The following is a 57,671-nucleotide window of genomic DNA, read 5'->3' as shown; positions in this document are numbered from 1 at the left end:
CGAACTCGTTCATCGGCTTGTTCGACGTCGCACCGGCCTTGAAGCCACGGCTGGCCAGCACCCGCGACACGTTGCCTGCGAGACCGTCGACGGTGCCCGCGTTGATCACGTCCACCGTGAACTCGGCACGGGGGTTGTCGGACTTCTCCGGCTCCTGGTTGCCCAGCAGTCGGTCGACGAACGTGTGCACGGCTGGCGGGTCGATTGCGAGGACGCTTTGGGTGCCGTCGTCGCTCCACGCTTGGTCGTCGGCGATCGGGATAGTGGCGAACTTGATGTTGCCGCCCGTGAGGTCCTTGAGCTGCTCGGCGAAACTGATGATGTCCCATCCGTCGTCGAGCAGCACCGACTTGGAGACGGCGTCCTGGAGTTCGTTGAGCTTACCGGAGTCGGTGAGCGTCTGCGTCGACAGGATCTTCTGCGCGAGCGATGCCATGTACACCTGCTGTCGGGTGATGCGGTCGAGGTCGCCGCGCGGCAGTCCGTGACGCTGCCGAACGAAGCTGAGGGCCTTCGGGCCGTCGAGGGTCTGCTTGCCCTTGCGGAAACGAGCTCCGGACAAGGGTTCCCGAACGGAGTTCTTCAGACACACTTCGACGCCGCCGACCGCGTCGGTGAGCAGCGCGAAGCCGAGGAGTCCGACCTCGGCGTAGTGGTCGACGGTGACGCCGGTCAGGTTTCCGACGGTCTTGATGAGCGCCTGTCGGCCCGCCTTGGTGCCTTCCTCTTCCGCCTCGGCCTCGGTGGCGCCGTTCTCGACGTCGCGGGCGCGGACGGTCTCCCGCGTGGTGCCATAGGCGGAATTGATCTTGCTCTTGCCGAGTCCTGGGACTTCGACGTACGTGTCGCGGGGGATCGACACAGCAGTCGCGGCGGACCCGTCGTTCGGGATGCGGACCAACAGGATCGTGTCCGTGCTCGTCGAGACCTCGCCGCTCACGCGGAGACGCTTGAGCTGGTCCTCAGGGAGCGGATTGCCTTTGGCGTCGTTGCGCGAGTCGGTTCCCACCAGCAGGACGTCGACGGCTCCGTCGTCGCCCCCGCCCAAGGCGAGCCCGCCGAGTTGGGTCGCCGACGATCGGATCGAGTTGAACTCGCTCCACCCGACGCCCGTGATCACCAAGACCAGGATCGTGATCAACGCGACGAGCGTCCGACCGATGTGCTTCGGCGGGACTCCGGCGATCGGTCGGGTGGCCCACACCGACACCGCTTCGCGCAGAGTTCCGGCCTTGGCCGCACCTGCACCGCGTGAGTGCATCTCCGATGCACGCTCGCCAGCACCCTCGGCGCCGGCCACGGACTTCGCCTCTTTCGGAGGTCGGCGCTTGCGGGGCTTCGTGTGGATCTCCTCGGACGTTCGACGACGGCGTGTGCCGGTATCGACCGGAGCCGGTCGACGTCGGCGCGGCGCGTCTCCACGCGGGCGCGGCGCAGCGCCGTCGGTCCTCCCGCGAGTGCCATTGCGGCGAGGCTTGTCCTCGCCGCCTTCACGTCGCTGATCCACGCGTGTGTCGTTCCCTTCACTGCAAGTCGGTGCGCGCCGTCCGACGCGGTCTCCCGCACGAGGATACTGGCGAGTCCGGGACCAATCGGGGAAGCGCGCCCGGGCGTGGGCGACGCCACGTCCCGGGTGAGGCACGATTGTCGGTGTGAACTCTCCCTCGACGGTCTATGTGATCGGTGCCGCAGGCCAACTCGGATCCGCCCTCCTCGCATCTCGTGCGGTCCCTACAGACGTCTGTGTCGTGGGGTTGAGGTCGTCGGACATTGACATCGCGTCGAACGCTTCGGTCCGATCGGCGCTCGCCGATCTGCGAGACGGAGACGTCGTCGTCAACGCTGCGGCGTTCACCGATGTCGACGGGGCCGAGACCTCCCGCGACGTCGCATATGCCGTCAACGCCGACGGGCCGGCGAATCTCGCCTCGGCTACAGCGGCGGCGAGAGCGCACCTGATCCACGTCTCGACCGACTACGTGTTCGGGCGGCCGACGTCCGGGCACGGACTGTGGGGCTCTCCGCTCGAGCCGTCCGATCTGCGCGGCGACGCGGAGCCCGACACCGTCTACGGAGCGAGCAAGCTCGCGGGGGAGCGGGCGATGGCCGCCGCCGACCCGAACGGCGTCGTGGTGCGCACCGCGTGGGTGTTCACCGGGCGCCCCCCGGTCCGCGACTTCGTGACGACGATGCGTCGCCTGGAGGGCGAGCGAGACGAGATCACCGTGGTCGACGACCAACGCGGCTCGCCGACGTACGCGCCCGACCTGGCAGACGGGTTGTGGGAACTTGCCGTCAGCATGCTCGCGGGTCGTTCACACGGTGGATCGGTCGTTCACGCGACCAATGCCGGTGAAGCCACCTGGTGTGATCTCGCTCGCGCTGTGTTCACCGTCCTCGGAGCCGATCCTGAGCGGGTGAAGCCTTGCAGCACAGAACAATTCCCACGGCCAGCACCGCGTCCGCCGTACTCGGTGTTGTCTGCGAAGAGCTGGGAGAACGCGGGCTTCACGCCGCTGCGTGACTGGCCGGATGCCCTCCGCGACGCGCTCGGCGCACCGACTTCGGGTTAGTCTGTCGCGGTGACTGCTCCTTTCGGCGTAGTGACCGTGACCTATTCGTCCGGTGACTACCTGCACAACTTTCTGCGCACGCTCGGCGACGCGTCGCAGCACAGCCCTCAGATCGTGATCGCCGACAACGGATCCACCGACGGCGCACCCGAGAAGGCAGCGGCCGAGCACGAGAACGTGACACTCGTCGACTCGGGCGGGAACATCGGCTATGGCGCGGCCGTGAATCGCGGCGTCGCCGAGCTCGATCCTGACCTCGACTTCGTCGTCATCGCTAACCCCGACGTCGAATGGTCTCCCGGCTCGCTGGACGTACTCCTCGCAGCCGCCCGACGGTGGCCGCGCGCCGCCAGCCTTGGCCCCCTCGTGACCGAGCTCGACGGCTCGGTGTACCCGTCGGCGCGCGCCGTCCCGAATCTCGTGTCGGGCACCGGGCATGCCGTCCTCGGTGCCGTCTGGCCGTCCAACCCGTGGACCAGGGCCTACCGCGACGACGAGCAGGGACTGACCGAGCGTCCTGTCGGGTGGCTGTCCGGATCGTGCCTTCTGGTGCGGCGCAGCGCATTCGACGGAGTCGACGGCTTCGACTCCCGCTACTTCATGTTCATGGAGGACGTCGACCTTGGTGACCGGTTCGGTCGTGCCGGGTGGCTCAACGTCTACGTACCGAGCGCCAGCGTCCTGCACGCCAAGAGTCACTCAGTCAGCAAGCACCCCGAGAAGATGATTCCGGCGCATCACCAGAGCGCCTACCGGTTCAATGCGGACCGGAACCCGGGGGCGCTCCGAGCGCCCTTGCGCCTTGCCCTGCGGGCCGGGCTGGCCGTTCGGTCGAAGCTCGCTGTCTCAGCGGCCCTGCGCGAGCGACGGCACACCGGCAGCGACGTCTGACCGGCGTCCGACCCGTATCGATGATGGAAGGAAACTCCGTGGCACCGTCTGTTCAGGCACTGATCCTCGTCGGCGGCAAGGGCACAAGGCTCCGCCCGCTGACGCTGTCGGCACCCAAGCCGATGCTCCCGACCGCCGGCCAGCCGTTCCTCACGCATCTGCTGTCGCGGATCCGCGAAGCGGGGATCACCGACGTCGTACTCGGCACCTCGTTCAAAGCCGAAGTGTTCGAAGAGTATTACGGCGACGGCTCGTCGCTCGGCCTGGACCTCACGTACGTTACCGAGGAGCAACCGCTCGGCACCGGCGGCGGAATTCGCAATGTCTACGACTCGTTGACGGCGGACACGATCCTCGTCTTCAACGGCGATGTTCTCGGCGGCACGGACATCCACGATGTGGTGACCACTCACCAGGAGTCGGGTGCCGAGGTGACATTGCACCTGGTCCGCGTCAGTGACCCGCGTGCGTTCGGTTGTGTGCCAACCGACGCCGACGGCCGCGTCACCGCGTTCTTGGAGAAGACGCAGGATCCGCCGACCAACCAGATCAACGCTGGAACGTATGTGTTCAACCGCAGCGTAATCGGTGAGATCCCTACCGGGCGGGCCGTTTCGGTGGAGCGCGAGGTGTTCCCGTCGCTTCTTGCGCACGGACGGCACATCCATGCGCACGTCGATGCAGCCTACTGGCGTGACATGGGCACGCCCGAAGACTTCGTGCGCGGTAGCGCCGACCTCGTGCGCGGCATCGCGCCGTCGCCTGCGATCGCTCAGCAGTGCGGTGAGGCGCTCGTCCTCGACGGTGCCGACGTGGCACGGGGAGCTGTCCTCATCGGCGGGACTGTCGTCGGTCGCGGCGCGATCGTCGGGGCGGGGGCTCGGCTCGACGGCGCCGTCGTGTTCGACGGCGCGAGGGTCGAGGCCGGCGCCGTCGTCGAACGCAGCATCGTCGGCTTCGGCGCGAGCGTCGGCGCGGGTGCACTGATCCGCGACACCGTGATCGGTGACCGCGCATCCATCGGCGCGCGTTGCGAGCTGCTGCGCGGGGCCCGTGTGTGGCCGGGCATCCAGGTGCCCGACGGCGGTATCCGCTTCTCGACCGATGTCTGACCCGACGTGGCTGCCTGATCCCTCGCGGCTGCTACCGCGGCAGCGACGGTGCCGACCGCGGTGTGTGCGGCCGCGGCAGCAGTTCGGTCGGCGGAACGAATCCAGCCGGTGGTCGCGGGCTGGTCGACGGTCGGGGCTTCGACGACGGGGCACTCTCCGACGGTGCGGCTTCGGATGACGGGCCTGGTGTCGTTGGCCTTGTCGGGAGCGACGGGTACGGGGTCGTCGACTGCTCTGGCGCCTCTGACGTGGTTGGCGGCGCCGCGACGTCGGGTGCCTGCGGCGCCACTGTGTTCGGCGTCGTGTCGGGAATCGGGACCGTGTCCGTGTTCGGCGGGGCGACGAGCGCCCGGTCGGGGATCGTGCGGTCGGCGATCACGTTCTGCCCGGACAGCGTGTACGTGACGTCGACGGGTCCGCCGGTCGGGTTCGCGGTCGAGTCGCGGCCCTCGAGCCAGCGGTAGCGGACGACGACCGAGTCGATCGTGGAGCGTAGGACCGATGTGAACGCGGTGTACGCCTCGGTGTCGTAGCGGATGAAACCGTCGGCGTCGAAGAACAGGATGCGCTGGGGGGAGCTGCCGGTCCCGCCTTCGAGGTCAGCGTTGGCCCACATGAGTTCGGGACAGGAGCCGAGTTCGGCGCGGGTCCCCTCCGACGCGACGAATCCGCGTCCGCCGTACGCGTCGATGGAGGAGACCGCCCGTGCGACGGTCGCTGCCCCGAGGTCCAGGCACCCGCCCGGACCTGCAGTGACCGGGTGGTCGACGGCCGGGGCGGACTGCGTCGGCGATACGTCGGCGCGAGCCCCGCTCGCCGTCGACTGCGGCTGGTCCGAATCGGATGCTCGATCAGCGTCGCCGCTGTCCCGACAGCCCGTCACCGTCACGACGATGCACGTCGCCACGACGGCAGCGGTCGCGAGCTTCCTCATGGTGTCTCCTTGGTCCGTTGTCACCGGGCCCTTCGAGTTCGGCATGTGAGACGTTAGTCTGCTGGTCGTTCGAACGAAGGACGTCCGGCGGCGCGCCAGCGATCTTACTGGCACGTCTGACGTCGACGTCCACTGTGGTGCCCGATGGCTGCTGGGCCCTCGCACGTGTCCGTCGGCTGTCCGATGGGAGACTAACGGGCCTTCGCTGCCGCCAACAGGCCATTGCCGACGGGAATCACGGCGGGCAGGAAGCGGTCGTCGTCGGCGACGATGGTCGCCGCCTCGCGTGCGGCGAGTGTCCGCGGGTCGGTTGCGTCGCGGTCGGCGATGGTTCCGTCGGCCGAGGCGTTGTTCACCACGAGCAGTCCTCCCGGCCGCAGGATGCGTACCGCTTCGGTGACGAACGCCGGGTACGACATGGGCGGTCCGTCGACGAACACGAGATCGTACGATTCGTCGGCGAGCCGGGTGAGGACGTCGGTCGGTGCACCGTTGATCAAGCGTGTCCGTCCGGGCGCGATCTCCGCGTCGGCGAATGTCTCTCGAGCGGCACGGTGATGCTCGGATTCGGGGTCGATCGTGGTCAGGACGCCGGTCGACGGCATTCCCGCCAGCAGCCAGAGGCTGCTCACGCCAACGCCGGTCCCGATCTCGACGACGTGCTCGGCGTTCGCCGTCCGGGCGAAGAGTGACAGAAGGGCTCCGGTAGCGGGGCTGACGGCGCGCGCGCCGAGCTCTTCGCCGCGCATCCGTGCGGCGGCCATCGCATCGTCTTCGATGATCGCAGCTTCGGCGTAAGCGGCGAGCTGGTCGGTGGTCTGCGAACCAGTCGTGTCAGTCATGTCAACGAGGGTGCCACAGTGGTGCTGACCAGGGCCCGCCCCACGCCGCTCACGACCGATTCCACATCCTGTGGACGTGCTGCCTCACATCCTCAGGGAACACACAGCCCGTTCTGGGGGGTCCCACATTCGAGTGCGAGAGGGTCATAGTCAATGGCTTGGAATATCGATCGCGGCGCTGACGTTGTACCGGGGGACAATGCTCGGTCTGTCCGCGATTTCGCGATGAAAGGAACTGGCACCGCACCGATGACCGTCCCTGACACCACCGAATCGGCCTCGCGTGACTCCTTCCGCGGGACTGCGGGCTTCGATGCGACCGGCGACACCACCCTGATGCCGTCGTGGGACGAGCTCGTCGCCGAGCACGCCGATCGGGTCTACCGCCTCGCTTACCGGCTCTCGGGTAATCAGCATGATGCTGAGGACCTCACCCAGGAGACGTTCATCCGAGTCTTCCGGTCGCTGACCAGCTACAAGCCGGGAACCTTCGAGGGTTGGTTGCACCGCATCACGACCAACCTGTTCCTCGACATGGTTCGTCGTCGCGCCAAGATCCGGATGGAAGCGCTCGAGCCCGTCTACGAGAAGATCCCGACCGACACGCCCGACCCGCAGCAGGCCTATGCGGACGCGAACCTCGGCCAGGAGCTCCAGGAAGCGCTCGACGCATTGGCGCCGGAGTTCCGTGCCGCCGTGGTGCTGTGTGACATCGAAGGCCTCTCGTACGAGGAGGTCGGCGCTACGTTGGGCGTCAAGATGGGTACGGTCCGCAGCCGCATTCACCGTGGTCGGCAGGGGATTCGTGAGTACCTCGCGGCACGTGGGCACACCGACAGCCGCTCGGTCGCCGTCGCCAGTGAGGGCTGATCGCGTAAGCTGGGCCCGACCGATCGCGTTGGGCCGCCGCAGCGGCCGCCGAGTGGAAGGGGCGCCGCCAGTGGGTCTGGGACACCGTTCGTCCGGTCGCCGTTGGGCGCCGGTGAGTTCGTCGATCGTTCCCAATCCTGAACACGCTGCGCGCCACGAGTTCGCGCCCACTGAGCATCTCGCGGTCGAAGCCGTGGTCGCCTATGTCGACAACGAGTTGTCGCCGATGGCCACCTCCCGTGCCGATTCTCATCTGTCGCTGTGTGCGAAGTGTTCTGAAGAGGTCGTCAGTCAGGTCCGTGCACGCTCGCTGCTTCGTGGTGGTGCGCCGATGAGTGCCCCGCCGTCGTTGCTCGGTGAGCTCAGCAAGATTCCCACGCAGGAGATCGACATGCGTGGCGTTGGCCGATCGAATCGCCGGGGCCGCTGACCCGTGGATGATCGAACCCCCACGTCGAGGGACGAAGCTGTCTTCGGACGTCCGGAAGGCGTCACCGGATCGTTCTCGCAGGCACCGACGCCGAGCCGCCCGGAGCCGACTGTTGCTGCGCCAGACCCTGTCTTGAGCGAGGCGTTCAGTCGTCCGGACGGCGAGTCGGAGACGTTGCAGCGCGATCCGTATGCGGTGGCCGTCGACGATGCGCCGCAGGCGCCGGAGGATCCGTGGCGTAGTCCGGAATCCGGCGTCGCATTGGCCGGGCCCGCACTGCACGAAGGCAGCACGCCGGCTCCGGTCGATCCGGGCCCCAAGCTAGGTGTCCGGGACCTCGTGTCGGGCCAACGAGTGCACTGGTGGGCGTTAGCGTCATTGGCGATGGTCGCGATACTCATCGGAGTCTTCGGTGGCCTCGTCGGTCGTTGGACCGCTGAAGTCGCCACCCCATTGAACTCGGACTCGGTGCACTTGAGTGATTCGGGTTCGGACTCGGGCGACGACGGCGACGAGAATTCGGTCACCAAGGTTGCGAACGCGATGGAGAAGGCCGTCGTCATGATCGACGTGCGCACGGCGGGCGGTGGCGCGACGGGTTCGGGTTTCGTGCTCGACAAGCGCGGTTACATCGCGACGAACAATCACGTGGTGTCGATGGCTGCAGCCGACCGAGAGGCGAAACTCGAGGTGGTCCTCTTCGACCGCACCCGTGTTCCGGCTCGTCTGGTCGGGCGCGACCCGAAGACCGACCTCGCCGTCATCAAGGTCGACAATGTTCAGAATCTGACGGTGTCGACTCTGGGCGACTCGTCGAAGGTGAAGATCGGCGAGGACGTCGTCGCATTCGGTTCGCCGTTGGGACTGTCTAAGACAGTGACGACGGGCATCGTGAGCTCGGTTGATCGACCGGTGCCGTTGCGTCCCGACGCGGAGTCGGACACGGACGCGGTGATCAACGCGGTCCAGACGGATGCGGCGATCAACCCCGGTAACTCGGGTGGTCCGTTGGTGGATTCCAAGGCTCACGTGATCGGCGTGAACACGGCAGCGCGGACGTCGAACGGCGGCTCGATCGGTCTGGGCTTCGCGATCCCGATCAATGAGGCCGTCCCGGTCTTCGACTCGCTGATCAAGGACGGCCGGGTCAGTCACCCGACGATCGGCCTGACCGCGGCGACTGTCCGTAACGACAAGGTGTTCGGCGCGCAGGTCCGAGACGTTGCACAGGGCAGTGCGTCCGCTCGCGCCGGTCTGCGTGAGGGCGACGTGGTGACGAGTTACAACGGGCGCGAGATCGAGGGCTCTGACGAGTTGACGGTTGCGGTTCGTACGTCGAAGATCGATGAAGCGGTGAAGTTCACCTACTGGCGTGAAGGACGTACCTTCGACGGTTCGATCACGCCGGTCAGCGACTAGACGGATCGAGCGGGTTCACGGATGTTTAGCAGTATCGGCTGGGGTGAGATCGTGGTGCTGCTTGCTGCGGGTCTGATCATTCTCGGTCCGGAGCGACTGCCCGGCGCGGTGTCGTGGACGTTCCAGTCGATCCGTAAGGTCCGCGACTATGCGACCGGCGCGTCTGGCCAGTTGCGCGACGAGATGGGCACCGACTTCGACCAGTTTCGGGAGCCTATCCAACAGATCAACGAGCTTCGACAGATGAGCCCCCGCAGCGTGGTGACGAAGCACCTTCTAGGCGGCGACTCCTCGTCGGTGGACGACCTCGGCCGCACTGTGCGCGACACCCTCGACATCCAGGGGACGTCGAAGCCGTCTCGCCCTGCGCCCGCCGTCGCCGAACCCTCTGCTCCGACGCCGCCCCCCGCGAAACCCAATCTCTCCAAGCGTTTCCACGACTACACCGACTGGGACGCGACATAATCCGAGCAGTTCAGACCGGCATCTTCCCAATCGTGGCCCGCGTGAAACCGAGCGCCCGGTCGCAGACCTCGGAGATGGGTGGTTGGTTCTGTCCGTAGTGCGTAACCATCGTGATGACTGACGCGCCCCCAGACTGCACGTAAGTGTCGCATTGGTCGCCGGTCGTATAGATGTGGACACCCACTTGTCGGCCGGCGATAGTCTCATCCGGGAGCCATTCGTTGATGCCACCTGATCGCCGAGTCTTTGCGAAGTCGAGACCAGGGGAATTGCCAACGAATTGACTCAGGTTCCATCGATCACCGGTGTCTGTGCTGGTATATCTCCATTTGCAGCCGCGGAGCGTCTGCCCATTCGACCCCGCAGCATCGGCTGCCGATAACGGTTCAACGTTAAGGGCGGCCAGTCCATCATCATCTAACGTCGTGCACGGCTCGTATTTCGTCCCGTCATTGCCGGAGCTCCAACGACGGTCGTGACGTGTATCGAATGGCAGATGATTTCCGTAATCATCGACCTGCCGGATTCCACTTGTCACGGAACTGGTGGCGATTGAATCGTCGGATTTGGTTGTGCAGGCTGCAACTGCGGAAACGATACAGAGGAGCGTGACGTAGCGACGTCCATTTTTCATCTGGGCGGGCTTTGTATCGAAGTGCCGTTCTCTGCGTCTGATTGCTGTAGCCCTCGCTGACAATCTGTTGCGGAGATGGCAAGGCGCTCGGCAGTTGCCGCCAGACCCTTGAGTTGTTTCGTGCCGTGCTCGACCACGGCTCGCAGGCGAGTGAAAAGTACGAGGCCTTCCTCGCAGCCGATACCAAAGTAGTTTGCGCCGACGACCCTACTTAATGCGTCACTCAACTCCTCCAATTCGATCCCGGCGGCACGAGCGGCTGCGATCCTGGCGTACCAGGCAGCGGTCTCGGAGACTACGTCGTTGCTCACTGCGACTCCCTGGGGCTGGGTTGGGCTCCTATTGAGTTAGACGCACCGTAGCGCTGTTCGGTTCCACCGACTCGCCGAATGCGAAGATGTCAGTCGTGCCGGGTGGTGTCGATGCCGAGATTCATGCCTGCGAGGCCGCGCCGTCGGACGGCGAGTTTGTCGGCGATGGAGCGCAGGGCAGAGCCTGAGGCCGAGTCCGGTCGAGACAGGACGACCGGAGTTCCGGCGTCGCCGCCTTCGCGGAGCTCCTGCTCGAGCGGTACCTGGCCGAGGAGTTCGACGGGTGCGCCGACGGCCTTCGTGAGCCGATCGGCGACGATCTGTCCGCCGCCGGAGCCGAACGGCTCCATGCGTGAGCCGTCGGGCAGTTCCATCCACGACATGTTCTCGACGACGCCGAGGATCTTCTGCCGTGTCTGCAACGCGATCGCGCCCGCACGCTCGGCGACTTCGGCTGCGGCCTGCTGCGGGGTTGTGACGACGAGGATCTCGGCACCTGGGATCAGTTGTGCGATCGAGATGGCGACGTCCCCGGTCCCCGGGGGAAGGTCGAGGAGAAGAACGTCCAGGTCACCCCAGTAGACGTCGGCCAAGAACTGCTGAAGCGCACGGTGCAGCATGGGTCCACGCCAGGTGACGGGGGTGTTCCCATCGGTGAACTGGCCGATCGAGATGAATCGCACGCCGTGGCTCTGCGGCGGCATGATCATCGACTCGACTTGGGTCGGCTTCGCGTCGCTGCCGAGCATGCGGGGAACGCTGTGTCCATAGATATCGGCGTCGAGCACGCCGACCGAGAGTCCGCGCTCGGCGAGCGCGGTGGCCAGGTTGACAGTGACGCTCGACTTTCCGACACCGCCCTTACCCGACGCGATCGCGTACACGCGGGTCAGGTTGCCGGGTTTGGCGAATGGGATCTCGGGCTCGGCGCGGTCGCCGCGCAGCTTCTTGCGGAGCGCGGTGCGCTGCTCGTCGTCCATCACGTCGAGTTCCACGCGGACGGAACCGACGCCCGGGACATCGGACACCGCGGTGGACACTCGTTGCGAGATCTCGGTCTGCATAGGACAACCGGACGTCGTCAGGAAGATGCCGACATCGATGGTTCCGTCGTCGGCGATCGCTACCGATTTCACCATCCCCAGGTCGGTGATCGGCTTGCCGATCTCCGGATCGGCGACCTTGCTGAGCGCTGAACGTACGTCGGCTTCGGTAGGAGTACTCACAGACTTCACTCTAGTCAGTGGTACCGGGCCGCTGGGATCGGCCTCGCCTCAGGGCGCCGGGAGTACGGGCGGCGGCGGCAGGCAGATCGGACCGAGGCACTGCGGCTTCGGTGTCGGCTTCGGCTTTGTGCTCGACGACGGGGGAGTCGACGGCTTCTTCGTCGACGGCTTGCTGGGCTTGGACGATTTCGACGGCTTGTCGCGATCCTTGTCGCGGTCCTTCTTCTTGTCCGGCTTCTCGTCGTCCTTCGGCGGTGTCGACATCTCCGGGATCGGCGAGGTCGGCATCACACCCGAAGCGTAGGCCGCAGCCCAGCCCAGAACGTTGTTGGCGTACGCGACGGAATGGTTGTAACGCATAACCGCGGCGACCTTGTTGGACGACGACATGATGTCGGTGACGCCGGAGCACAGGTACCGGCCCGCGGAGAAGGTGGCGTCGAACACGTTGTCCGGATTGGCTTTTCCGTCACCGTTGGCGTCCGAACCCCAGCTCTTCCACGTGCTCGGAATGAACTGCATCGGCCCCATCGCGCGGTCGTGGCCGTGGTCGCCGTCGAGGTCGCCGCCGTCGGAGTCGGTGATCACTGCATTGCCTGCGAGCGAGCCGTCGAGGACTGGGCCACGGATGTCGGTGAGTGTGTTGCCATAGCGGTCGACGTTGCCGTCGCCTGCATGCCCAGACTCGATGCGGCCGATGCCTGCCAGCAAGAACCACGGAAGTTTGCACTGCGGCGACTCCGCGGCGACGCGGGTGGCGGCCAGCTTGTAGGCCTTGAGCATTATCCCTGGGATGCCGAGCGGTCCGGACGGCAGGTTCGCGGCGATCCGGAACTGAGCCACCGAGTCGGGATCGTCGACGTCAGGGCTGGACGGTGGTGCGAACCCCAGCAGCTCGCCGCTCTGTGACGGGACGACCTGCGTCACGTCGTCGACCGCGACGACGGCGGAGTCGCTGGAAGCCAAGAACGAGGGACCGATGTTCGCCGGGCCTTGCGCGGACGTCACCGACGTCGCACCAGCAGACATACCGCCCAGTAGGACCGCACCGACGGCTACTGTGCCCACCCCAACGGCGACGGTGCGTCGTGGCACGTGCGCCTGTCCCGGGCTGTGCCGAAAACTCATCCCCATATGTGCGAACTCCAGTCGAGCGTCAATCGCGCGGTCCGTGGGTGTATGTCCTTTTCCACCCCCGCGGCTGGCTGTGAGCAAGCATACAGGGTGCTCAGTCCTGTTTCATACCGGATTGGTCCGATGGGTCATCAGACGGGTCGTCCCGCAGCTTCGCGGCGACTCGTTCGGCGACTTCTTCGACGGCGTCCTCGAGTTCGCGGCGGAGATAGTCGCGGGTCACGGTATCGCCGACCGCAATTCGGACTGCGGCGAGTTCGCGCGCGAGGAACTCGGTGTCGTCCTTGGTCTGGGCTGCGCGACGCCGGTCCTCGTCAAGCGAGATCCGGTCGCGGTTCTCCTGACGGTTCTGCGCCAGGAGAATCAACGGAGCCGCGTAAGCGGCCTGCGTGGAGAACGCGAGATTGAGCAGGATGAACGGGTACGGATCCCATTCGAACGCGAACACGCCGATGTTGAAGAAGATCCAGACGATGACGATGATCGTCTGAATGGCGAGATAGCGGCCGGTGCCGAGGAAGCGGGCGACGCGTTCGCTGTAGACGCCGACGACATCGGAGTCGAGATTGAATTGGAACCGGCGCCGACTGTCGGCTGGGGTGTCGAGGTGGCGCGGGCTCACAGGACCTGCCCTTCCGGATCGTTCTCGCGCCAGTCGCGCGGCAGCAGTGCGTCTAACAAGTCGTCGACCTGAACCGCGCCCAACAAGTGGGCGGCGTCGTCGACGACGGGCGCGCACACGAGGTTGTAGGTGGCGAAGAATCGGGTCATCGTCTCCAACGAGTCATCAGGATGCAGGCGGGGCATCTCCGAGTCGAGGATGCCGCCGACGAGATCGGCGGGCGGCTCCCGGAGCAACCGTTGGATGTGCACCGCCCCGAGGAACTTTCCGGTCGGTGTGTTGGTCGGGGGGCGGACGACGAAGACCATGCTGGCGCCAGCCGAGTTGATGTCGGGGTCACGAATGCGAGCGAGCGCTTCGGAGACGTTGGCGTTCGCGGTCAGAATCAGTGGCTCGGGCGTCATCACACCGCCCGCGGTGTCGGGCGAGTGCAGCAGCAGTCGGCGGACCGACTCTGACTCTTCGGGATCCATGCGGGCCAGGAGAGCCTCGGCTTCGGACGCTGGGAGTTCGGCGACGAGGTCGGCGACGTCGTCGGGATCCATCGCCTCGAGCACATCGCCTGCGCGTTCTGGCTTCAGGCTGGCGAGCACGTCGCTCTGATCGTCGGTCGGCAGCTCCTGCAGGATGTCTGCGAGTCGCTCGTTGTCGAGGGCCGCGGCGATCTCGTTGCGTCGCTTGTCGGGGAGCTCACGTAAGGCATTGGCGACGTCGGCCGGGCGCATCGTCTCGAACTGAGCGAGGGCACGTTCGACGCCTTGTCCGATGCGAGCCAGTTCAAGGCGATTCATGCCGACGATGTGCCGCCAGTCGACGACCATCGTCTCGCCGCGCCTGCGCAGTCCCTTTCGTGTCGGACGGAGCGCGACGCGACTGACCATCCAGTCGCGGTTCCGATTCCGCTCGATCCCGATGTCGACGACAGTCAGATCCGCACCGTGCAGCTCCGGGTAATCGGGGTCGTCGGTGCGGACCATGCTGTCGAGGACCTGGCCGATCGCAAGCGCCTCATTGGGTCGCAAACTGAGCTTTCGTAGGTTGACATGCCCGGTGGTGAGAGTGACGGCGTCCGGCTCAATGCTCGTCACCCGGAGCATCGGCACAAAGATGCGCCGTCGCGTCGTCAACTCGACGGCGAGACCGAGGGCGCGCGGTTGCTGGCCGGGTAGGTGCATCGAGATGACGACGTCGCGTACACGGCCGATCGACTCACCGTCCGGACCGAGGACTGCAAGGCCGACTAGTCTGGCCACATAGACCTTCTGGGCAGGCGTCATACATATAAGGGTAAAAGACGCAGCGCAGAAGTGAGTGCACGGACGTTTGTGACAGGAGTGAAGCCATGACGAACCCGATGCGACAGACGCCGGGACTGCCGACGCCTCCGAAAGGGTGGCCGGTCGGCTCGTACGACACGTACGCGCAGGCGCAGCGCGCGGTCGACCACCTCTCGGACAACCACTTCCACGTTGAGAACCTGACGATCGTCGGCGTGGACCTGATGCAGGTGGAGCGAGTTCTCGGACGGTTGACCTGGGGCAAGGTGATCGGTGGAGGCGTCGTGTCCGGCGCGTGGCTCGGACTGTTTCTCGGCGCGCTGATCAGCTTCTTCTCGTCGGACAACCCGTGGGTGCCGATCGTGTACGGCGTGATCGCGGGCATGGTGTTCGGCCTGATCTCGGCGGCGATCCCGTACGCGGCGAGCCGTGGGCAGCGCGATTTCACATCGTCCATGCAGTTGGTGGCCGGGCGTTACGACGTGCTGTGCGATCCGAAGACCGCCGAGCAGGCGCGTGACATGTTGGCCAGACTCGCCATCTGAGAAAAGCGCGGCTCAGGACACGTACGCATGGGATGTGCGATGTGTCACTCGCGGGTGCGATACCCTACTCGCACATCGGCTTTCATAGCCGATTCTCAGGGTAGGAGGCTTGGCGGGAATGCGACCAGAGGAATCCTCCGGCGACGGGATCGGTGCTAGTCCACCGCGTCGACGCCGGCTATGGACGAAGTTGGCGATCGCGGGCGTCGCGACAGCGGTCGCCGCGCCGATGCTCACCGCGTGCGGTTCGGACTACGACGAGGGCGTCATCAACATGTACGCGGCTGCCGACGGCTTCGACTACATCAGCGAAGTGGCGCAGCGGTGCAGCGACGACTCTAACGGCGAGTACCGCATCGCGATGAACATGCTCCCGAAGGAAGCCGACATGCAGCGCCTCCAATTGGCGCGACGTCTCGCGGGCAATGACGCAGGTCTGGATCTGATGGCGATGGACGTCGTCTGGACCGCGGAGTTCGCCGACGCCGGGTGGGTGGTACGCGTCCCGGACGATCTCGCGGCGAAGACCAGGCAGACCAATCTTCCGGGCCCGCTGGCGACCGCCGAATGGGAGCGCGAGGACGACGCAGGCAAGAGCCTCTATGCGATTCCGCTGTGGGCTAACAGTCAGATGCTCTGGTACCGCCCGGACCTGATGAAGGACACCATCGACACCACGAAGGCTCCGACGACGTGGCAGGGGATGCTCGACGACGCCGCGAAGATCAAGGACGCTGGCGGACCGGCCGCAATTCTGTTGCAGGCCAAGCAGTATGAGGGTCTCATGGTGTGGTTCAACTCGCTTCTGCAGTCTGCGGGCGGCGAGATACTTGACCCAGACGATCCGACCAAGGTCACCTTGACCGACACTCCGGAGCACCGCGCGGCGACGGTCGAGGCGCTGACGGTGATGCGCAGGGTGGCGACCGCGCCCGGCGCTGACCCGTCGATCTCCAACTCCGACGAGGGCACTGCTCGCACGGATATGGAGGCGGGCAAGGGCGCCTTCGAGATCAACTGGCCGTTCGTTTTCGCGGGCATCAAGGAGAACGGGGCGGCGGGCGAGGCCAAGATCATGGGAGACTCGCTGACCCAGTTCAAGGAGATCATCGACGCCACCGCCGACGACCCGACCGATCCGCGGATTGCGAAGGTCAACGACGCGACGCGTAAGAATTTCAGTTTCGCCGCGTACCCGGGCATCGCTGGCGCAGGCACGGCCAAGTCGACCCCCGGTGGCTTCAACGTCGGCGTCGCGTCGACGTCCAAGCAGCAGGATCTGTCGTTCAAGGCGGCGTCGTGCCTCACCGATGCGCAGGCGCAGAAGGTGTACGCGGTGCGCGGCGGAACCCCGCCGACAATCGAGTCGCTGTACAACGACGCCGAGTTCCAACTCGCGTATCCGATGTACGAGATCGTCCGGCGTCAGCTCGACGAGGGCGCGGCACCGCGCCCGGCCACTCCTCGCTATCAGGACATGTCCACGGCGATCACCGCGACGCTCAGTCCGGTGGGCCAGTGGGATCCCGAGAGTAAGGCCGACGAGCTCGCTCGCGTCTCGCAGGACGCCATCGACGGGGAGGGGATCGTCCCGTGACCAGTGATGACAACAACGACGAGACGAACCGGGACCAACCGGCCAACTCCGGTGGCCTGACGCCGCACGGCGAGGGGCCGGATATGAAACCCGGCCGTCACGCGCGTCCCGAGGATCGCGCTCCCGAGCGGCCCGTCGAGCAGACCGGCCCCGTCCCGACCGTTCACTCGGATATGTGGGTGGCGCCCGGCAGTGAGCCGACGCGTCCGACGGCGACCGGACATCAGTCGCGAACCGTCGTCCCGAAGCCTCAGGAGCCACAGGAGCAGGCGGCGCAGCCGTCTGCGGAGTCGATCGTGCCGCCGCGTAATCCGGCGCAGGAGCGTCGACCGGCACCCGCTCAGCCGGGGACCGCAATGGCGATGTCGGACATTCTCGAGGACGACCGGCGTGCCGAGCCTGCGACCCAGGCGAAGGGTGCGCAGGCGGTCGGCGCGAGGGCGGCGGGCGCGACGAAGAAGGGGGTCAAGAGCGGCCGCCGGTCGTCTGAGCGACGTCTGGCCCTGCTCCTCGCAGGCCCCGCCGCGCTGGTGATGCTCCTCGTGACCGGTTACCCGATCATCTACTCGTTCTGGTTGTCGCTGACCAACGAGAACCTGCGCGAGCCGGGCTCGGGCGAGTTCGTCGGACTCAGCAACTACGGCACCGTCCTCGGCAGCGGCTACTGGTGGACGGCCCTGTGGGTGACGCTCTACATCACGGTGATCTCGGTGATCATCGAGCTCGTCATCGGCATGGCGATAGCGCTCGTCATGCATCGCGCGATGTTCGGCAGGGGACTGGTCCGCACCGTGGTCCTGATCCCGTACGGCATCGTGACGGTCGCGGCGGCCATCTCATGGAAGTATGCGTGGACGCCGGACACCGGCTACCTCGTCGATCTACTGCCCGACGGTTCGACGCCGTTGACCAGTCAGATGCCCGCGTTGGCGGTGATCATCCTCGCCGAGGTATGGAAGACGACGCCGTTTATGGCGCTGCTGCTGCTCGCCGGTTTGGCGTTGGTGCCAGACGATCTACTCAAGGCCGCGCAGATGGACGGCGCGGGCGCGTGGACCCGCCTGTTCAAGGTGATCTTGCCGTTGATGAAGCCGGCGATCCTCGTCGCGCTGCTGTTCCGCACGCTCGACGCCTTCCGTGTGTTCGACAACATCTACGTTCTGACCTCGGGGAACCACGACACCGGATCGGTGTCGATGCTCGGGTACAACAACCTGTTCAAAGCGTTCAACCTGGGCACGGGATCGGCGATCAGCGTCTTGATCTTCCTGTGCGTCGCGGTGATCGCGATCGTGTTCATCAAGGGATTCGGCGCCTCGGCGCCCGGTTCCGACGACGAGGGGAGGTAGCGGGAGAATGACTGCTCTCAATCGTCGCCGCGCCGGATGGCTGATCGCGAACACCCTGGTGGTGCTCTACGCGATCATTCCGCTGTGGTGGATCATCAGCCTGTCGTTCAAGAGTCCGGGCACCGTCACCGACGGCAACTTCATCCCGAACTCCTGGACGCTAGAGAACTACCGGAGCATCTTCGACACCGGGTTCTTCACCTCGGGTCTCATCAACTCGATCGGCATCGGCCTCATCGCCACTGTCATCGCAGTGGTACTCGGCACGATGGCGGCATACGCCATCGCGCGACTGGAATTCCCCGGCAAGAAGCTGCTCGTGGGCGCGGCCCTGCTGATCGCGATGTTCCCGCAGATCTCGCTGGTGACCCCGCTGTTCAACATCGAACGCAGCATCGGCCTGTTCGACACCTGGCCCGGCCTGATCATCCCGTACGTGGCGTTCGCGTTGCCGTTGGCGATCTACATTCAGTCGGCATTCTTCCGCGAGATCCCGTGGGAACTGGAGAAGGCAGCGCAGATGGACGGCGCGTCGCCCGGTCAGGCGTTCCGCCGCGTGATCCTGCCGCTCGCGGCTCCGGGCGTGGTCACTGCCGCGATCCTCGTGTTCGTCTTCGCCTGGAACGATCTGCTTCTGGCCCTGTCGTTGACGTCGACGGAACGGGCGCAGACGGCTCCGGTCGCGATCGCCAACTTCACCGGCGTCAGTCAGTTCGAGGAACCGACCGGTGCCATTGCGGCAGCAGCCGTCGTCATCACCATTCCGATCATCATCTTCGTACTCTTCTTCCAACGCCGTATCGTGGCCGGGCTCACCTCCGGCGCCGTGAAGGGATAACCCATGGCCGACATCGTTCTGGACAACATCTCCAAGCAGTACCCGGACGGCTCGACGGCCGTACACGGCATCGACCTGAAGATCGCCGACGGCGAGTTCATCATCCTGGTCGGACCGTCGGGCTGCGGTAAGTCGACGACGCTCAACATGATCGCCGGGCTCGAGGACATCACCGACGGCGAACTGCGTATCGGCGGTACCAGGGTCAACGAGACCGCTCCGAAGGACCGCGACATCGCGATGGTCTTCCAGAGCTACGCGCTGTACCCGCATATGACGGTGCGCGAGAACATCGCGTTCCCGCTCACACTCGCGAAGACACCGAAGGCCGAGATCGCGTCGAAGGTCGACGAGGCGTCACGCATCCTCGACCTCGACGAGCACCTCGACCGCAAGCCGGCCAATCTTTCCGGCGGACAGCGTCAGCGCGTCGCGATGGGCCGCGCGATCGTCCGCTCGCCCAAGGCGTTCCTGATGGACGAACCGCTGTCGAACCTCGACGCGAAACTGCGTGTACAGATGCGCACCGAGATCGCGAGCCTGCAGGCGCGACTGGGCACCACCACCGTGTACGTCACGCACGACCAGACCGAGGCGATGACCCTCGGCGATCGTGTGGTCGTCATGAGGGCGGGACACGTCCAGCAGGTCGGGTCGCCGCAGGAGCTGTACGACTACCCGGTCAACCTGTTCGTGGCAGGGTTCATCGGGTCACCGTCGATGAACTTCATTCCGGGCCGTCTGACCGGGAACGGTGTCGACACTCCGATCGGGCACATCGAACTCGGGGACTACAACGAGGTCGCCGGGCGTGCCCAGAAGGCGGGAAGCAAGGGCGACGTGCTGTTGGGCATCCGACCCGAGCATCTCGTCGACTCCTCGCTGACCCACCCGGCCGAACTCGAGCAGTTCCTGACATTCGACGTCGACGTCGACCTCGTCGAGTCGATGGGGTCGGACAAGTACGTGTACTTCGGTCTGAGCGCACCGGATACGGCGAACAAGGTGCTCAATCAGCTCGCCGAGGACCTCGGTTCGACCACCGCGGGCGGCCAGAAGGTCGCGCGTCTGACGCCGTACACCGATGTCCGGCGCGGTGGGAACCTGACGCTCGCGATGAACACGAAGCGGCTGCACGTGTTCGACACGGAGAGTGGGCTCTCGCTCCGCTGAGGTCCGCGCCGACACGTCTGGGTCGGTCGCTCCGTGATTGACTGGTCGAGTGAGTTCAACGTCGGGATCGATCGCCGGTCTGGTGGTCAAGCACGTGTCGGGTGTCGTCGGGTCCGTACCTCAGCGAGCGTCGGTGACCTTCCTCGGGCTTGAGCCGATCGAGGTTCTCCGCTTCGTCGACGGGGACGACCTCGTGTTCGCGACGGTCGGTTGTTCCCGGCACCCGATGCACGACCCCAACGATCTCGCACCGGACCCGGACCGCGGGCCGCGTGCCGAAGCGGTCGTCCGCATGCGTGCGGTGTCCGCGCTCCCCGGGCTGCACAAGTCGCTGGCGACGCTCGCGGCCGCGCCCGCGGTTGAAGGCCTCATCCTCGGCGAGGACTCGCTCGTCGATCTCCAGGAGCCGCTGTGGGCCGGCGCGATCTGTTCGGCGTTTCTGCTGACCGGCGACACTGAAATCGCCGATCTGTCGCTCGACGAACCCGCCGATCCGGTCCACTTCTTGCGGGCCGTCCCGATCACCGCGAACGAAGCAGCCTGGGTCCGTCTGAAGGGGGCCGACGCCCTGCGCGAAGCCTGGACCGAGGCGGGCGTCGACATCGCCGATCCGACGCGTTCGGCGGTCACCCCGGGCTGAGGTCGACCTCGCGCCGTCGGCCGTCGAGCCCCTACAACCAGTGGTTGCGGCGCAGAGTGCGCCAGAGGACGGTGCAGATACACGCCATGATGAGCAGCAGGACCGGATAGCTGTAGGCCCAGTGGGTTTCGGGCATGTGGTCGAAGTTCATGCCGTAGATGCCTGCGATCGCAGTGGGAACGGCGGCGATAGCGGCCCACGACGAGATCTTGCGCATGTCGGTGTTCTGTTGGATCGAGACCTTCGTCGCGGCAGCGTTGAGGAGCGTCGTGAGACGTTCGTCGTACTCGGCGACCAGATCGATCGTCTGCGTCAGATGATCTGCGACGTCCCGGAAGTGCCTGCGGATCTCCTTGCCGTTGGACGACACCTGAGTCTCGAAATGGATGGGCGCGGCGTCCACCGCCGACTTGTTGCCGGAGAGCCGCGCCAATGGCACTGCGAGCGGATTCAGGGCGCGCTGCAGTTCGAGTACCTCACGTTTGAACAGATAAACTACGTCGATGTCGACGTCGTTGTGCTTCGCGGAGAAGACTCGCTCCTCGATCTCGTCGACGTCGGACTCCATCTCCGAGACCACCGCGAGATAGCTGTCGACGACACGGTCGGCGACGGCGTGGACGACGGCTGCGGGGCCGAGACCGAGTTGATCGGTCATGTGCTCGAGCCGCTGGCGGACCCCGGCCAGGTGTGTGTGGTCGCCGTGACGGACCGTGATGACGAAGTCGCTGCCCGCGAGCACCATGATCTCGCCGGTCTCGACGATGTCGTTGGCCACCTCGAGGGAATCGTGGTCGACGTAGCTGATGGTCCGCAGCACGAGGAAGACTGTGTCGTCGTACAGTTCGAGTTTCGGTCGCTGATGAGCGTGGACCGCGTCCTCGACCATCAACGGGTGTAGGCCGAACGCTTCGGCGACGTTGTTCATCTGCCGCTCGTCGGGGTGGTGCAGGCCGAGCCAGACGAAGCCCTCACCGGACTCCCGGACCTGCCGGAGGGCTCTTCGGAAGTCGTTCGAGTTCTGCTGGCGTACGCCGCCGACGTAGACACCGCAGTCGACGACGGCTCGTGCTGCAGGCACCGGAGGGGTGCGCGGATCCGCGGGGGTTCGACCCGATCCTCGGTTTCCCGGCTGCAACATACGCGGAATGGACGGCATTGTCTTGATGCTACCGGTGGTGCGGGGTCGATGATCGCGTCCGGACAGACAGGATCGGTGGTGCGGTGACCGGCGTCGACTACCGTTGCATCGTGATGGGCATTCAACAGCGGTTCACAGCGGGACGATTCACGGCGGCAGTCGCGGCGGCGGTCATGGCGGTCTCATTGACAGCATGCAGCGATGATGATCCTGCGCTGACCGTCGGACACGACGCGTCGGTCGAGTCGCGGACTGCGGCCGCGGTCTACGCGGGCGCGCTGGCGCGCACCGGTATCGCGGTCCAGACGAATTCCGACTCGGCGTCGCAGGGAGAGCTACTCGACCAGGTCGCGTCGGGTGAGCTCGGCCTGTTCCCCTCGTTCACAGGGGATCTGCTGGTTCAGTTGACTCCGGCGCCAAAGGCCCTGACGGCGCAGGACGTGCTCGCCGACGTCAACCGGTCGCTGCCCCAACAGGTGTCGATCGGCGACCCGTCGCTCGTGTCGGACCGGTGGCAGGTCCTCGCGCAGCAAAAGGCGATCGAAGACGCAGGCGCCGAGAAGCTCGCCGATTGCGGGCGACTCCCCGCCGGGTTGCCGCTGCTGGTGACCCGAGACCCCGGGAAGTCGGTTCTCGACGCGGTCGCCGCCTGTCACCACGGCCCGGTGCAGACGGTCGCGACGACCGACGAACTCGTGTCGAGGGTTCGCAGCGGTGACGCGCTCGCGTTGACCACGGCACTCGACTCCGCCTCGGTCGAAGACCTGACCGGGGTGCAGACGCTGCAGTCCGAAGGCGCGCCGATCGCGCAGCAGCTCGTTCCCGTGTTCGCGAGTGGGCAGATGGAGAAGCCCCAGCTCAAGGCTCTCAGCCGGGTCGCGGGCGAATTGACGACAGCGGACCTCGCGCAGATGGTGCGCGAGGTCCGAGGCGGTGCCGATCCGCGTACCGTCGCCCGACAGTGGTTGTCGACGAACGGCGTGTGACGGGGTCTTGACTCGGTCGAGTTCTATGAGTGCTCGACTCCGGCAAAACTACGTGACTGTCCAGAACTACTTGACTGTCCAGAACTACTTGGCGAGCTTCTTCATCGCCCAGCCGGTGACGTGAGCGCTGATGCCCTGATACTTGGACGCCACCAGTCGTACGGACAGATCCAGGATCTTCGCGTCGGCGCCGACGAGGACGCGTGCGTGCTCGCGTTCGACGGCCTTGATGATGATCTCTGCAGCCTTCTCCGACGTCGTGTTCGCCAGATACTTGTCGAACAGGGCCGCGGTGGCCTTCGCGTCGTGGTCGCCGGACGTCGTCGCGTTGCGGGCGATCGCCGTCTTGATCCCGCCCGGATGCACACACGTCACCTTGACCGGATGGCCGGCGATGATCATTTCCTGGTTGAGCGCCTCGGTGAAGCCCCGGACCGCGAACTTCGCCGAGTTGTAGGCCGCCTGACCGGGTTCGGCGAGGATGCCGAACAACGACGACGTGTTGACGATGTGGCCGTCGCCGGACGCGATGATGTACGGCAGGAACGCCTTGGTCCCGTTCACCACGCCCCAGTAGTCGACGTCCATCACACGCTCGATGTCCTTGAACTCGGTGTGCTCCACTTCGCCATGGTGCGCGATGCCCGCGTTGTTGAAGACCGCGTTGACCGTTCCGTAGTGCGCGGCGACGGTGTCGGCGTACTCGAGGAAGGCCTCGCGTTCAGCGACATTCAGGATCTGAGAATGAACCTGCGCTCCGGTCTGCGTCACCAGACGCTCGGTCTCGGCGAGACCGTCGGGATTCATGTCCGAGATCGCGAGTTTCGCGCCGCGTCGTCCCAGCTGGACGGCGAGGTCGCGGCCCATGCCCGAACCTGCGCCGGTGATGACGATGACCTTGTTACGGAAGTCTTTCACTGGTGTCCTCGTGTTTCGTCGGTGGTTGATGCTGTGCTGAGAAGGTCAGGCGCCGGTCGCGGAGGCCAAGTCGGTCGACTCGACGCGCGGTGTCACGTCGTACGCCGCCACGTCGAACTCACGGGTGTTGTTGCGGAAGGTGAACGTGAAGCCCGGCCACAAGGAGGTGATCTTGCCGTTCACGTCTTTGTACCAGGACGCGCAGCCGCCGGTCTCCCACACACTGTTGCGCAGTGCGTGCTGCAATTTGTCGTTGTAGCGGTCCTGCGCTTCGCGCTTCACCTCGGTGCGGCCGATCCCGGCCTCGCGCGTCTTGCGGACGTAGTCGACCAGATAATTGAGTTGGGACTCGATCATGTACACCATCGAGGTGTGGCCGAGGCCGGTCGACGGTCCGACGAGCAACATCAGGTTCGGGAAGCCGTGGACGAACGAGCCCTTGTACGCCTGCATGCCGCCAGTCGCCCAGACGTCGGCGAGACTCTTGCCGGCGACGCCGCGGATGGTCTCGAAGGCGGGGGAGTCGGTGACATGGAATCCGGTCGCGACCACGATCACGTCGACATCGCGCGCAGTGCCGCTCGCGGTGACGACGCCGGTCTCGGTGATCTCGGCGATCGGGTCGGTCACCAGGTCGACGTTCGCCCGGTCGAGGGTCGGGTACCACTCGTTCGACTTCAGGATGCGCTTGCAGCCGACAGCGAACGTCGGGGTCACGGCCTTACGGAGTTCCGGGTCGCGGATACCGCGGAAGATATTGCCTCGGCAGATCGCCTCGACGGGCTTGAGCGCCTTCGGTGCGAACGTCATACCGGCGGCGACTGCCTCGTTGGCGGTGTAGATAGTGCCGCGGATCAGGTTCTGCAGTCCGGGCACGTTCTTGAATGCCCAGTTCTCGGCGGCGAGGTAGGGGCGCTCGTTACGCGGGATGATCCACGGCGCGGTGCGCTGGTACACATCCAGGTGGCCGACCACCTTGCCGAGTTCGGGCACCACCTGGATGGCCGATGCGCCGGTGCCGATGACGGCGACTCGCTTACCCGTGAAATCGAAGTCTGTGTCCCACCTCGCGGTGTGGACGATGGTGCCGTCGAAACCGTCGATTCCCTTGATGTCGGGGAGGTTCGGCTCGCATAGCGGGCCGATGCCTCCGACGACCGTGCGGGCGCGAACGGTCACGGGCGTGCCGTCGCGCTCGGCGTGGATCGTCCAGCGCGCCTCGTCGTCGTCCCAGTCGGCGCTGACGACGTCGGTGTGAAACCAGGTCCGTTCGGCGATGCGGTGCTCGTCGGCAACGGCGTTGATGTAGCGGTGGATCTCGGGCTGATGGGAGTATGACCGACTCCAGTCGGGGTTCTGCGCGAACGAGTAGGAGTACAGATGCGACGGGACATCGCACGCCGCGCCCGGGTACACGTTGTCTCGCCAGGTTCCACCGAAGTCGGAGCCGCGATCGAGGACGACGTAGTCGTCTTCGCCTGCTTGGGCCAGTTTGATGGCCGCGCCGAGGCCCGAGAACCCGGCGCCGATGATCGCGATCTCTACATCATGCGTTGTCATGGTCTCCACAATAAGGCGTTGTTGAATGCGAGTCAATAGACAATTGAACCTGAGTCAATAGTGACTTACTGTGGACATATGACAGCTTCGAGAACACGGATGAGTCCGGGCGCACGGCGTCGTCAGCTCATCGACCTCGGCATCGCGATGGCGGGAGAGCGTCCGCTGGAGTCGATCACCATCGAAGCCGTAGCCGAAGCCGCAGGAGTGTCCAAGGGACTGATCTTTCACTACTTTGAGTCGAAGGCCGACTTCCATCTGCAGGTGGTCAGCGAACAGGCCCAGGGGATGCTCGATCGAACTGCGCCGAGGGAGGACGTCACCGACGTACTGGAAGTCTTGCACTCGTCGGTCACCGCCTATGTGGACTATGTGTCCGAGAAGGGGCACGCCTTCATCGGGGTCATCCGGGGAGCGGCCAGCGCAGATCCCGACATCCGCGAGGTAGCCGACCGAACGCGCGCGGTGATGTCCGAACGCATACTCGAGCGTGCGCCCGAGATGGGGATGGAACGTTCGCGGTCGACGGAGGTCGCAGTCGCAGGGTGGATGGCCTTCGTCGAGGAGACCCTCGTCCGCTGGCTTGCCGACCCGGTCATGACGCGCGAACAGTTGATCGAGGTCCTCGTCGCTGCGCTGCCGGTGCTGGCGCGCCTGGTCGGCGACACTGTTGCCGGAGCACCGTGATCATGTGACACGGCGCCTGCCGCTGCCGTCCGAACAGACGAAGAGCCCGGACCCTCCGTAGGGGGTCCGGGCTCAGTTCGTCGTTCGGCCTACTCGAATGAGGTGTCGATGATCTCGGCCTGCTCGACGGCGTGGACCTTGCTCATCCCCGACGACGGTGCCGACATCGGGCGCCGCGAGATGCGACGCAGGCCCTGCAGTGCCGGAACCAACTCGGGTAACCACAGGCCGAGGAACGGCCACGGACCCTGGTTGGCCGGTTCTTCCTGGACCCACGCGAAGTCGGTCGCGTTCGGGTACTGCTCGAGTGTGCGTGCCAGCCTACGGTGCGGCACCGGGTACAACTGCTCGACGCGGATGATCGCGACGTCGTCACGGCTGTCCTTCTCCTGCCGGGCGGCCAACTCGTAGTAGAGCTTGCCGCTGACGAGCCGAACGCGCTTGACGGCGTTGCGGTCGGCACCGTTCTTCTGGAACCGCGGATCGTCGATCACCGACTGGAACTTGCCGTCGGTGAAGTCTTCGATCGGAGAGACCGCAGCCTTGTTGCGCAGCATCGACTTCGGCGTGAACACGACCAGCGGACGGCTGATGCCGTCGTGGACGTGACGACGCAGGAGGTGGAAGTAGCTGGCAGGTGTCGACGGCAGCGCGACCGTCATCGAGCCTTCGGCGCACAACTGCAGGAAGCGCTCGATACGGCCCGACGTGTGGTCGGGGCCTTGACCCTCGTGACCGTGCGGCAGCAGCAGGACGACGTCGCTGCGCTGTCCCCACTTGGCTTCACCGGAGCTGATGAACTCATCGATGATCGACTGCGCACCGTTCACGAAGTCGCCGAACTGCGCCTCCCAGAGGACGAGCGCGTCCGGGTTCGCGACGGCGTAACCGTATTCGAAGCCGAGGACCGCGAACTCCGAGAGCGGCGAGTCGTACGCGAGGAAACGGCCGCTCGCGTCATCGCCGAGATGGTTCAACGGTGTGTACTCCGAACCGTTCTCCCGGTCGATGAGCACCGAGTGCCGCTGAGTGAAGGTGCCGCGGCGCGAGTCCTGTCCCGACAGTCGGACAGTGGTGCCCTCCTGTACGAGTGACCCGAACGCCATCAGTTCGGCGAACGACCAGTCGACGTCGCCGCTGGTCGTCATCTCGTTGCGACGTTTGATGACCGGCTTGACGCGCGGGTGCGCGGTGAAGCCCTCCGGGAGGTTGACGAACGCGTCGCCGATCTCCTTGAGACGGTCCTGCGGGACGGCCGTGACGAGCTTGGTGCGAAGCGTCTGCTCGCCCTCGACCGACGGGGACGCCTCAGGGGTGAATCGACTGAGTTCCTTGACCTCGACGAAGACGCGCTCCAGCTGTCCCTGGTAGTCGCGCAGGGCGTCCTCGGCCTCCTTGGTGGAGATGTCGCCACGACCGATCAGTGATTCGGTGTAGCTCTTACGGACGCTGCGGATGTTTTCGATGACGTCGTACATCGCCGGCTGCGTCATCGACGGGTCGTCGCCCTCGTTGTGGCCGCGGCGGCGGTAGCAGACCAAGTCGATCACGACGTCGCGGTTGAACGCCTCGCGGTAGTCGACGGCCAGCTTGGCCGCCCACACGCAGGCCTCCGGGTCGTCACCGTTGACGTGCAGGACCGGCGCGCCGATCATCTTGGCGACGTCGGTGCAGTACTGCGTCGACCGCGAGTACTCCGGTGCGGTGGTGAAGCCGACCTGGTTGTTCACCACGATGTGCACGGTGCCGCCTGTGCGGTAGCCGTGCAGCATCGACAGGTTGAGGGTCTCGGCGACAACGCCCTGGCCCGCGAACGACGCATCGCCGTGCAACATCAGCGGCAGGATCTTGAACTGCTGCGACTCGTCGAGCATGTCCTGCTTGGCGCGGACGATGCCCTCGAGCACCGGGTCGACGGCTTCGAGGTGGCTCGGGTTAGCGGTCAGCGAGACGTTGATCTCGTTGTCCCCGAACATCTGGTAGTAGGTGCCTTCGGCGCCCAAGTGGTACTTGACGTCGCCTGACCCATGGGTATGCGCCTGGCCGAGGTTGCCCTCGAACTCGGTGAAGATCTTCGAGTACGGCTTGCCGACGATGTTCGCCAGGACGTTGAGTCGTCCGCGGTGCGGCATGCCGATGACGACTTCCTGCACGTTGTGGTCGGCTGCGCGGTCGATGACGGAGTCCATCATCGGGATCACGGTCTCGGCGCCCTCCAGGGAGAAGCGCTTCTGTCCGACGTACTTGGTGGCGAGGAACGTCTCGAATGCCTCGGCGGCGTTGAGCTTGCTCAGAATGTACTTCTGCTCGGCAACCGGCGGCTTGACGTGCTTGATCTCGACGCGTTCCTGCAGCCAGCGCTGCTGTTCCGGGTCCAGGATGTGCGTGTACTCGACGCCGATGTGGCGGCAGTACGCGTCGCGCAGGACCGAAAGGACGTCCCGCAGCTTCATCTTGTCCTGGCCGTGGAAGCCGCCGACGGTGAACGTGCGGTCCAGATCCCACAGGGTCAGGTTGTAGTTGAGCACGTCCAGATCGGGGTGAGCTGCCCGTGCGTCCGACTCCATCGAGAGCGGGTCGGTGTCGGCCATCATGTGGCCGCGGCTGCGGTAGGCGGCGATCAGCTCGAGGACGCGAGTGTTCTTGTCGACGAGGCCTGCGGGGAGGTCCCTGCGCCACCGGATCGGCTCGTACGGGATGTGCAACGACGTGAAGATCTCGTCGTAGAACGCGTCGTCGATCAGTAGGTTGTGAATGGTGCGCAGGAAGTCGCCCGATTCGGCGCCCTGGATGATCCGGTGATCGTATGTCGACGTGAGGGTCATCAGCTTGCCGATGCCCATCTCGGCGAGTTGCTGATCGCTCGCGCCCTGGAACTCGGCCGGGTACTCCATGGCTCCGGCACCGATGATGGCGCCCTGGCCGGGCATCAGCCGGGGGACCGAGTGGACGGTGCCGATGGTGCCGGGGTTGGTGAGCGAGATCGTGACGCCTGCGAAGTCGGCTGCGCCGAGCTTGCCTTCGCGGGCGCGGCGAACGATGTCCTCGTACGCGGAGACGAAGCCTGCGAAGTCGAGGGTCTCGCATTCCTTGATGGCCGCGACGACGAGCGTGCGGCTACCGTTCTTACCCGGCAGATCGATCGCCAGTCCGAGGTTGGTGTGTGCCGGAGTGATCACATTCGGCTTGTCGTCGACGACGCCGAAGTGACGGTTCATGTTCGGGAACGCCTTGATCGCCTGGACGATCGCGTAGCCGAGGATGTGCGTGAAGCTGACCTTGCCGCCGCGGGTCCGCGCAAGGTGGTTGTTGACGACGATGCGGTTGTCGATCATCGCCTTCGCTGGGATCGCGCGCACACTGGTCGCGGTCGGGATCTCCAACGACGAGGTCATATTGCGGACGATCGCCGCGGCGGGACCGCGGAGCACCTTCGACTCGTCCTCGGTCGGAGCGTTCTGCGCCTTCGCGGCCGACGCCGACCGACTGGTTCCCGACGCGGCCTTGGTCGCGGCGGCTTCCGGGGTCGCGGTGGTCCGCGGCGCGGCAGGCGTGCGTGCGGGCTCGGCATCGAGCGTCACCGCCTGCTTCGGCGCGACGATCGGGGTGCCTGGAGCTGCGTGCCCAGCCTTGGACTGCTGCCCGGCGTTCGAGTTCTGCCCGGCGTTCGAGTTCTGCGCTGCGGGGGCAGGCGTCGACGGGGCTGTGGGGGTCGATGAGGGTGCGGGCGAAGCGGGCGCGTTGCCGTTGGGGGGACTGTAGTTCTTCAGTACTTCATGCCAGCTCGGATCCACGGAGGAGGGATCGGTCTTGAATCGCTGGTACATTTCTTCGACCAGCCATTCGTTCTGTCCGTAATCGGACTCAGAAATCGAACTGCTCACAGCGTTGTCTCGCCTCAATTCACCAAGTGCTTTTTCGTTTCGCCCGGCCGGCGGGGTGTGACTTGTGGTCTCGAACGCCAGCCAATTAACCAGACTACGCGGGTGTGCCGATCGTCGCCGCGTTCAGGTGAGGATGGAGGCCCAGTTCACTCACGTGTGGTGGAGATCATAGGTTTCGGTGGACTCGGCGTCGGGTGAGACGCCCGCATCCCAGAGCCGTCGGTACGGGCCGTCGGCGTCGTAAAGGCTCTGGTGGTCGCCGTATTCGACGATCCGTCCGGCATCGACGACGGCGATCGCGTCGGCGCGCGCCGCGGTGCCGAGTCGGTGCGCGACGATGACGCTGGTGCGTCGACGCGCGAGTGCGTCACCCGCCGCGAGAACCTGGGCCTCGGTTGCCTGGTCGAGGGTCGCCGTGGCCTCGTCGAGGAGGATCAGATCGGGTTCGACGAGTTCGGCACGGGCCAGAGCGATGAGTTGGCGCTGACCCGAGGACAGGCTCCGCCCGCGTTCGGATACCGGGTGCGCCATGCCGCCCGGCAGGGACGCGATCATCGTCGCGGCGCCGACCCGGCGCGCAGCGTCCGCGATCTGCTCGCGGCTCGCATCGGGTCGTCCGAACGCGATGTTCTCGGCGACGTCGCCTGCGAACAGATGTGGTTCCTGCGGGACGACGCCCAGTCGTGACCTGTAGTGCGCGACGCCGATGTCGCGTAGATCGACGCCGTCCATTCGCACTTGGCCTGACGTCGGGTCGTAGAAGCGAGCAAGGAGTTTGACCACGGTCGACTTGCCCGCACCGGTCGCGCCGACGAGGGCGAGCGAGCCGCCTGGCGGGATCTCTAGGTCGACGTCGAGGAGTGCCGGCCGGTCCGCTCCGGTGTATCGGAAGCCGACGGCCTCGAGCGAGACTGCTCCGTCGAACTCGGTGGGCCTCGTGGCGCTCGCGTCCGGGTTGTCGACGATCGACGTCGGCGTGGTGAGCAGGTCGCCGATGCGGCGGAGTCCGACCGCGGCCTGCTGATAGCTGTCGAAGACGGTCGTCAACTGCTGCACCGGACCGAACAGCATCGCGAGATAGAGCACGAACGCGACGAGCGTCCCGGGCTGCTGGTGTCCGGACGCGATCTGGTGTGCACCGACACCGACGGCGACAGCCGTTGCAAGGTCGGCGCAGAACTGAATGAACGGAAAGTAGGTGGCGACGGCGCGCTGGGAGGTCATGCGGGCGCGGTACCAGGCCTGCGAGCGCTCGCCGAACGCGGCCACCGCGACCGGGAGATGACGGTATCCGCGGGTGGTCGCCAGGCCTGCGATGTTCTCTTGGAAGTCAGCGTTCACGGCGGATACGAGCTCGCGGGTGCGGGTGTACGCATCCGACGAGACCCGCCGGAAGTACACCGTGGCGACGATGAGGACCGGGAAGATCGGCAGTACGGCGAGGGCGACCTCCCAGTCGGTGACGATCAGCGCGACGAGTACACCGACGAGAGTCAGCAGGGAGACGACGGCCGAGGACAGGCCGGTCTGCAGGAACCCCGACAGGGCGTCGACGTCGGTCGTCATCCGCGTCATGATGCGGCCGGACAGTTCGCGTTCGTAGTAGTCGAGGCCGAGCCGTTGCAAGTGCGCATAGCTGCGGATGCGTAGAGAGAACAGGACGCGCTCGCCTGCGCGCGCGGCCACGATCGTGTTGACCCGTCCCGCGATCCACGCGATCGCGACCAAGGCGACGCCGATTCCGGTCGCGGTGATCACGACCCCGGTCGTGTCGGCGTCCAAGACGTGGCGCGCGATCGACGGGAACGACAATCCGACGAGGGTGTCGACGGCGATGGTGGCGATCAAGAGGACGAGCAGCGCGCGGACCGGCGTCAGGATCTGCAGGAGTCCGAAGGCGGGCCGCTCGGCGCGGGCCGCGGCGTCGTCGACATCGGGCTCCTCGTCCGCGGGCGGAAGAGCAGCTACGGCGGCCTCGATCTCGGGGGTGGCGGGCATCGCGCCGAGGGCGCTGGCCATCAGACCGCCCGCGGCCGGCTTGCGGACTGCTGCGGCCGAGGGGTCGCCTGTCGACGCCCCGGTGAAGCCCAGCCTGCCGGTGATGGCCGTCGTCGGCCACAGGTAGTCGACGGAGAGATCGGGCGACTGGGCCGGTACGTTACGTGGCGACCCGGTCGACCCTGCTGCGTTCATCAGACGGTTGAACTCGACGCTGCGCGCGGTCAGTTCGGCGACGGTGCCGACGTCGGAGATGCGGCCGTCCTGCAGCACGGCGACGCGATCTGCGATCGCCAGCGTCGACGAGCGGTGTGCGAGGACGAGCATCGTGGCTCCGTCGTCTCGGAGTCGACGAAGGATGCGCGACTCGGTGACTGCGTCGACGGCAGACGTGGCGTCGTCGAGTACGAGGACGCGGGCGTCCGCATGGAGTGCGCGCGCCAATGCGACGCGTTGACGCTGTCCGCCCGACAGAGTGAGACCGCGTTCGCCGACTGTGGTCTCGTAGCCGTCGTCGAGGGCGGCGGCGAAGTCGGCGGCGGCTGCGTTTGCGGCGGCCTCGACGGCGCGGCGGTCCGAAGCGCTCTCGGGTACCGAGCCGAGTGCGATGTTGGCGGCGACGGTGTCCGAGTAGAGGAACGGCTCGTCGTCCACCACGGCCAGGGCGTCGGCTAGGGCGTCCGGATGCAGGTCGCCGACGTCGACTCGGTCGGTGCCGCCGGTGATCGCGACTGACCCGGCCGACGGTCGGTACACACCCGAGACGAGGTGTGCGAGCGTCGATTTGCCCGAGCCGGGGCCGCCGATGACGGCGACGCATTCCCCGGGAGCGATCGACAGGTCGAGTCCGTCGAGGACGGGCGTGTCGTCGTAGGCGAAGTGGACGTCGTCGAACTCGACGCCGAGGGGGCCTTCGGGCGCGGTCGTGTCGGACTCGTACGCCGGGTCGCGCGGGTGGGAGATGACGTCGTAGACGCGAGTGACCGACGCCTTCGCCAGCTGTGCGTTGACGACGAGGTTCGTCATGACGCGGGCCAGGCCGGTCATGGTCGCGAGATAGGTGGAGAAGGCGAGGAAGGTGCCGGCGGTGATGGTGCCGCGCAGGGTGAGCCAGCCGCCGAGACCGATCACGAGCACCATGCCGAGCTGCGGGATCGACGTCATCGTCGGTGTGAAGAACGCACTGAGCTTGGCCGTCCGCAGTTTCATCCCGTACAACCGGGAGCTCAATGCCGCCAGACGGTCGGTGACCCGTCCTTCCTGCCCGAAGCCCTTCACGACGCGGACGCCGGTGACGGTCTCTTCGACGTGCCCTGCGACGTCGGCTGCGGCCTGTTGAGCCGACCAGGTGGCCGCGAACAGCCGCCGTCGGCTCGCATAGACGAGGAGTGCGAGGAGCGGTACGACGGCAATGGCGACGGCGGTGAGCAGCGGCGAGAGCCATGCCATGACGCCGAAGGCGAGGACCGCCTGTACTGCACCGCCCAGGGCGAGCGGAGCCATCGCCAACAGTCCTTGCACGACCTGTAGATCGGAGATCGACCGGGACACGATCTGGCCGGTGCGGATCTCGTCGCGGGATCGTCCGTCGAGGTGCAGCAGAGTGTCGAGAATGCTGCGGCGGAGTCGGTCCTGCACGGAGACGGCGAGGGCGCCCGCGGACATCCGTCGTCCGAATTGGCAGGCGTAGCGGAGGACGGCCGCGGCGACGAGAGCGGTCACGATGGCGGTGAGGGTGACGTCGGGCGCCGTCGGCTCACCGGTGGCGAGATCGATGGCGGCACGGACCAGCAGTGGTGCGACGAGGTCGACCGCCACGGCTCCGAGCGTGGTCAGGATCGTCGCGACCGCTACCGGCCTGCGTGCGAAACATTGTGCGAGAAGGCTGGCGATCCAGCCTCGGCGGTTCAGTTGGTCCCTTCGATCGGTGCGATTCCCGATCCTTCGACGACGCCGTCGACAGTGCCGCCGACCACGGCGAGCCAGTGCACGGGCGGGGGCCCGAACGCACGGCGTGCATTGCGGATCACTCGGGTGCCCAGGGCGCGGTTGCCCGCACCGCCGAGTACCGCGCCGATACCTCCCGGCACCACTTTGCCGAACATCACCGGAGCCTTGCCGAGCGTGAACTTCTTCACGAACCGGTTGGTGAGCGTCTTGTTGAGTGTCGCGAGGTTGGCCCGGGGAATTCCGGGGACGCTGAGCTGTGCCATCGCGTTCTTGGACGCCGGGTTCCTGTCGCCCTTGCCGAGCGACTTGCCGACGATGCCGACGCCCTCGTCGCCGAGTGCGACGGCCAGGACGAGGGCGCGGCGGCGCTCGCGATCGGTGGGAGCGATGCCGTGCACGTCAGCGATGGCGAGGGCCAGGAGTGCGGACGCTTCGATGAAGAACAGCGTCTCGGCCGACATGGCGCCGATCGCGGCGACGGTGCCGACGCCGGGGACGGCTGCAGTGGCTCCGACCGCGCCACCGCTCGCGGTGACGGTGGTCAGGTACTGATTCTCCAACCTGGACACGATCTGATCCGGCGACTCGCCGGGGTGGCGCTGCTTGATCCTCGCGACGTACCGGGCCACCGCGGGCTGCTGCAGGCGTTGGGCCCTGTCGACGAGCGTGGACACGATCACTCCAGGGGAACGGCCTGACAGTTCGGACGCGGTGTCCGCTGGAAGGCTGGTCGTCTGCTCGTCCACCTGGGTGGACTTCTTCTTGGATCCGAACACAGTGTGTCTCCGTTCTCTCCGGTCGATGCGAACAGCATCGGCGGCTCGCGGGAACCACCTGGGTGCAACCGATGACGTCCATCATTATTCCCGGCCGCAAAGTATGCGTCGACCAGCGACTTCGGGTGGCGAACGACACACCGTGACGTGTCAGCGGGCGGTGCTACGGTTCACGTCGTTCGATATCAGCAGGCAGGGGCGCCGGGAATGTCAGTTACAAACGGATCGGCGTTCACGCCGGTCACCGACCGTCCATGGCGCGCGCTGTGTGCGCTGTGTGTCGGGTTCTTCATGATCCTCGTCGATATGACGATCGTCGCCGTGGCCCAGCCGCAGATCAAGGCTGCGCTCGACGCCAGCGTGACGGGAATCGTGTGGGTGACGAGCGCCTACCTGCTGACCTATGCGGTGCCGTTGCTCATCACCGGTCGTCTCGGAGACAAGATCGGACCGAAGAAGGTGTACCAGGCCGGGCTGGTGGTGTTCACCGCTGCAAGCCTGTGGTGCGGACTGTCGGACTCGATAGGCGAGCTGATCGCGGCACGCGGAGTGCAAGGTCTCGGCGCCGCACTCATCACGCCGCAGACGATGGCACTGATCACTCGGATGTTTCCGCCGGAGCGACGCGGTGCGGCGATGGGCGTGTGGGGCACGGTCGCCGGTGTCGCGACCGCCGTCGGACCTCTTCTCGGTGGAATCCTGACCGACTCGCTCGGCTGGGAGTGGATCTTCTTCGTCAACCTTCCCGTCGGTGTCGTCGGACTGTTCCTCGCGCAGATTCTGGTGCCGACCGTCGAGACGCACGAGCACAAGTTCGACTGGGTCGGCGTGGCGCTCTCGGCCGTCGGGCTGACCGCAGTCGTGTTCGGCATCCAAGAGGGTGAGAGCTACGACTGGGCCGCGTGGATCTGGGCGCTCGTCCTCGGCGGCGTCGTGTTCCTCGCGTTGTTCGTCATCTGGCAGTCGAGGATGCGTGGTGAGCCGCTGGTCCCACTCAGCCTGTTCCGAAACCGAAACTTCACACTCGGCAACATCGGTATCGCTGCGATGGGTTTCGCGGTGTCCGGCTCGATGATCCCGATCATGTTCTATCTTCAACTCGTCGGCGGAATGTCGCCGACTCGATCGGCCCTGGTGATGGTGCCGATGGCGGTGCTGACGGGCGTCTTCGCGCCACTCGTCGGTCGGGTCCTCGACCGTGTGCACCCGAGCATGATCGTCGCGTCGGGGCTGCTCGGCTACGCCGTCGCCACCCTGTGGCTCGGCTTCATCATGGATCCGGCGTCGCCGGTGTGGCTGCTGCTCATGCCGACCGTCCTCATGGGTGTCTCGAGCGCAGGCATCTGGGCTCCGCTCGCCGCGACCGCGACTCGTGACCTTCCGTGGCACCAGGCGGGCGCCGGGGCAGGCGTCTACAACACGACCCGCGTCGTCGGCTCGGTGATCGGCGCGTCGGCGATCGGCGCACTCATGACCTCCCGCCTCGCGGCGAATCTGCCCGGAGTCGACTTCGACGAGAGTCAGAGTCGGACGGTCGGGCAACTTCCCGCGGTGATCCGCGGCGGATTCGCCGAGTCGATGGGCCAGGCGATCTTCCTCGGCGCGGCCCTCCTGTTCGTCGGCTTCCTCAGTGCACTGTTCCTCAAACGTCCTTCGCACCAGGGTCGGTAGCTTGCGCGTCGCACCCCTGGGCAGGCCCTTTCCGCTGTTGGTCAGGCCCCTTCCGCTGTTGGTCGAGCGGAGTCGAGCCCCCCACCCGCGTGCCGGAGACCGGGATTGTCGTACCCGACTCGTACTATCGGTACGAGTTCGAAAAGGGCAGTTCGATTCCGTCCGGGAGCGAAGGGAGATGCGATGAGTGAGCCGTTGTTCGAGGCGGAGCCGCTCTCGCTGTTCGACCTGCAGTCGGTCCCAGAGACGCCGGACCGTCCCTCGCTGGTCGAGCCCGACGAGGCACCGGCCGGGTCCCCGGTCGTGGACCCGGAAGTCACGTTTCTGCATACGGCCGACTGGCAACTCGGTATGACTCGTCGGTTCCTGACGGGAGAGGCGCAGCACACGTACGCCGCCGCCCGCGACGCCGCCGTCGTGCGGATCGGCGAAGTCGCGTCCGAGTCGGGCGCGGAGTTCGTGGTGGTGTCCGGCGACGTCTTCGACGATCCGCGAGTCTCCACCCGGATCATCCGACGGACGCTCGACGCGTTGGCCGACTACCCGGTTCCGGTCTACCTCCTGCCGGGAAACCACGACCCGCTCGACGCCACGAGCGTCTATCGGTCCGCGGCGTTCGTCGATGCGTGTCCGGACAACGTCCACGTCCTCGACAAGCCGGGCGTGCTCCGGGTGCGCGACGGTGTCAGCATCGTCGCTGCTCCGTGGCATTCGAAACACCCGACGTCCGATCTGGTCGCCGATCAACTCGCCGGACTACCGCCGTCCGACGACATTCGAATCGTCGTCGGTCACGGCGGCATGGATTCGCTCAGTCCGAACCCAGATCCTTCGATCGTGCGTAGCGCGGGGCTCGACGCGGCGACCGCCGATCAGCTCGTCGACTACGTGGCGCTCGGCGACCGGCACTCGGTGACCTCAGTCGGCGAATCAGGTCGCGTCTGGTACTCGGGCGCTCCGGAGGTCACCGCGTTCGACAACGTCGAGTCCGAGCCAGGACATGTGTTGCAAGTGACGCTGAGTCGTGGCTCGCAGGCGTCGGTCGACGTGCGCAGGCACAAGGTGGGGCAGTGGTCGTTCCACACCCTGACCCAGGATATGAACGATGCCGCAGACGTGGAACGACTACGCACGGCGTTGGACGCGCTGTCGGACAAGCCCCGGACCGTCGTGCAACTTGCGCTGGTCGGCACCTTGACAGTGTCGGAGAACGTCGACCTCGACCGGCTGTTAGACGAGGCGTCCGACCGGTTCGCGGCCGTCAGACTCTGGGAGCGCAAGCACGATCTGACCGTCGTCTCCGATGCTGCGGACCTCGACGGTCTCGATCTGCAGGGGTACGCGGCGCAAGCTGCGGAAGAACTGCAGGAGCGAGCGGCGACTGTGTCCGGCGCCGACGACGTCGGGCATGACGCGGCGGCCGCCCGGTCGGCTCTGTCGTTGCTCTACCGACTCGCCGAACGCGCATCCCGATGAGGCTGCATCGGTTACGGGTCGCGGACTTCCGTGGGATCGCCGAGCGTGAGGTGGTGTTCGCCGACAGCGGTGTGACCGTCATCGAAGGCGAGAACGAGGCGGGTAAGTCGTCGATGGTCGAAGCACTCGACCTTCTCCTGACGACTCGGGCGAACAGCTCGAAGTCGCAGGTGCGTGCCGTTCAGCCTTCCGGGCGTGACGTGGGTAGTGAAGTCTTCGCCGAGATTAGTTGCGGCACCTTTCGTTTCGAGTATTTCAAGCGATTCAACAAGTCGCCGGAGACAGCGCTGACGATCCTCGAGCCAGCGCCGGAGCAACTGACCGGGAGACCCGCGCACGAGCGGGTAGAGCAGATCCTGGGAGCCTCGCTCGACAGCACGCTCTATCGGGCACTTCGACTGCTGCAATCGTCCGATCCCGAGTTGGGCGACCTGACGGACAGTTCGGCGTTATCGCGTGCGTTGGATCGGGCCGCGGGCGAGGTCGACGACGAGGCGGCCGACACTCCGCAGTCGCAGGACCTCGTGGCAGCGGTGACCAAGGAGTATCTGCGCTACTTCACCGCGGCGCAGGGGCGCCCGAGCGGCGAACTCCTGCAAGCGCGGAAAGCGGCGCAGGCTGCGGCGGCCGCGGTCGCCGAGCGCGAGCGTCTACTCGAGTCGGTTCAGGAGGCCGCCGACCGGCTTCCGGACGTTGGCCGGGCGATCGATGAGGCGGTCAACGCGGAGTCGCAGCAGCGGATCGAGGTGTCGACGCTGGCCGCGCAGGTGTCCGAAGCGGAGGCTGCAGGCGAGCGGCTGGCTACGGCAAGGGCCGTCGTCGCTCGCCACGAGACAGGTGTGCAGGCTGCTCGATCCGCGGTGCGTGAGCGGACTGACCTGCGGAACCGGCTCGGCCAGGCGGAGTCGGAGATCGCGGCGACGAGTACCGCAGTCCGGACCGCGCGAGAAGCCGCGACCGCGGCAGGCGAGGTAGCGGCGTCGATGGCCGAGCGGGTTGTCCTCGCACAGCGTGACCTGGACGACATACGCGCCCGGATCGAGGGTGCAGAAGCGGCTGAGCGGGTCGCGGCGGACCGACGACGTCTGGCTGAAATGGACGCGACGATCGCCGAAGTGATACGTCTGCGTGGGGAGGCCGATGACGCGCGGCGAGTTGCGAACGGTCTGCGCGCGACTTCTGAGGACGCTGCGCGCGCGACCGAACTCGATCGCGAGATCGCTGCTGCGACAGCGCGTTTGGAGTCAGGTGCGGCAACAGTTGTGGTCACTCGGTTCGCCGGCGACGTACAGGTCGACGGCACCGCCGTGAACAGTGAACAGACTTTGAGGGTCACCGCGGCCACGACGATCGAGTCGTCGTCGATACGTGTCGAGGTGACCCCCGGCGCGGACATGCAGGCGCTCGCCGACGACCTTGCGCGCCTGAATGCGCTCGGCGAGGAACTCGTCGCGCGGTGCGGCGTCGAGAGACTTGCCGAGGTGGCCGGAGCGGCAGCTCAGCGGACTGAATCACTGCGGGCGTCGGAGGAGGCAGAGCGTCGTCTGCAGCGGGAACTGTCTGGGCGTGACGCCGACGAGCTGGCGACCATCCGTGCCGAACTCGCTGCTCGCATCCCGGAGTGCGACGATTCGTTCGACGCGAGCCGCGAGGATCTTCTCCCGCTGCGGGCCACGGAGCGAGAGCTGACGGAGGCCGCCGCGAAGGCGCAGCGCGAGCATGATGCGCAGATCCATCGCGAGCAGGGGGAGCGAAACCGGGCGCAGGCGTGGGAGACGTCGGGGGAGAACGCCCGGGCCACAGCGGGTGTATTGCGTCAGCAGATCGCGGCCGCCGAAGACGGCGCGTCCGACGATGCGCTGGTGGCGGCTGTGACCTCGGCAGAGGACGAGTTGACGCAGGCGAAGTCGGCGGAAGCCAAGATGGCCGCCGAAGCGGCGCGTGTGGATGCGGCGGGCGTGCGCGCGAAGTGCGACGAGGCCGAGGCCGCACTCGATCGGACACGTGGGCGGTTGACTCAGCAGCGAAAGCTGCAGGCAGAGCTGTCCACCCGGATCGAAGTGTGTCGTAACGACGGGCGGCTCGACGAGTTGTCGGACGCCGTCGCCGAGAATGAGGCCGCTCAGGCCGCTCTCACGCGTGTCAGCGAGCGCGCGGAGGGCGCCCGCGTCCTTTACGAGACATTGCAGCGCAAGCGATCTGAGTCTCGCGCTCGCTATATCGATCCGTTTGCGCGACGTCTTGAGGAGCTCGCTGCACCGGTGTTCGGCGAGGGCGTGCGCTTCTCGGTCGGCGATGACTTCCAGATTGCCTCGCGCACTCTCGATGGCGTCACCGTGGACGTCACCGACCTCTCCGGGGGTGCACGGGAACAACTTGGGCTTCTCGCGCGGCTTGCGTGCGCATCCCTCGTCGACGAGACCGACGGCGTGCCCGTGATCCTCGACGACGCCCTCGGTTACACCGACCCGAAGCGGCTGGCGTCGATGTCGACGGTGATCGGCTCAACCGGGTCCGGTTCGCAGATCATCGTTCTGACCTGCACGCCCGACCGGTACCGCGGCGTGGACGACGCGACGCTGATCGCCGTCTGAGCTGCGCTCCGCGCCCCGGCGTTAGGAACACGAACCGCGGTGCGCTAATGTAGCTTTCGCTTGACCCGCCCCCCTAGCTCAGGGGATAGAGCGTCTGCCTCCGGAGCAGAAGGTCGTAGGTTCGAATCCTACGGGGGGCACAGTCCGACCAGCAGGTTTCCTCTGCTCAGGTTCTTTTGCCAGATTCGTGCCAAGCGGTGAGTCGTCCGAGACAAGATCAGCCACGGCAGTTGCCGCTCGAATTCTGCGGGCTGCGGTGGCTACATTGATTCTTGTGATGAAGTTCCTGCGCCGGCTGTTCGGGCGGCGACTCACCCCCGCACCGATCTGGTCGGCGCAGCAACCGGAGCCACCTCGATACGAAGCTCCGGCGACTCACTAAGAACCCCCAGACCCCTAGCAGCCGCAATGCGTATGCCCTACGCCTCCATGCGCTGACCGGTATCAGTCACGCGTCCATGTGATGTCGGCGCGTGACAGCCGTTCGCGACTAGTTCCTGGTGACGCTAGCTCGCCGACCTTGCGCGCGGCTGACCCGAACGCGGTCATCGACGTGGCCTCGAACTGGGGTGGAACGTCGAACTCAGCGGCGACTGCGTCACGGTCGAAGGCGCGAAACTGGTGTGCTGCGATGCCCAGCGCGAGGGCTTGGATCGTCATGTGGGCTACAGCTTGACCCAGGTCGTAGTGGGAGAACTCGGAATACTCCCAGTCCGGCGCATCCTCGATGCGAATCTGTGTGAGGTTCACGACGATCAGCTAGGCGTCGGGTGCCCAGACGGCCGAGCTTCGTGCGAGGTTGTTCGATGATGCGGGAGTGGATGCCGTCGCCACGCCGGGATGAACTGCCCAGTGTGACGCCGGTTCTTGCTGGGGTCTCAGCCGACGGGCGATCCGGTGGCAGTCTGTCACAGGATCGACTCGCCCGGTGTCCCATGAGTGCAAGGATGAGACACGGGCTAGGAGGATCACTATGAAGATCGTGGTTGCAGGAGCCGGATATGCGGGAGCTGTCGCGGCGAACCGATTGGCGCGCAAGATATCCGGCGCGGAGATTGCCGTTGTTAATCCGAGCTCTGAGTTCGTCGAACGCGTACGGCTGCACGAGCTGATCGCAGGTAGCGGCATCGCCACACGGCCGCTCCGAGAAGTCCTCGACGATCGGATCGAGTTGCGGATCGCGGCGATCGAGAAGGTCGGCGACGGGGCACTCACGTTGTTGGACGGGAAATCGCTGGAATACGACAAGCTCGTCTACGCGGTCGGCAGCTCGAATCGCGCACCGGAGGGGACGTACGCCGTCGGCGGCCTGGACACGGCGCGCGCAGCCCACGCGAAACTCGCCGACCTCGCTCCCGCTGCGACGGTCACGGTCGTAGGCGGGGGCCTCACTGGCCTCGAAGCGGCGTCCGAAGTCGCGACCGAACGATCCGACCTGACCGTCCGTATCGTCAGCGACGAATTCGGCGCCTCGCTCAGCAGCGGCGCGCGCACGCGGGCCCTCGAGGTGTTGCGTGGTCTCGGAGTCGATATCGTCACCGGCACGTGGTCGCCGGACGATTCCGCCGATCTGACGTTGTGGGCCGTCGCGGGACAGGCCGACACTCTCGCTGCGCGCAGCGGACTTGAGACCGACTCGGCGGGACGGGTGGCCGTCGACTCCTGCCTGCGCAGCACCAGCAATCCGAACGTGTACGCGATCGGCGACAGTGCCTCTGTCCCCGGTTCCCGGTTGAGTTGCCAGGCGGCCCTTCCGCAGGGTGCGGCAGCGGCGGACAATCTCGTGCGAGAACTCACAGGGAAGGCGGCGAAGCCGTTCTCGATGTCGTTCGTCGGACAGAACGTGTCGCTCGGCCGCTCGAACGCAGTGATCCAGAGCGCGCACCGCAACGACGTGCCCACCAGGATCTGGTTCGGCGGCAGACCCGGCGCGTTCTTCAAGGAACAGGTGTGCCGCGGCGCGCTCTGGTCGGCACGCACCGGAAACGCTCTGTGGGTTCGCGGCCCTAGATGACCGGCGAACAGCACACCGGGGAGCACGGCGACGACGAGTTCGTCGCGCATCGCGCACTGCTCTTCTCGATCGCCTACGAGATCCTCGGATCGGTCGCCGACGCCGAAGACACGGTGTCCGAGACGTGGATCCGGTGGCGCGGCGTCGACACGGCGACCGTCGACAACCCGCGCGCCTACCTCGCGCGGATCGTCACCCGACAGGCGTTGAACACGGCACGGTCGGCAGGTCGACGCCGCGAAGACTACGTTGGACCGTGGTTGCCCGAACCGTTGGAAGCGCCGGTGAACGACGGGCTCGACCACGTGCTTACGGGCGAAGCCGTCACCACGGCGATGCTTCTGGTACTCGAGTCGCTGACGCCGACCGAACGAGCGGTGTTCGTGCTCAGAGATGTCTTCGACTTCGACTATCGAGAGATCGCGACGGCCGTCGACAAGACGGAGGCCGCGGTCCGGCAGACCGCTCACCGTGCGCGGAACCACGTGCGGGCCAGGCGGTCGGCGGCAGTCGCCGAACCGACGCAGGCGCAGTCCGTCGCCGAGCGATTCCTCGCGACCGCACTCACCGGGGACGTCCAGGGACTCATGGACGTACTCGCACCCGGCGTCGTCTTCCTCGGTGACGGTGGGGGTGTCGTGTCCGCGGCACGCCGACCTGTCGAGGGCCCTGATCGGGTGGCGCGCACGTTGACCGGACTGCTTGCCAAGAGCGCGACGATGGGGGAGCTCGGCTTCCGTGCGACGGTCGTCAACGCGATGCCCGCGATCATCGTGTCCATCGACGGCGTCGTCGACAACGTCACGTGCATCGAGGTCATCGGTGGGCAGGTGACGGCGGTGTACACGGTTCGCAACCCGGAGAAGCTGACGCGGTTGACGGTGTGAGGCGCGCCGAGGTCGCCTCTACCCTGGAGTCCATGACTGCACCGCACGCGCGCGCACTCGATCGCGACACCGTCCTCTGCGTCTCGCTGGCTGCGCGACCGTCGAACATCGGTACCCGCTTCCACAACTACCTCTACAACGAGCTCGGGCTGAACTACGTGTATAAGGCGGTCGCGCCCACCGACCTCGAGGCCGCCGTTCAGGGGATCCGCGGTCTGCCGATCCGCGGTGCCGCCGTGTCGATGCCCTACAAGGAGGCCGTGCTCGACCTCGTCGACGTCGTCGAATCCTCGGCCGCCGCGATCGACTCGGTCAACACGATCGTGAACGACGACGGTGTGCTCCACGCGTACAACACCGACTACCAGGCGGTCGCCGATCTGCTCGCCGCGGCGAGTTTCGATAGGGGAGCGTCCGTGGCGGTCTCCGGAAGCGGCGGTATGGCGAAGGCCGTCGTCGCGGCCTTGCGCGACACCGGATTCACCGATGTCACGGTCGTCGCCCGCAACGTCGAGACCGGGCGGGCACTCGCCGACAAGTACGGGTTCGTGCACGTCACCGACCTCGGCGAGGTGCGGCCCGCCGTTCTGGTCAACGCGACTCCGGTCGGCATGGCAGGCGGGCCCGCAGAACACGATCTCCCGTTCGCGCAGGACGTCGTCGACGCAGCCACCGGGTGCCTCGACGTGGTCGCGATGCCATCGAGTACTCCGCTCGTCGAATCGATGCGCGCGCGAGGGGCCGAGGCGATCAGCGGTGACGCGGTGATCGCCGGCCAGGCTGCTGTCCAGTTCGCGCTCTACACCGGTGTCACGCCCACGCCCGAACAGGTCCGGGAAGCGTCCGAGTACTCGCTACAGTGACACTCATGCTTATCGCAGGCCTGGTCTTCGCAGGCATCGCAGCACTCGTCCACGTCTACATCTTCTATCTGGAATCGGTCGCGTGGACGACGCCGAAGGTCCGGGCCACGTTCGGGACCACTCCGGAGGCGGCCGAGGCCACGAAGCCGATGGCGTTCAACCAGGGGTTCTACAACCTGTTCCTGGCGATCTCGATCATCGTCGGGGTCGTGCTGGTCGCTGTCGACCAGCAAGCCGTCGGGGCGACGCTCGTACTCGTGGGCGCCTGCAGCATGGTCGCGGCGGGGATCGTCTTGATGGCGTCTGACCGGTCGAAGGCGCGGGCAGCGCTCACACAACTCGTGCCACCCGCCATTGGTGTAGTCCTCGTTGTGCTGGGAATTGTTCTGTGACAACAGATTCGCTGAAGGTCCTTGCCTTCGACACGTTCGGCACGGTGACCGATTGGCACACCGGCGTCAGCGGAGCACTGACGGCTGTCTTCCCCGATCTGGACGCGTCCGAACTCGCACGCGAGTGGCGCCGCCGCTATCAGCCGGCGATGGCAGAGGTCGAAACAGGCGACCGGCCGTGGACCCTGCTCGACGATCTGCAACGCGAGACGTTGACCGACGTCTTGTCGCAGGTACACGGCATGGTCGCGACCGACGACCAACTCGACGAAGCCGTCCACGCGTGGCACGTGATCCCGGCGTGGCCGGACGTGTCGGCTGGATTGCATCGCTTGAAGCGCAAGTACACGATCTGTGCGCTGAGCAACGGGAACGTGGCGCTCCTCAACGAGATGGCGAAGGCGTCCGATCTTCCGTGGGATGTCATCGGTGGGTCCGACCTGTGGCGCCACTACAAGCCCGCCCGTGAGACGTACCTCGGGCTCGTCGATCTACTGCAGGTGAGGCCCGACGAAGTGATGATGGTCGCCACGCACTCCACCGACCTGGACGCGGCCCGCGGTTTCGGACTGCAGACCGCCTACGTGGAGCGGCCCGATGAATGGGGGCCGGGGACCAAGACAGCGGAACGCAGCGAGTTCAACGCGTTCAATGTGAGTGGAATCGACGAGTTGGCGACCGCGCTCGGGTGTTGAGGCCGGTCGGCTCACTCCACCGTTAGGGGGCGAGCAAGGCGTCGATCTCGTCGGCGGTCGGTGCGGATGCGGCTCCCGCGACGGTGGTCGCGAAAGCTCCCGCGCCGTTCGCCCGGGCGAGACGTCCGGCAGGCGGCAGGAGCCACGACGCGGCGAGCGCTCCGGTGAACGCGTCGCCCGCGCCGGTCGTGTCGACGACGTCGACTCGAAGCCCGTCGACGCGTACGTCGCCGAACGGTCCGCGCATCCGTGCGCCGTCGGCCCCCAACGTGGTGACGATCGTCGGTACATGGACCCGAAGCGATGCCAGTTCGTCGGCCTCGGACTGATTGACCACCGCGACGTCGACCATCGACCACAGTTCAGCCGGCAGATCGCGGACCGGCGACGGATTCAACATCACCGTCCTGCCTGCGCGATGTGCGGTGCGAGCGGCGTCGAGGACCACGGGAATCGGGACCTCCAACTGCAGAAGTAGGACGTCGGCGTCGGCGATCGCCCGACGGTCGTCATCGGCGAGCGACAGCGCGGCATTCGCTCCCGGGATCACGACGATCGTGTTCTCTCCGCGACCGTCGACGGTGATCACCGCGGTACCGGTCGGTCCAGGCACCGTCGTCACCCGGAGCCGGACGTCGCTCAACGATGCGAGGACGCGCTCGGCGGCGGGGTCGTCGCCGACCGCGCCGATGAACGTGGTCGACGCGCCTGCGCGCGCCGCCGCACGAGCCTGGTTCGCGCCCTTACCGCCCTGGCCGTATGAGATCGTGGCACCGGAGACGGTCTCGCCTGGTTCGGGAAACCGCTGGCACGAAGCGACCACGTCCGAGTTGATGGAGCCGACGACCGTGACGGAGGTTGTGCGGGTGACGGAGGCCATGAGGGTGACTCTAGGTGGTCGGTGGGCGGCGAGTCCGGGGGACCGGGACAGCAGATCGCCCGATAGGATAGGGACCCGTGACTCCCACCGAACTCGCCAGTCTGCTGCGCGCTGCAACGCAGAAGGTCTTCCGAACCCATGACCTGGACGTCGACGTCATTCCCGAGACGGTGGTCGTCGAGCGCCCGCGCAGTCCCGAACACGGCGACTACGCCACCAACATCGCCCTTCAACTCGGCAAACGAGCCGGGGTCAACCCACGTGAACTGGCGACGTGGCTGGCCGACGAGTTCGCCGCAGAGGCGGGCATCGACTCCGCCGAGATCGCAGGCCCCGGCTTCGTCAACTTGCGTCTGGCCGCCGCCGCACAGAATCAGACCGTCGCAACCGTCCTCGCCGAGCGTGCGGAGTACGGCCGCGGCGACGAACTGAGCGCACTGAACGTCAACCTCGAGTTCGTGTCCGCGAACCCGACCGGACCCATCCACCTCGGTGGAACACGTTGGGCCGCAGTCGGAGACGCACTCGGCCGGGTCCTGGCGGCCCGCGGCGCGACGGTCACCCGCGAGTACTACTTCAACGATCACGGCGAACAGATCAACCGGTTCGCCCGGTCGCTGCTCGCGGCGGCGCTCGGCCAGGACGCGCCCGAGGACGGGTACGCGGGCGAGTACATCAAGGAGATCGCCGAGACCGTCGTCGGCGAGAACCCCGGTGTGCTCGAGCTTCCCGAGGACGAGCGGCTCGAGACGTTCCGTGCCGACGGCGTCGAGCTGATGTTCGCGCACATCAAGCGAACGCTCGCCGAGTTCGGCACCGTCTTCGACGTCTACACCCACGAGAACTCGATGTTCGAGCGCGGCCTCGTCGACGAATCGATCGTTCAGCTCAAGGCGAGCGACAATCTGTACCAGGCCGACGGCGCATGGTGGCTGCGGTCCACCAACTACGGCGACGACAAAGACCGTGTGGTCCTCAAGAGCGACGGCAACGCCGCCTATATCGCGGGCGACATCGCCTACCTCAAGGACAAGCATGATCGTGGTGCCAACCACCTGATCTACATGCTGGGCGCCGACCACCACGGCTACGTCGTGCGCCTCAAGGCCGCAGCTGCCGCACTCGGCTACGACGCCGACTCGGTCGAGGTCCTCATCGGCCAGATGGTGAACCTCGTCAAGGACGGCAAGCCGGTGCGCATGAGCAAGCGCGCGGGCACCGTGATCACGCTCGACGACCTCGTCGAAGCCGTCGGCGTCGACGCCGCCCGCTACGCGTTGATCCGGTCGTCGATCGACGTCAACATCGACATCGACCTCGACCTGCTGCGTAAGCAGTCATCCGATAATCCGGTGTACTACGTCCAGTACGCGCACGCCCGACTGTCGGCGCTCGCGCGCAGTGCCGCCGAACTGGGGCTCGCGCCGTCCACCGAACACCTCGAACTGCTCGACGACGAGTCCGAAGGCGACCTGGTCCGCACCATCGGCGACTACACGGAGGTCGTCGCGACCGCAGCCACGCTCCGCGAGCCGCACCGGGTGAGCCGATACCTGGAGTCGCTGGCAGGGGCTTACCACCGCTTCTACTCGCGGTGTCGCGTCCTCCCGCAGGGCGACGACGATCCCACCGACGTTCACACGGCGCGCCTCGCGTTGTGTGCGGCGACCCGTCAAGTGCTGGCCAACGGTCTCGACCTGGTCGGCGTGAGTGCTCCGGAGCGTATGTGATGGCACATCCCGCAGGTCCGCGCCACGCAGACATCCTCGCCGCACCGCACCTCGCGGAGCGTCCCAACTCGCCCGCGGAACTCGCTGAGATCCCAGCGAACGTGTATCCGCGCGGGGCAGGCCGCACCGCCGACGGTGCGGTCACCATCGGCGGCATCGCCGTCGACGAACTCGCGGACACCTACGGCACTCCGCTGTTCGTATACGACGAGGCAGATTTCCGCTCGCGCTGCGCTGACATGCAGTCGGCGTTCGGTCCGCACGGTCGTGTGCATTACGCCTCGAAGGCGTTCCTGTCGCTCGAGGTCGCGCGCTGGGTGCAGACCGAGGGACTCTCGCTGGACGTGTGCACGGGCGGTGAGCTCGCGATCGCGTTGCGCGCGGGGTTCCCGGCCGAGCGGATCGCGTTGCACGGCAACAACAAGAGCGCATCCGAGCTTGACTTCGCACTCGAGTCGGAGATCGGCCACATCGTCGTCGACTCGATGATCGAGATCGAACGCCTCGACCGTCTGGCCGGTGCGCGCGGAGTCGTCGCCGACGTGCTCATCCGGGTGACACCTGGCGTAGAAGCGCACACCCACGAGTTCATCTCCACCGCGCACGAGGACCAGAAGTTCGGGTTCGCGCTGGTCGGCGGCAAGGCGATGAACGCTGTTCGAGCGGTCTTCGGCTCCGACAACCTGCGTCTCGTCGGTCTGCACAGCCACATCGGCTCGCAGATCTTCGAGATCGACGGCTTCGAACTCGCTGCGCACCGGGTCCTCGGCCTGCTCGCGGACGTCGTCGCCGAGTTCGGAGTCGAGAAGACCAAGCAGATCGAGGTCCTCGACCTCGGCGGCGGTCTGGGGATCTCATACATCCCGTCCGAGGATCCACCGCTGGTGGCAGACCTCGCCGCGTCGATCGTCGACATCGTGCGGCGTGAGTCCGAACGGCTCGGCCTGCCGATGCCGTTGATCGCCGTCGAACCGGGTCGAGCTATCGCAGGTCCGGCAGGTGTCACCGTCTACCGAGTCGGCACCATCAAGGACGTTCAGCTCGACGGTGCCGCGACGCGTCGCTACGTGTCGGTTGACGGCGGGATGAGCGACAACATCCGCACAGTCCTCTACGACGCCGAATACGATGTGCGGCTTGCCAATAGAGTGTCGGATGCGCAGGCTGTCGTATGTCGAGTGGTGGGAAAGCACTGCGAGTCCGGGGACATCGTCGTTCGCGACTGCTGGCTTCCAGCCGACCTGACACCGGGCGACCTCCTGGTGGTGGGCGCAACCGGTGCATACTGCTATTCGATGTCGAGTCGGTACAACATGGCACCGCGCCCCGCGGTCGCCGCCGTGCACGACGGCGCGTCGCGGCTCATGCTGCGGCGCGAGACCGTGGAAGATTTCTTGAGCTTGGAGGTCCAGCCCTGATGGCCGCAACGTCACGTCGCCCGATCGGTGTCGCCGTCCTCGGGATGGGCAACGTCGGGACCGAGGTCGTACGCAATCTCAACGACAAAGCCGCCGACCTACAGGCGCGCGTCGGCGCACCCGTGGAACTGCGCGGCGTCGCCGTTCGCGATCTGGCGCGTCCGCGCGGAGCCGTCGACTCGGCGGTCCTCACCGACGACGCCGAGGCGCTCGTCGTCCGCGACGACATCGATGTGGTCGTCGAACTGATCGGTGGCATCGAACCGCCTCGCACCCTGATCCGCACCGCGCTGCAGGCCGGAAAGTCGGTGATCACGGCCAATAAGGCGTTGATGGCCGTGCACTCGGGTGAACTCTCCGAAGCCGCTGCCGCCAGCAATGTCGACCTCTACTTCGAAGCCGCCGTCGCGGGCGCTATCCCGGTGATCCGGCCGCTCACGCAGTCGTTGGCAGGCGATTCGGTGAACCGTGTAGCCGGCATCGTCAACGGTACGACCAACTACATCCTCTCGGAGATGGACGAGACCGGGGCCGCCTACGAGGACGTCCTCGCCGAGGCCGTGCGGCTGGGTTACGCCGAAGCCGACCCGACCGCCGATGTCGAAGGCCATGACGCGGCGGCGAAGGCCGCGATCCTCGCGTCGATCGCGTTCCACTCGCGAGTCACCGCGAACGACGTCTACTGCGAGGGGATTAGCGCGATCACCGCAGATGACCTCGTCGCTGCGAAGAAGTTCGACTGCACTGTGAAACTGCTGTCGATCTGTGAGCGCATCGAAGCCGACGGCGTCGAGAAGATCTCGGCCCGCGTCTACCCGGCACTCATCCCATTCGAGCACCCGCTCGCCACTGTCAACGGTGCGTTCAACGCCGTCGTCGTCGAAGCCGAAGACGCCGGACGTCTGATGTTCTACGGGCAGGGGGCAGGCGGTGCGCCGACCGCGTCCGCCGTCCTCGGTGACCTCGTGATGGCCGCACGCAACCGCGTCAACGGCGGCCGCGGACCGTTGGAGTCGACGTACGCGTCGTTGCCGATCGCGCCGATCGACGACGTCCAGACCCGCTACTACGTGTCGATGAACGTCGCTGACAAAGCAGGCGTCCTCGAACAGGTCGCTGCCGAGTTCGCCAAGCGCTCGGTGTCTATCGCCGCCGTCCGACAGGAGGGTGCTGGCGAGTCCGCGCGCCTGATCGTCGTCACCCATCGCGCCTCCGATCGAGACCAGTCGGAGACCGTCGCCGCTATTGAGAAGATGGACTCCGTCATCAAGGTGTCCAGCGTGCTCCGACTGGAGGGAACCAATGACTGACTCCGCTCACAAGCCCGTCCACCATGGCTGGCCGGGCCTGATCGAGGCCTACCGCGATCGCCTGCCCGTGGGCGACGACTGGAAGGTCGTCACGCTTCACGAGGGTGCGACGCCCCTGATCGCAGCGCCGGTCCTGTCGGAGATCACCGGCTGTGAGGTGTACCTGAAGGTCGAAGGCCTCAATCCGACGGGCTCGTTCAAGGACCGCGGGATGACGATGGCCGTCACCAATGCCGTCAACAACGGCAAGAAGGCCGTCCTGTGCGCGTCGACGGGGAACACCTCGGCATCGGCGGCGGCGTACGCGACCCGAGCGGGTATGACCTGCGCCGTCCTGATCCCCCAAGGCAAGATCGCGATGGGCAAACTCGCCCAGGCCGTCATGCACGGCGCTCAAGTCGTCCAGGTACAGGGCAACTTCGACGACTGCCTCGAGCTGGCGCGCAAAGTGACTGCCGAGTTCACCGAGATCGAGCTCGTGAACTCGGTGAACCCGGCCCGGATCGAGGGACAGAAGACGGCGTCGTTCGAGATCGTCGATGTGCTCGGGAAGGCTCCCGACGTCCACGCACTGCCGGTCGGCAACGCCGGCAACATCACGGCGTACTGGAAGGGCTACCGCGAATACCACGCCGACGGCATCACCGCGACGCTGCCACGCATGCTCGGTGTGCAGGCCGCCGGCGCTGCACCCCTGGTCAACGGGGCTCCGGTGTCCGATCCCGAGACCGTCGCGACCGCGATCCGCATCGGCTCGCCCGCCAGCTGGAACCAGGCCGTCGCCGCCAAGGACGAGTCGAACGGCCAGTTCCGCGCGGCCACCGATGAGAAGATCCTCGAGGCGTACCGCCTCGTCGCGGGCCGCGAAGGCGTGTTCGTCGAGCCCGCATCCGCGGCGAGCGTCGCAGGCCTGCTCGCCGCCCACGAGGACGGTTGGATCGAACCGGGCTCGACTGTCGTGTGCACGGTGACCGGCAACGGACTCAAGGACCCGGACACCGCGTTGCTCGAGATGGAAGAGGTCGACGCGATCCCGGTCGACCCGGTAGCGGTGGCGCGCGCACTGGGCGTCAGCTGACGAGTATGGGGAACGTTGTGAGTGCTGCGTCGTCAGTCGGAGCTCCGAACGCGGAGATCGTCCTCGCTGAGGGGACCACAGTCCGCGTTCGAGTCCCGGCGTCGAGCGCGAACCTGGGCCCGGGCTTCGACTGTCTCGGGCTGGCGCTGGGCATGTACGACGAGGTCGAGGTGACGGTCACTTCTTCGGACGTCGTCGTCGCCGTCGAAGGCGAAGCGGCGGGTGCCGTCCCGACCGACGAGAGTCACCTGGTTGCGCGCGCGGTGATCCGTGGACTCGAGTACGCCGGCGTCGCGGCACCCGGCGTGGCTCTGCGTTGCGTCAACAGGATCCCGCATTCACGTGGCCTCGGTTCGTCGGCGGCCGCGGTGGTCGGCGGTCTCGCCGGAGCATCGGCGCTCCTCGTCGCCGACGGTCGCCGCGCTGCGCTCACCGAGAGCGAACTGGTCCAGATGTCCAGTGAGTTCGAAGGCCACCCGGATAATGCCGCGGCGTCGGTCTTGGGATCCGGGGTCGTCACATGGACACGCGACGGCGGCGACGGAGAGTTCTTCGCGCGCCGCCTCGAACTGCACGCTGATATCCGGGCGACGTCGTTCATCCCGCAGACGCGGTCGTCGACGACGCTCACTCGGGGGCTGCTTCCCGACGCCGTTCCGCGTGCGGACGCGGTGTTCAATCTCAGTCGTGCCGCATTGGGCATCGTCGCGTTGACGAGTGATCCGACTTGTCTGTTCGACGCGACGACCGACCGGCTACACCAGCCGTATCGCGCCGAAGCGATGCCGGCGACGAACGGCCTGATGGAGGCATTGCGCGAACGTGGGCACGCCGCGACCGTGTCGGGTGCCGGCCCTTCCGTACTCGTCTTGGGCACCACAGCCCTCGGTGACGACGAGTCCAGGCTGGCCAGCGAGTTCGGCTTCGAAATGGTGTCGCTTCCGATCGCGGGCGGCGTGAAAATAGTCGGCTAGCCGACTCGGGCATCCGCCCTTTCGTGCCCGCCGTGCTACCCGGTGGTACGCTGGAATCGCTCCGCCGTGAAGGCCACGATCTAGTGCCTTTATTCTCCCGGCCGCTAAGGACCTCTTCCGACGTCGGTCGCCTTCGGCGAAGTGATGAGATGACATGCTCCCCGCTCGCTCATGAGCGGACGCCCCGGCCTCTGGCGTCGGGGAACGAAAGGAATTCCGTGACCGAAACGGACCTGCAGACCTCCAAGCGTGCTCGGACCGGGTTGTCGGCGATGCTGCTCCCCGAACTCCGCTCGCTCGCGGGTGAGCTGGGTATCAAGGGCACGTCGGGCATGCGCAAGGGCGACCTGATCGACGTGATCAGGACTCACCAGCAGGGTGGGGGACCCCAGAGCGCTCCGGCGGCCAAGCGAAAAGCAGCACCAGTGAAGGATGCCGGCGATCCGCGAGCCGACACCGCTGAGACACCTGCGCGGAGATCTGCTCCGGCAGAGGCCCCGGCTGCGAAGACGGGCCAGGCGAACGCCGAGGCGCCGAGTGCAGCGACTCAAGTGGTCGTGCCCCAGCCTGCCAGACCCACCGACGCCCCGAAGGCGCGCGACGCCGCAGACGGCAATGACAAGTCCGGCCCGGACAACGACGGTGACCAGCAGCGCGCCAACCGCGACCGGAATCGAAACCGCAATCGCGGCGATCGAGACCGCGGTCAGAACTCGGGCGGTCAGAACTCGGGCAACGATAACGGCGGCAACGAGAACGCCAACAAGCACAACAACGGCGAAGCCAAGCACGCCGATCGCGGCGGCAAACAGGGCCCCGAAAAGAACAACCCCGACAAGAACAACGGGGACAAGAACAACGGGGACAAGTCTCAGGGCGACCGCAATCAGCGCCAGGGCAATCAGAACCAGGGCAATCAGAACCAGGGCAATCAGAACCAGGGCGGGCGCAACAACCAGAACAACAACAACGACGACGATGACATGGACGGCAACGGCCGTCGGCGGGGTCGTCGCTTCCGCGAGCGTCGTCGCGGGCGTGACCGTGGACCCGACGGCGGCGGCGAGCCGCAGGTCAACGAGGGCGACACGATCGCCCCGGTTGCAGGCATCCTCGACGTCCTCGACAACTACGCGTTCGTCCGCACGTCGGGCTACCTGGCCGGGTCGAATGACGTCTATGTGTCGATGAACCTGGTCCGCCGCAACGGATTGCGTCGCGGCGACGCCATCACCGGTGCGGTGAAGGTACCGCGTGAAGGCGAGGGCCAAGGCGGTCAGGGAAACCAGCGCCAGAAGTTCAATCCGCTGGTCCGCCTGGACACCGTCAACGGCTCCGACGTGGAGGCCGCGCGCAAGCGTCCGGACTTCAACAAGTTGACGCCGCTCTACCCGAACCAGCGTCTGCGTCTGGAGACGACGCAAGACCGCCTGTCGACGCGCGTGATCGACCTGATCATGCCGATCGGTAAGGGGCAGCGTGCCCTCATCGTCTCGCCGCCGAAGGCCGGTAAGACGACGATCCTGCAGGACATCGCCAACGCGATCTCGACCAACAACCCGGAATGCCACCTCATGGTGGTGCTCGTCGACGAGCGTCCGGAAGAAGTCACCGACATGCAGCGGTCGGTGAAGGGCGAGGTCATCGCCTCGACCTTCGACCGCCCGCCGTCAGATCACACCAGCGTCGCTGAACTCGCCATCGAGCGGGCCAAGCGTCTGGTGGAGAGCGGACAAGACGTCGTCGTCCTGCTCGACTCGATCACCCGCCTCGGCCGCGCGTACAACAACGCGTCGCCTGCATCGGGCCGCATCCTGTCCGGCGGTGTCGACTCGACGGCGCTGTACCCGCCGAAGCGCTTCCTCGGCGCAGCGCGCAACATCGAGAACGGCGGTTCGCTCACCATCATCGCGTCGGCCCTGGTGGAAACCGGTTCGACCGGTGACACCGTGATCTTCGAGGAGTTCAAGGGCACCGGCAACGCCGAGCTCAAGCTCGACCGCAAGATCTCCGAACGACGTGTGTTCCCGGCGGTCGACCTCAACCTGTCGAGTACGCGTAAAGACGAGCTGCTGCTCTCGCCCGACGAGTTCGCCATCGTGCACAAACTGCGTCGCCTGCTGTCGGGTCTCGACTCGCAGGCCGCGATCGACCTGCTCATCTCACAGCTCAAGAAGACGGGCAGCAACGTCGAATTCCTGATGCAGGTGAGCAAGAACGCTCCAGGAGTCATGAAGGAGGACTAGTCCGCTCGACGGAGCAGCCCTCCTCGACCAGCAGCCTCTTCTCGACCAGCAGGTAGGCCGCTGCCCGCGCGACCCGTCAGTAGACGTCGCGTAGGTAGCGGCCTTCGCTGCGTAGACGCTCCAATGTGGCGCGGGCGGCGTCCTCGTCGACGTCGCCGTATTCGACGATGATCGACGCGAGGGCGTCCTCCACGTCACCGGCCATGCGATCGGCGTCGCCGCACACATAGACGACGGCTCCGTCACGTAGCCATGTATAGAGCTCCTCGCCGTGCCCGCCCATTAGATGACTGACGTACTCCTTGTGCTCCTGTTCGCGGGAGAAGGCGACGTCGAGGCGGTCGAGGCTGCCGTTGGCATGCAAGTCGAGCAACTCGTCGCGGTAGAGGAAGTCGTGGTCGCGGTTGCGGGCCCCGTGGAACAACCAGTTGCGTCCGGAGCCGTTGCTGCCCGCACGTTCGTGGACGAAGGCGCGGAACGGTGCGATGCCGGTGCCGGGGCCGATCATGATGATGTCGGTGTCGGGCTCGGGGAGTCGGAACGACTTGTTCGGCGTCACATAGATGCCGACGGTGTCGCCCGGGGCGACCCGGTCGGCGAGATACGCCGACGCAGCGCCGTGCCGATCCCGTCCGTCCCCCCACTCCTCGGAGGCGAAGTGACGAACAGTGGCCGGCGTGAGGTGCAGAGTGCCCTCGTGGACGGTCGGCGAGGACGAGATCGAGTAGGTCCGCGCAGTGAGGGGCTTGAGCTCTGCGAGGAAGGCCTCTGGTGTCGGATGCCATTCGTCGTCGAGGTTGAGCAGGTCTAAGACGTCGCGTCCGCGGGCCCACGCGTCGAGAGCTGCGCGCTCACCTGCCAGCATGGCGCTGACTTCGGTGTTGCCGCGAGCGTTGGCGAGATGATCGAGCAGGTATGGGGAGACCGACGTGATCTCGAAGCCGTGCGTGAGCGCCTGGACGAGGGTGCGTTCGCCCTTGCGATCGGTGATGACGGTGTCGCCGGGTACCCCGAGACGGTCGATGATCGCGCCGACGAGCGCGGGCTCGTTTGCAGGTGTCACGTTCACCGCATCGCCCGGCACGTACTCGAGACCCGATCCTTCGATGTCCAGAACGAGGTGGCGCACCTCCTTGGTGCTCTCGGGCGCGGTCAGAAGCGAGTTCTCGATGACGGTCGCCGGAAACGGGTTTCGTCGTGACCAGCGGGGACGCTTCGCTGCGCGGGCCGGTTTGTCGGTCGAGGTGCCTTCGGTCATGACATCTAGGTTAGGCCTGCCATACTCACACGACGAAACCTGGCGGCAACGGTGCGGATTCGTCGTAACCACACCAGTTATGGAATAATCGATCGGTCAGTCCGGTTCCGGTTCACACCGAAGCATTTCGCCCGGTGACCCGGCGACCACTTTTGAAAGGGACGAGAATGAAGCAGGGAATCCACCCCGATTACGAGGTGACTGTCGTCAACTGTGGTTGCGGCAACGAGTTCACCACCCGCAGCAGCGCCAAGGGCGGCCACATCACGGTGGAAGTCTGCTCGCAGTGCCACCCGTTCTACACCGGCAAGCAGAAGATCCTCGACACCGGTGGTCGTGTGGCTCGCTTCGAGAAGCGTTACGGCAAGCGCGCCAAGTAGCTCGCCTTCGACGCCCGGCTCGAGATCGTTCGCGATCTCAGGTCGGGCGTCGTTCGTTTTCCGCCACAGAACATCCAGATGGGGAGTGACCGACAGGTGAGCACGCAGGGACCGTCCGCGATCGACGACATCCTCGCCGAGCACGCAGGACTCGAGCAGCAACTGTCCGACCCCGCGCTGCACGACGACCCAGCCCACGCTCGTCGTGTCGGCAAGCGGTTCGCCGAGCTGGCCCCCGTGATGGCCGCTCACACCAAGCTCACCGCGGTGCGCGAGGACCTGGCCGCCGCCCGCGAGCTCGCCGAAGCCGAGCCCGAATTCGCCGAGGAGATTCCCGCGCTTGAGGCCAGCGAAGCCGAACTCGACGCGCTGTTGACCGATCTCCTGGCGCCTCGAGACCCCCACGACTCCGACGACGTCGTGCTGGAGGTCAAGTCCGGAGCGGGCGGCGAGGAGTCGGCGCTGTTCGCGTCCGACCTCGTCCGCATGTACCTCAAGTACTGCGAACGTCAGGGCTGGAAGGCGACCGTTCTCGGTGTCACCGAATCCGACCTCGGCGGCTACAAGGAGGCGACACTCGCGGTCAAAGCTCGTGAGTCCGTGCGCGACGGCGTCTGGTCCAAGCTCAAGTTCGAGGGCGGTGTCCACCGTGTTCAGCGGGTCCCGGTCACCGAGTCGCAAGGACGCATCCACACGTCGGCTGCCGGCGTGCTCGTGTATCCGGAGCCGGATGAGGTGGAGCAGATCCATATCGACGAGTCGGATCTGCGCGTCGACGTGTACCGCAGCTCGGGCAAGGGCGGTCAGGGCGTCAACACGACCGACTCGGCGGTTCGCCTCACCCACCTGCCGACCGGCATCGTGGTGACCTGTCAGAACGAGCGATCCCAGTTGCAGAACAAGGCTCGCGCCATGCAGGTCCTGGCGGCCCGGCTGCAGGCCGCTGCCGAGGAGGAAGCCGCTGCCGAGGCGGCGGCAGGGCGTGCGGCACAGATCCGCACCGTCGACCGCTCCGAGCGCATC

49 protein-coding genes and 1 tRNA gene (1 of these 50 running past the window's edge) are annotated in these 57,671 nt (G+C 66.2%); 32 read left to right on the top strand and 18 right to left on the bottom strand.

Annotated elements, in window-relative coordinates:
- Window positions 1–1,300, bottom strand: the 5' portion of a protein-coding gene (locus tag ACTIMF_RS08820; protein WP_442349907.1) for an LCP family protein. It extends 281 nt beyond the left edge of the window; 1,300 of the gene's 1,581 nt are visible here — the first part of the coding sequence; it begins with the start codon at window positions 1,298–1,300; its stop codon lies beyond the left edge, outside the window.
- A gap of 352 nt (window positions 1,301–1,652) precedes the next feature.
- On the opposite strand from ACTIMF_RS08820, the gene rfbD reads away from it, so the two are divergent.
- The 3 genes from rfbD to ACTIMF_RS08805 are packed head-to-tail and all read left to right on the top strand — an operon-like array spanning window position 1,653 to window position 4,576.
- Window positions 1,653–2,573, top strand: a complete 921-nt coding sequence (gene rfbD, locus ACTIMF_RS08815) for a dTDP-4-dehydrorhamnose reductase (RefSeq protein ID WP_442349906.1) — start codon at window positions 1,653–1,655, stop codon at window positions 2,571–2,573.
- A 9-nt stretch (window positions 2,574–2,582) separates the two neighbouring features.
- Window positions 2,583–3,464, top strand: a complete 882-nt coding sequence (locus tag ACTIMF_RS08810; RefSeq protein WP_442349905.1) for a glycosyltransferase family 2 protein — start codon at window positions 2,583–2,585, stop codon at window positions 3,462–3,464.
- Between the two features lie 20 nt (window positions 3,465–3,484).
- On the top strand, window positions 3,485–4,576 hold the full coding sequence (locus ACTIMF_RS08805) for a sugar phosphate nucleotidyltransferase (RefSeq protein WP_442349904.1): 1,092 nt from the start codon (window positions 3,485–3,487) through the stop codon (window positions 4,574–4,576).
- 31 nt (window positions 4,577–4,607) lie between these two features.
- Here the strand turns inward: ACTIMF_RS08805 and ACTIMF_RS08800 are convergent, their stop codons facing one another.
- Together ACTIMF_RS08800 and ACTIMF_RS08795 are read right to left on the bottom strand one after the other, a co-directional pair.
- Complete coding sequence (locus ACTIMF_RS08800) at window positions 4,608–5,510, bottom strand: LppP/LprE family lipoprotein (RefSeq protein WP_442349903.1); 903 nt, start codon at window positions 5,508–5,510, stop codon at window positions 4,608–4,610.
- A gap of 191 nt (window positions 5,511–5,701) precedes the next feature.
- Window positions 5,702–6,352 carry an O-methyltransferase gene (locus tag ACTIMF_RS08795; RefSeq protein WP_442349902.1) on the bottom strand — a complete coding sequence of 217 codons (651 nt, stop codon included), beginning with the start codon at window positions 6,350–6,352 and terminating at the stop codon, window positions 5,702–5,704.
- A gap of 153 nt (window positions 6,353–6,505) precedes the next feature.
- On the opposite strand from ACTIMF_RS08795, the gene sigE reads away from it, so the two are divergent.
- The 4 genes from sigE to tatB all read left to right on the top strand — a co-directional run bounded on the left by sigE (window position 6,506) and on the right by tatB (window position 9,536).
- Complete coding sequence (gene sigE, locus ACTIMF_RS08790; protein ID WP_442349901.1) at window positions 6,506–7,222, top strand: RNA polymerase sigma factor SigE; 717 nt, start codon at window positions 6,506–6,508, stop codon at window positions 7,220–7,222.
- A 112-nt stretch (window positions 7,223–7,334) separates the two neighbouring features.
- Complete coding sequence (locus tag ACTIMF_RS08785) at window positions 7,335–7,652, top strand: zf-HC2 domain-containing protein (RefSeq protein WP_442349900.1); 318 nt, start codon at window positions 7,335–7,337, stop codon at window positions 7,650–7,652.
- Window positions 7,653–7,655: 3 nt separating this feature from the next.
- A complete protein-coding gene (locus ACTIMF_RS08780; RefSeq protein ID WP_442349899.1) occupies window positions 7,656–9,071 on the top strand; it encodes a S1C family serine protease in 1,416 nt (471 codons plus the stop codon).
- Between the two features lie 21 nt (window positions 9,072–9,092).
- Entirely contained in the window at window positions 9,093–9,536 is a 444-nt protein-coding gene (gene tatB, locus ACTIMF_RS08775; RefSeq protein WP_442349898.1) for a Sec-independent protein translocase protein TatB, read from the top strand.
- A gap of 10 nt (window positions 9,537–9,546) precedes the next feature.
- Here tatB and ACTIMF_RS08770 read toward each other — a convergent pair whose 3' ends face one another.
- The 6 genes from ACTIMF_RS08770 to ACTIMF_RS08745 all read right to left on the bottom strand — a co-directional run bounded on the left by ACTIMF_RS08770 (window position 9,547) and on the right by ACTIMF_RS08745 (window position 14,740).
- Entirely contained in the window at window positions 9,547–10,170 is a 624-nt protein-coding gene (locus tag ACTIMF_RS08770) for a DUF3558 family protein (RefSeq protein ID WP_442349897.1), read from the bottom strand.
- Window positions 10,167–10,481 (bottom strand): hypothetical protein, encoded by a 315-nt coding sequence (locus ACTIMF_RS08765; RefSeq protein WP_442349896.1) that lies wholly within the window; start codon window positions 10,479–10,481, stop codon window positions 10,167–10,169. Before ACTIMF_RS08765 ends, ACTIMF_RS08770 begins: the two co-directional genes overlap by 4 nt.
- Before the next feature lie 89 nt (window positions 10,482–10,570).
- The gene (locus tag ACTIMF_RS08760; protein WP_442349895.1) at window positions 10,571–11,707 is read right to left on the bottom strand and encodes an Mrp/NBP35 family ATP-binding protein; all 1,137 of its coding nucleotides are present in this window, start codon (window positions 11,705–11,707) and stop codon (window positions 10,571–10,573) included.
- A 48-nt stretch (window positions 11,708–11,755) separates the two neighbouring features.
- The gene (locus ACTIMF_RS08755) at window positions 11,756–12,835 is read right to left on the bottom strand and encodes a lytic transglycosylase domain-containing protein (RefSeq protein WP_442349942.1); all 1,080 of its coding nucleotides are present in this window, start codon (window positions 12,833–12,835) and stop codon (window positions 11,756–11,758) included.
- Window positions 12,836–12,935: 100 nt separating this feature from the next.
- Window positions 12,936–13,463 (bottom strand): DUF1003 domain-containing protein, encoded by a 528-nt coding sequence (locus ACTIMF_RS08750; RefSeq protein ID WP_442349894.1) that lies wholly within the window; start codon window positions 13,461–13,463, stop codon window positions 12,936–12,938.
- Complete coding sequence (locus ACTIMF_RS08745; RefSeq protein ID WP_442349893.1) at window positions 13,460–14,740, bottom strand: magnesium transporter MgtE N-terminal domain-containing protein; 1,281 nt, start codon at window positions 14,738–14,740, stop codon at window positions 13,460–13,462. The genes ACTIMF_RS08750 and ACTIMF_RS08745 overlap by 4 nt, the downstream gene beginning before the upstream one ends.
- Window positions 14,741–14,805: 65 nt before the next feature.
- Between ACTIMF_RS08745 and ACTIMF_RS08740 the strand changes: the two genes are divergently transcribed.
- From ACTIMF_RS08740 to ACTIMF_RS08715, 6 genes are all read left to right on the top strand, one after another.
- Entirely contained in the window at window positions 14,806–15,285 is a 480-nt protein-coding gene (locus ACTIMF_RS08740) for a general stress protein (RefSeq protein WP_442349892.1), read from the top strand.
- Between the two features lie 118 nt (window positions 15,286–15,403).
- Window positions 15,404–16,882: an extracellular solute-binding protein gene (locus tag ACTIMF_RS08735; RefSeq protein WP_442349891.1), complete on the top strand. Its 1,479-nt coding sequence runs from the start codon at window positions 15,404–15,406 to the stop codon at window positions 16,880–16,882.
- Complete coding sequence (locus ACTIMF_RS08730) at window positions 16,879–18,231, top strand: ABC transporter permease subunit (RefSeq protein WP_442349890.1); 1,353 nt, start codon at window positions 16,879–16,881, stop codon at window positions 18,229–18,231. The genes ACTIMF_RS08735 and ACTIMF_RS08730 overlap by 4 nt, the downstream gene beginning before the upstream one ends.
- A 7-nt stretch (window positions 18,232–18,238) precedes the next feature.
- Complete coding sequence (locus ACTIMF_RS08725) at window positions 18,239–19,069, top strand: carbohydrate ABC transporter permease (protein ID WP_442349889.1); 831 nt, start codon at window positions 18,239–18,241, stop codon at window positions 19,067–19,069.
- A 3-nt stretch (window positions 19,070–19,072) separates the two neighbouring features.
- On the top strand, window positions 19,073–20,242 hold the full coding sequence (locus ACTIMF_RS08720) for an ABC transporter ATP-binding protein (protein ID WP_442349888.1): 1,170 nt from the start codon (window positions 19,073–19,075) through the stop codon (window positions 20,240–20,242).
- A 49-nt stretch (window positions 20,243–20,291) separates the two neighbouring features.
- A complete protein-coding gene (locus ACTIMF_RS08715; protein ID WP_442349887.1) occupies window positions 20,292–20,882 on the top strand; it encodes a suppressor of fused domain protein in 591 nt (196 codons plus the stop codon).
- A gap of 31 nt (window positions 20,883–20,913) precedes the next feature.
- Here the strand turns inward: ACTIMF_RS08715 and ACTIMF_RS08710 are convergent, their stop codons facing one another.
- The gene (locus ACTIMF_RS08710) at window positions 20,914–22,041 is read right to left on the bottom strand and encodes a magnesium and cobalt transport protein CorA (RefSeq protein ID WP_442349886.1); all 1,128 of its coding nucleotides are present in this window, start codon (window positions 22,039–22,041) and stop codon (window positions 20,914–20,916) included.
- A gap of 95 nt (window positions 22,042–22,136) precedes the next feature.
- Here ACTIMF_RS08710 and ACTIMF_RS08705 point away from each other — a divergent pair, with 95 nt between their 5' ends.
- Window positions 22,137–23,009 (top strand): glycine betaine ABC transporter substrate-binding protein, encoded by an 873-nt coding sequence (locus ACTIMF_RS08705; RefSeq protein ID WP_442349941.1) that lies wholly within the window; start codon window positions 22,137–22,139, stop codon window positions 23,007–23,009.
- 84 nt (window positions 23,010–23,093) lie between these two features.
- Here ACTIMF_RS08705 and ACTIMF_RS08700 read toward each other — a convergent pair whose 3' ends face one another.
- Both ACTIMF_RS08700 and ACTIMF_RS08695 read right to left on the bottom strand, forming a co-directional pair.
- Window positions 23,094–23,927, bottom strand: coding sequence for an SDR family NAD(P)-dependent oxidoreductase (locus ACTIMF_RS08700; protein WP_442349885.1), 834 nt, complete (start codon window positions 23,925–23,927; stop codon window positions 23,094–23,096).
- Between the two features lie 45 nt (window positions 23,928–23,972).
- On the bottom strand, window positions 23,973–25,487 hold the full coding sequence (locus ACTIMF_RS08695; RefSeq protein ID WP_442349884.1) for a flavin-containing monooxygenase: 1,515 nt from the start codon (window positions 25,485–25,487) through the stop codon (window positions 23,973–23,975).
- 78 nt (window positions 25,488–25,565) lie between these two features.
- Between ACTIMF_RS08695 and ACTIMF_RS08690 the strand changes: the two genes are divergently transcribed.
- A complete protein-coding gene (locus ACTIMF_RS08690) occupies window positions 25,566–26,174 on the top strand; it encodes a TetR/AcrR family transcriptional regulator (RefSeq protein ID WP_442349883.1) in 609 nt (202 codons plus the stop codon).
- An 89-nt stretch (window positions 26,175–26,263) separates the two neighbouring features.
- Here the strand turns inward: ACTIMF_RS08690 and ACTIMF_RS08685 are convergent, their stop codons facing one another.
- From ACTIMF_RS08685 to ACTIMF_RS08675, 3 genes are all read right to left on the bottom strand, one after another.
- Window positions 26,264–30,058 (bottom strand): multifunctional oxoglutarate decarboxylase/oxoglutarate dehydrogenase thiamine pyrophosphate-binding subunit/dihydrolipoyllysine-residue succinyltransferase subunit, encoded by a 3,795-nt coding sequence (locus ACTIMF_RS08685; protein WP_442349882.1) that lies wholly within the window; start codon window positions 30,056–30,058, stop codon window positions 26,264–26,266.
- Between the two features lie 150 nt (window positions 30,059–30,208).
- Window positions 30,209–33,997 carry an ABC transporter ATP-binding protein gene (locus tag ACTIMF_RS08680; RefSeq protein ID WP_442349940.1) on the bottom strand — a complete coding sequence of 1,263 codons (3,789 nt, stop codon included), beginning with the start codon at window positions 33,995–33,997 and terminating at the stop codon, window positions 30,209–30,211.
- Window positions 33,964–34,782, bottom strand: a complete 819-nt coding sequence (locus ACTIMF_RS08675; protein WP_442349881.1) for a hypothetical protein — start codon at window positions 34,780–34,782, stop codon at window positions 33,964–33,966. The genes ACTIMF_RS08680 and ACTIMF_RS08675 overlap by 34 nt, the downstream gene beginning before the upstream one ends.
- Before the next feature lie 207 nt (window positions 34,783–34,989).
- Here ACTIMF_RS08675 and ACTIMF_RS08670 point away from each other — a divergent pair, with 207 nt between their 5' ends.
- The 4 genes from ACTIMF_RS08670 to ACTIMF_RS08655 all read left to right on the top strand — a co-directional run bounded on the left by ACTIMF_RS08670 (window position 34,990) and on the right by ACTIMF_RS08655 (window position 40,663).
- Window positions 34,990–36,453 carry a DHA2 family efflux MFS transporter permease subunit gene (locus ACTIMF_RS08670; protein ID WP_442349880.1) on the top strand — a complete coding sequence of 488 codons (1,464 nt, stop codon included), beginning with the start codon at window positions 34,990–34,992 and terminating at the stop codon, window positions 36,451–36,453.
- A gap of 183 nt (window positions 36,454–36,636) precedes the next feature.
- Window positions 36,637–37,929, top strand: a complete 1,293-nt coding sequence (locus ACTIMF_RS08665) for a metallophosphoesterase family protein (protein WP_442349879.1) — start codon at window positions 36,637–36,639, stop codon at window positions 37,927–37,929.
- Window positions 37,926–40,523, top strand: coding sequence for an AAA family ATPase (locus tag ACTIMF_RS08660; protein WP_442349878.1), 2,598 nt, complete (start codon window positions 37,926–37,928; stop codon window positions 40,521–40,523). Before ACTIMF_RS08665 ends, ACTIMF_RS08660 begins: the two co-directional genes overlap by 4 nt.
- A gap of 67 nt (window positions 40,524–40,590) precedes the next feature.
- Window positions 40,591–40,663 (top strand) — tRNA-Arg (locus ACTIMF_RS08655).
- Window positions 40,664–40,967: 304 nt separating this feature from the next.
- Here the strand turns inward: ACTIMF_RS08655 and ACTIMF_RS08650 are convergent.
- The gene (locus tag ACTIMF_RS08650) at window positions 40,968–41,273 is read right to left on the bottom strand and encodes a hypothetical protein (RefSeq protein WP_442349877.1); all 306 of its coding nucleotides are present in this window, start codon (window positions 41,271–41,273) and stop codon (window positions 40,968–40,970) included.
- A gap of 223 nt (window positions 41,274–41,496) precedes the next feature.
- Between ACTIMF_RS08650 and ACTIMF_RS08645 the strand changes: the two genes are divergently transcribed.
- Genes ACTIMF_RS08645 through ACTIMF_RS08625 form a run of 5 tightly spaced genes read left to right on the top strand, consistent with a single transcriptional unit; the run spans window position 41,497 to window position 45,374 of the window.
- A complete protein-coding gene (locus tag ACTIMF_RS08645; protein WP_442349876.1) occupies window positions 41,497–42,537 on the top strand; it encodes an NAD(P)/FAD-dependent oxidoreductase in 1,041 nt (346 codons plus the stop codon).
- Complete coding sequence (locus tag ACTIMF_RS08640; protein WP_442349875.1) at window positions 42,534–43,424, top strand: RNA polymerase sigma-70 factor; 891 nt, start codon at window positions 42,534–42,536, stop codon at window positions 43,422–43,424. The genes ACTIMF_RS08645 and ACTIMF_RS08640 overlap by 4 nt, the downstream gene beginning before the upstream one ends.
- 32 nt (window positions 43,425–43,456) lie before the next feature.
- Window positions 43,457–44,287: a shikimate 5-dehydrogenase gene (locus tag ACTIMF_RS08635; RefSeq protein WP_442349874.1), complete on the top strand. Its 831-nt coding sequence runs from the start codon at window positions 43,457–43,459 to the stop codon at window positions 44,285–44,287.
- Window positions 44,288–44,292: 5 nt separating this feature from the next.
- Entirely contained in the window at window positions 44,293–44,679 is a 387-nt protein-coding gene (locus ACTIMF_RS08630) for a DUF1304 domain-containing protein (protein ID WP_442349873.1), read from the top strand.
- Entirely contained in the window at window positions 44,676–45,374 is a 699-nt protein-coding gene (locus ACTIMF_RS08625) for a haloacid dehalogenase type II (RefSeq protein WP_442349872.1), read from the top strand. Before ACTIMF_RS08630 ends, ACTIMF_RS08625 begins: the two co-directional genes overlap by 4 nt.
- A 22-nt stretch (window positions 45,375–45,396) precedes the next feature.
- On the opposite strand, the gene ACTIMF_RS08620 is transcribed toward ACTIMF_RS08625, so the two are convergent.
- Window positions 45,397–46,254: a ribokinase gene (locus ACTIMF_RS08620; protein WP_442349871.1), complete on the bottom strand. Its 858-nt coding sequence runs from the start codon at window positions 46,252–46,254 to the stop codon at window positions 45,397–45,399.
- Window positions 46,255–46,331: 77 nt separating this feature from the next.
- Between ACTIMF_RS08620 and argS the strand changes: the two genes are divergently transcribed.
- From argS to rho, 6 genes are all read left to right on the top strand, one after another.
- Complete coding sequence (gene argS / locus ACTIMF_RS08615) at window positions 46,332–47,984, top strand: arginine--tRNA ligase (protein ID WP_442349870.1); 1,653 nt, start codon at window positions 46,332–46,334, stop codon at window positions 47,982–47,984.
- Window positions 47,981–49,402 carry a diaminopimelate decarboxylase gene (gene lysA / locus ACTIMF_RS08610; protein WP_442349869.1) on the top strand — a complete coding sequence of 474 codons (1,422 nt, stop codon included), beginning with the start codon at window positions 47,981–47,983 and terminating at the stop codon, window positions 49,400–49,402. The genes argS and lysA overlap by 4 nt, the downstream gene beginning before the upstream one ends.
- Complete coding sequence (locus ACTIMF_RS08605; protein ID WP_442349868.1) at window positions 49,402–50,712, top strand: homoserine dehydrogenase; 1,311 nt, start codon at window positions 49,402–49,404, stop codon at window positions 50,710–50,712. The genes lysA and ACTIMF_RS08605 overlap by 1 nt, the downstream gene beginning before the upstream one ends.
- Window positions 50,705–51,790 carry a threonine synthase gene (gene thrC / locus ACTIMF_RS08600; RefSeq protein WP_442349867.1) on the top strand — a complete coding sequence of 362 codons (1,086 nt, stop codon included), beginning with the start codon at window positions 50,705–50,707 and terminating at the stop codon, window positions 51,788–51,790. The genes ACTIMF_RS08605 and thrC overlap by 8 nt, the downstream gene beginning before the upstream one ends.
- A 5-nt stretch (window positions 51,791–51,795) precedes the next feature.
- Entirely contained in the window at window positions 51,796–52,764 is a 969-nt protein-coding gene (gene thrB / locus ACTIMF_RS08595) for a homoserine kinase (RefSeq protein ID WP_442349866.1), read from the top strand.
- A 218-nt stretch (window positions 52,765–52,982) separates the two neighbouring features.
- Window positions 52,983–55,010 carry a transcription termination factor Rho gene (gene rho, locus ACTIMF_RS08590; RefSeq protein WP_442349865.1) on the top strand — a complete coding sequence of 676 codons (2,028 nt, stop codon included), beginning with the start codon at window positions 52,983–52,985 and terminating at the stop codon, window positions 55,008–55,010.
- 76 nt (window positions 55,011–55,086) lie between these two features.
- Here the strand turns inward: rho and ACTIMF_RS08585 are convergent, their stop codons facing one another.
- Complete coding sequence (locus ACTIMF_RS08585) at window positions 55,087–56,268, bottom strand: diflavin oxidoreductase (RefSeq protein WP_442349864.1); 1,182 nt, start codon at window positions 56,266–56,268, stop codon at window positions 55,087–55,089.
- A 167-nt stretch (window positions 56,269–56,435) separates the two neighbouring features.
- On the opposite strand from ACTIMF_RS08585, the gene rpmE reads away from it, so the two are divergent.
- Both rpmE and ACTIMF_RS08575 read left to right on the top strand, forming a co-directional pair.
- Window positions 56,436–56,648, top strand: a complete 213-nt coding sequence (rpmE, locus tag ACTIMF_RS08580; protein WP_442349863.1) for a 50S ribosomal protein L31 — start codon at window positions 56,436–56,438, stop codon at window positions 56,646–56,648.
- Window positions 56,649–56,744: 96 nt separating this feature from the next.
- The coding region (locus ACTIMF_RS08575; protein ID WP_442349862.1) for a PCRF domain-containing protein at window positions 56,745–57,671 on the top strand (927 nt) is incomplete at its 3' end.

The organism is Gordonia sp. (in: high G+C Gram-positive bacteria), from assembly GCF_052106715.1.
GTDB lineage: Bacteria > Actinomycetota > Actinomycetes > Mycobacteriales > Mycobacteriaceae > Gordonia.
Note: the sequence above shows the minus strand (reverse complement) of the source record. Positions and strands in the feature narration are given on the sequence as shown.

Bases quoted from the DNA above. Each gene is read 5' to 3' on its own strand.
- ACTIMF_RS08805 (WP_442349904.1), top strand. From the start codon at position 3,485: ATGATGGAAGGAAACTCCGTGGCACCGTCTGTTCAGGCACTGATCCTC.
- ACTIMF_RS08800 (WP_442349903.1), bottom strand. From the start codon at position 5,510: ATGAGGAAGCTCGCGACCGCTGCCGTCGTGGCGACGTGCATCGTCGTG.
- ACTIMF_RS08795 (WP_442349902.1), bottom strand. From the start codon at position 6,352: ATGACTGACACGACTGGTTCGCAGACCACCGACCAGCTCGCCGCTTAC.
- sigE (WP_442349901.1), top strand. From the start codon at position 6,506: ATGGCTTGGAATATCGATCGCGGCGCTGACGTTGTACCGGGGGACAAT.
- tatB (WP_442349898.1), top strand. From the start codon at position 9,093: ATGTTTAGCAGTATCGGCTGGGGTGAGATCGTGGTGCTGCTTGCTGCG.
- ACTIMF_RS08770 (WP_442349897.1), bottom strand. From the start codon at position 10,170: ATGAAAAATGGACGTCGCTACGTCACGCTCCTCTGTATCGTTTCCGCA.
- ACTIMF_RS08755 (WP_442349942.1), bottom strand. From the start codon at position 12,835: ATGAGTTTTCGGCACAGCCCGGGACAGGCGCACGTGCCACGACGCACC.
- ACTIMF_RS08745 (WP_442349893.1), bottom strand. From the start codon at position 14,740: ATGACGCCTGCCCAGAAGGTCTATGTGGCCAGACTAGTCGGCCTTGCA.
- ACTIMF_RS08740 (WP_442349892.1), top strand. From the start codon at position 14,806: ATGACGAACCCGATGCGACAGACGCCGGGACTGCCGACGCCTCCGAAA.
- ACTIMF_RS08735 (WP_442349891.1), top strand. From the start codon at position 15,404: ATGCGACCAGAGGAATCCTCCGGCGACGGGATCGGTGCTAGTCCACCG.
- ACTIMF_RS08725 (WP_442349889.1), top strand. From the start codon at position 18,239: ATGACTGCTCTCAATCGTCGCCGCGCCGGATGGCTGATCGCGAACACC.
- ACTIMF_RS08720 (WP_442349888.1), top strand. From the start codon at position 19,073: ATGGCCGACATCGTTCTGGACAACATCTCCAAGCAGTACCCGGACGGC.
- ACTIMF_RS08710 (WP_442349886.1), bottom strand. From the start codon at position 22,041: ATGCCGTCCATTCCGCGTATGTTGCAGCCGGGAAACCGAGGATCGGGT.
- ACTIMF_RS08705 (WP_442349941.1), top strand. From the start codon at position 22,137: ATGGGCATTCAACAGCGGTTCACAGCGGGACGATTCACGGCGGCAGTC.
- ACTIMF_RS08695 (WP_442349884.1), bottom strand. From the start codon at position 25,487: ATGACAACGCATGATGTAGAGATCGCGATCATCGGCGCCGGGTTCTCG.
- ACTIMF_RS08690 (WP_442349883.1), top strand. From the start codon at position 25,566: ATGACAGCTTCGAGAACACGGATGAGTCCGGGCGCACGGCGTCGTCAG.
- ACTIMF_RS08670 (WP_442349880.1), top strand. From the start codon at position 34,990: ATGTCAGTTACAAACGGATCGGCGTTCACGCCGGTCACCGACCGTCCA.
- ACTIMF_RS08665 (WP_442349879.1), top strand. From the start codon at position 36,637: ATGAGTGAGCCGTTGTTCGAGGCGGAGCCGCTCTCGCTGTTCGACCTG.
- ACTIMF_RS08660 (WP_442349878.1), top strand. From the start codon at position 37,926: ATGAGGCTGCATCGGTTACGGGTCGCGGACTTCCGTGGGATCGCCGAG.
- ACTIMF_RS08645 (WP_442349876.1), top strand. From the start codon at position 41,497: ATGAAGATCGTGGTTGCAGGAGCCGGATATGCGGGAGCTGTCGCGGCG.
- ACTIMF_RS08640 (WP_442349875.1), top strand. From the start codon at position 42,534: ATGACCGGCGAACAGCACACCGGGGAGCACGGCGACGACGAGTTCGTC.
- ACTIMF_RS08635 (WP_442349874.1), top strand. From the start codon at position 43,457: ATGACTGCACCGCACGCGCGCGCACTCGATCGCGACACCGTCCTCTGC.
- ACTIMF_RS08630 (WP_442349873.1), top strand. From the start codon at position 44,293: ATGCTTATCGCAGGCCTGGTCTTCGCAGGCATCGCAGCACTCGTCCAC.
- ACTIMF_RS08620 (WP_442349871.1), bottom strand. From the start codon at position 46,254: ATGGCCTCCGTCACCCGCACAACCTCCGTCACGGTCGTCGGCTCCATC.
- ACTIMF_RS08605 (WP_442349868.1), top strand. From the start codon at position 49,402: ATGGCCGCAACGTCACGTCGCCCGATCGGTGTCGCCGTCCTCGGGATG.
- thrC (WP_442349867.1), top strand. From the start codon at position 50,705: ATGACTGACTCCGCTCACAAGCCCGTCCACCATGGCTGGCCGGGCCTG.
- thrB (WP_442349866.1), top strand. From the start codon at position 51,796: ATGGGGAACGTTGTGAGTGCTGCGTCGTCAGTCGGAGCTCCGAACGCG.
- ACTIMF_RS08585 (WP_442349864.1), bottom strand. From the start codon at position 56,268: ATGACCGAAGGCACCTCGACCGACAAACCGGCCCGCGCAGCGAAGCGT.
- rpmE (WP_442349863.1), top strand. From the start codon at position 56,436: ATGAAGCAGGGAATCCACCCCGATTACGAGGTGACTGTCGTCAACTGT.